The organism is Streptomyces sp. NPDC091292, from assembly GCF_044757265.1.
GTDB lineage: Bacteria > Actinomycetota > Actinomycetes > Streptomycetales > Streptomycetaceae > Streptomyces.
Genome location: NZ_JBIVUQ010000004.1, coordinates 395,990 through 451,817 on the forward strand (window position 1 = coordinate 395,990; position 55,828 = coordinate 451,817).

Here is a 55,828-nt window from a genome sequence, read left to right on the forward strand (position 1 = left end):
ATTGCCTGAGGAAGGGGCCGGCAGGGGGCGGGTGGCGTCTCCGGAGCGAGCCTCTGCGTCCCCGGCAGACCCGCGACGGCTCCTGACCTACGGCGCACTCTCCTCCGCCAGCCCGCACGAGTAAACCCCCAGGAGTCCTGCGGGTCTTGCGAGGAAGCGTCAGAAGGTGCTTCTAGCACGCGAGTTCCATGCTTGCGACCAGCGAGGACAGCGCAGACGCCTGCGAAGGAACGCCCTTCTGGGCCAAGTTGCTGACCAAGGCGCGGGCCATCGGGTCCGCGTACACGTAGTACGGGGCTGCCGCTGCCGCTGCCTTCAGTGTGGTCACGGAGGCGGGCAGGCGGCCCATCTTCTCGAAGGCACGCGCGCGGTCGATCTGGTAGTGGGTGCGGCGCTCCTTGCTCGGTACCGAAGCGATGTCCGCGTCGGGCACCTTCTCCAGGCCGGTGTCCGGCTGCTGCACTTCGACGCCCACCTCGGCCGCGTGCACGGCGACCGTGCCGCGTCCGAACACCGTCTGCTGCTTCAGATCGTTCCACCCGGGACCGAGTCGGTCCGCGTCCTCCAGGGCAGCACTGATGCGCGCCCAGGCGTCATCGGCACGGTATCCGCGAGCGGCAGCGATTGCGGCCCGCAGGTGCAGGGCCCCCCGCAGGGAGAGCACTTCGGGCCGGGGTGTGCCGGAGGCGGCCAGCGGTTCGAGGTCACGCAAGGCCGCGTCGGCCACCGCCGTCGCTTCCGGGAGCGATGCCTGGTGCAGCAGTGCCCCGCATCGGTCCCACGCGACCGCCGCCTTCACGATCGGGTCGTCCAGGGCCGACGCGGCCCCTGCGGCGACTTCGGCGGCCACCCACGCGAGATCCGGGTAGCCGAACTGGTTGAGACACATGCGGGCCGTACGGGACGCGTCCACCAGGAGCCGGAGGACGGTTTCGCGGGCCGGACCTTCGTGCGTCAGCAGCGCTGTGTTGAGGTCCTCGATCAGCACCGGCAACGTGGTGGCGACCTTCGGCAGGTTCGCGGCCTGCCGTGCTTCGTTGGCCTTCGCCGCTCTGGCGGTCAGATCTCCGTAGCCGACGGGCGTGCCCTGCGGGGCGAGTCCCGGGTGTCCGGAGAGGATGAGCCCGGCCCGGCGGAGTCCGGTACGCAACGCCGGTACATGTGTGTGGGCGGCGGAACCGCCGTCACGCCGGAGCCGGTACGGCTGACCGAGGAGCCACACCACGTCGACATCGGTGAGGTCCGCGATGGCCGTGATCAGGGAGTAGCGGTCCAGCGGAAGACGTCCGGCCTCCACGTCCTCCACCCAGTGGAGGGAGCGGCCCAGGAGACCGGCCAACTCGACCTGTGTCAGCCCGGCAGCGGTGCGGGCAATCCGTACGCGCCTGCCGATGTGGGTGTCCGTACCGTCCGGCATAAGGGGCTCCGTTCTGGCTCGACACCAGAACGGTACCCTCCAGCACTTCCGAGGCAGCGGCGAACAACCCCTGCCCCAGCGGCAGATGAGGGCGTGGCGAGCCACCGTGGACGGCGGCATATTGAAGTCATGGGTGATACCCGACCGGACCTGTGGTCCCATCCGGCGCTCGCCGCAGCCGTGGCCGGCGAGGACTGGGGTGCCGTGTTCCGCGCCTACCGCAAGCTCGCGGGCCTGAGTCAGACCCGGCTGGGCGAGCGGGTCGGGCTCAACCAGTCCGATGTGTCGGACATCGAGCGCGGCCGTCGCCTCGTGACGTCCTCGGAGGTACGGCAGCGGATCCTCAGCGGACTGGACGTTCCGCCGCGTCTCCTCGCCACCGCAAGGCCTGTGGCCTCCCCGGTGCCCGCCTTCGACCTGGGCGGGACGGGACCGGACGCGGACCTGCTCGCGCGCGTGACGAGCGCCGTCGCCGCCGAACACCGCGTGGACGCCCCCACACTCGACTGGCTCGATCGGCTGCTCGCCGAGCACCGCCGCGCCGAGGACACGATCGGTTCACGCCCGCTCGTCCAGGTCATGCGCGAACAGTTGCGGACCGTCATGGTCCTGTACGCGGGTGCGCGCGGGCCACTGGCCGACCGCGTGGTCCGGCTGGCCGCCGAGCACGCGCAGTTCCTCGCGTGGATGGCGCAGGACCAGGATCAGACGGCCGCCGCACTGGCGTGGTACGACCGTTCTCATGAGTGGGCGCTGGAGGCCGGGGACGTCGACATGGCCGCGACGACGCTCAGCATGAAGGCGCACCTGGCGTGGTCCGGCGGGCTGGGCGCCCGGTGCGTACGGCTCGCGGAAGCTGCTCGGTGGTCCGCCCCGGGCACTTCTCCGGGGGTGCAGGGGATGGCCGCTCAAATGGCCGCGCGCGGGCACGCGCTCAACGGCGCGGCCGATGACGCCGACCGGCTCCTGGACGACGCCCAGAACCTCATCGGCCGGGCAGCCGCGCGCCCGGAGGACGAACCGGTGTGGATGTACTTCTACGACGAGAACTGGTTCACCATGCAACGCGGCATGGCCTCCATGCACTTACGCGACTGGCGGGCGGCCGTGGACCACCTCACCGTCGGACTGGCCGCGCTGCCGGACGAGTACCGGCGCGACCATGCGTGGTACAGCGCGTGCCTGGCCCATGCCCTCGCGGGAGCGGGCGAGGCCGCCCAGGCACTCACGGTCGCCCTGGCCTGTGTCCCCGACGCCGCCGCCGTCGGACGCCCCCACTCCTGGAACGAACTCCACACCACAGCAGCCACCCTCCTACGCCAAAAGGCGTCCGAAGGACGGCAGTTGATCACCGCACTACGCGAGTACGACACCTGACCCTGTCTGCCGTTTGGCCAGAACCGTGGGCCGGTCCTCCTCCCGTACGGTCTCCGACGTGCGGGCACGGGTCCGCGAAGTGCTGGCGGAGTAGAGGAGCGGCATGACGACTATCGCTGTCACGGGGCACATGGATCTGACCGAGGCCAGTGTGCCGCTGGTGCGGGCCGCGCTCGCGGAGGCGCTGGCGGGCTACGGGGACGGGCTGGTCGGGGTGTCCTGCATCGCCAAGGGCGCGGACTCCCTGTTCGCCGAGGCCGTGTTGGAGGCGGGCGGGCGTCTCGTCGTGGTGATTCCCTCGCGGGACTACCGGGAACGGAAGGTCCGCCCCGACCACGCCGAGACATTCGACCGCCTCGTCGCGGCGGCCGGCGAGATCCTCGTCCTCCCGCACGAGAGCGCCAACCGGCAGGCGTACGAGGCCGCCAACTCCGTACTCCTCGAACGCGCCGACCGTCTGATCGCGGTATGGAACGGAGAGCCTCCCTCCGGCAAAGGCGGCGGCACGGCGGACACGGTGCTCGAAGCGCGGGCGGCAGGGGTCCCGGTCGACCGGATCTGGCCGATCGGCACGGCCCGCCTCACGACCTGACACGCGACACCGCCACCCACAGGCCCCCCACCCGCCTACCCTGTCTGACCGTTTGGCCAGATTGACCACACCCACCGGAGATCTGGCCATTCGCCGGAGAAGGGTCCGGCGGGGACCAGGACATCGGCACGCCCTCATCACGTGCGCACCTGACCCCCGTACCGCGCATACGCTGTGGCCGACGTGAGAGGGGCAACGACACTGTGGCGGACGAACTGACGTCGGTTGCGCGGTTCCCCGGAAGCCGTCTGCGCTCGGGACGCCGACAAGCTGGAGTGCATGATCCAGGGCATCGAGTACCGGGACCAGGGCCACACCAACGCCCAGCGCTGGATCGACAACAGCCGCCGTCGGATCGTCACCCCGAGCGGACAGTCCCTCGCCGACGCCGTACTGGCGACAGGCTCCCTCGACTGGCTCCGCGCCGCCCTTGGCGAAGGCGCCGGACCCACGTAACCCTGTCTGACACTGCCGTTGCCCCTACGGCGTACTCTCCTCCGCCACCCACGACAGATACGCCTCCGAACCGCCGTCCACCGCGATCACGATCCACTCGGGCACCTCGTACGCGTGCGCCTCGCCCACCCACTCAGCCAGCGCGGGCAGCCTCTCGCGGGTCGTCTTGTACGAGATCCGCCACTCCTTGTCCTGGACAAGGTCGTTCTTCCAGCGGTAGACGGCGGTGAGAGGCGCGTCGATGTGAGCGCACGCCGCGAGCCGTCGCTCCACGGCGCCCCGGGCGAGTTCTTCCGCCTGGGCCTCGTCGTCGATGGTGGTCTGCGCGATCACGATGTCCGGCACGATGGTTCCCCTTCTCGGCTGCCGATGACCCTACCCACCAGCGTTTGTCCCCTTGCCCGAGCTTGACGGGTCCACGACGATTGCAGCGCCTACGTCAGACAGGCACTGAGTCCGGTCCGCACCCCCCACGGAGGACACATGCCCCAGCGCCCCAGCAGGAGAACCGTTCTGACCGCGAGTGTCGCCGGGACGGGAGCCGTGGCCGCCGCAGGGATCGGTGCCACACCCGCCGGCGCCGTAGCCGTCGAGGTGTCCCGGCCGCCGGCCACCACGCAGCGGCCCACCGCCGACCTCCGGGAAATACTCAGGGAGTTGGACAAGGGACGCATCGAAGCCACCGTGCGACGGCTCGCCGCCTTCGGGACCCGGCACACCCTTTCCGCGCAGGACGACCCCGTACGCGGTATCGGTGCCGCGCGTGACTGGATATACGACCGGATGCGGGAGTACGCCGCCGCTTCCGATGGGCGGATGACCGTCGAACTCCAGTCCTACGTCCAGGAACCCGCTTCCCGTATCCCCACCCCGACCCGGATCACCAACGTCGTCGCCACGCTGCGCGGATCCGTCAGCCCCGAGCGGATCTACGTCGTCTCCGGGCACTACGACTCCCGCTGCACGGACGTCATGGACTTCACGTCGGACGCGCCGGGCGCGGACGACGACGCCTCCGGCGTCGCCGTCGCCATGGAACTCGCCCGCGTCATGGCCAAACGCCGCCCCGCCGCCACCCTCGTCTTCGCAGCCGTCGCCGGCGAGGAACAAGGCCTCTACGGAGCCGCCCACATGGCCGAACAGTTCAAGGCCCGACAGGCCGACGTCCAGGCCATGTTCACCAACGACATCGTCGGCAGCTCCACGGCCGACGACGGCGAAAGGGACCCGTACACCGTCCGCCTCTTCGCCGAGGGCGTCCCCACCTCCGAAACCCCCGCCCAGGCCGCCGTACGCCGATCCGTCGGCGGCGAGAACGACTCACCCGCCCGCCAACTCGCCCGCTTCGTCCGCGACACCGCCGACCACGACGTCACCGGCATGCGCGTACGCGTCGTCTATCGCAGGGACCGCTACCTCCGGGGAGGCGACCACATCCCCTTCCTCGAACGCGGCTTTCCCGCCGCCCGGTTCACCGAGCCCGCCGAGGACTTCGCCCACCAGCACCAGGACGTACGGGTCGACGCCGACGGGAAACGCTTCGGCGATCTCCCCGAGTTCTGCGACTTCGCGTACATCACCCGCGTCGCCCGCGTGAACGCGGCGGCCCTCTGGACTCTCGCCCAGGCCCCCGGCACCCCGCGCGGCGCCCGCATCATCACCTCGAACCTCACCAACTCCACCGAGCTGGTGTGGGAGCGGGGCGGCGAGGCCGATCTCAAGGGGTACGAAGTCGTGTGGCGGGAGACGACGGCGCCCGAGTGGACCCACGTCGTCCCGGTCGGCGACGTCACCCGCCACGAGATCGACCTCTCGAAGGACAACGTGTTCTTCGGGGTACGGGCGGTCAGCCGCAGTGGGCCGCGGAGTCAGGTGGCCTTTCCGCTTCCCCAGTCGTAAGCCGCACCTCACCCGATGCTCGTCTGTGTGTACATGTCGTTGATCGGCTTCTGCGCCCACGCCTGGTCGGCCTTCGCGGTGTCCACCGACGCCCACAGCATGTGCGCGTGGGTCTCCGTCTCCGTCCCCCACTGCCACCGCCGTATCAACGACATGCGGTACCCGTCGTCGCCTTCCGCCCCGCCGGCGTAGTACGTGGACCCGTCCACCTTCTTCCACGTCATCGCCGTGCGGTCGGGGATCTGCCGCATGAAGTCCTCCATCTCCTTCCGCGAGCACGAGTCCCCGCAGTAGTAGGAGCTGATCGACAGCGACAGCTCCGGCAGGTGCCCGGCCCGGACGTTCGCCGGACGGGACCGGCAGGTGTACGACACCGCTCCCGTTCCGGACCAGTCCTTCGCCTGGCACGCCAGATGCTTCGGCGCCCGGAAGACGAACGGCACGTCGACCAGGTCCCACAGGTACGACCGCTCGTCGTCCCTCCAGACCGCCCCAGCCAGGGACTGCGCGGGACGCTGGGAGTGGACGTTGAAACGGGTGCGGTCCGTCGACGGCGGCTCCGGGCGGGGTATCGCCGACAAGGACCGCGCACCGGGCGCCCCGGAGCCGGCCGCACCCCCGGAGCCGGCGTCCAGCCCCGCCCTTCGCACCGCCGTCCGCGCCAACGCCTCCGCGACCTCCGCCAGCCGCTCCCGCGACGCGAACTCCTCGCGGTACACCAGCTCCACGAGCGCGTTGTCGGCGCGTACCACCACCCAGGCCGTCCAGGAGTCCTCTTGCCCCCGCTCGCCCACATGGTCGCTGTCCGCCGAACGGCGCTGGACCGCCAGGATGTTGGCGTCCCCGAGCCCGGCCACCTTGCGGACCGTGCTGTCCCCGGTCTCCGCGGACCGCTCCCGGCTGGTGAGGTAGTCCTGGGCGAGGGCGGGCCCGCCGCGCGACTCGTCCGCCGTCCGGACCGACGCCCGTACGTCGATCTGCGTGTTCCGGGCGAACGGCGCCTGCTCCCCGGCGGCGCAGTACCGGCCCTCCTCCACCGACATGGTGGCGGGGTCGGTCATCAGCGAGTCGAGATCGGCCTCCGCGAGCAGGCCGCACGCGGGCGGCACCGAAGCGACCGGGCCGGGTACGGGACCCGTGGTCATCGCCTGGACCCACACCGCGCCGAAGACCACGAAGGTGGTGGCGGTGGCGACGGCCCCCACCGCCTTCAGCCGACGCGAGCCGCGCGGAGCACTCCGCACCGGAACAGGTCCCGCGTCCTGCGCGAGCCGATCGCGCAGTTCGATGTGCCGGAACCGGTACACGGCCCCCGACTGCCGCAGCACCCCCCGCGCGTGCGCGTCCTCCAGGAACGCCATCAGCTGCCACGGCAACCGCCCGGTCATCGCGAGATACGCGCGGGCCACCGTGTACCGGCCCCACGCCGAAACGCCGAACCCGTACAGCGCCGATGACACCAGCACGCCCGCCCAGGCCAGCGCCCACTCCCGGGCACCGACGACGTCCCGGCCACCGAACTGCCCCCAGAGGACGAGGAAGAGGGGCGGCAGCAGGAGCAGGCCCGCCGGGGTGTCCTCCACCTTGCCCCGTACCGGCGCGAGCCAGCCGAGGAAGAGAACAGCCCGCCGGTCGGCGCGGAGCAGCGCGGCCGGGGAGCGGGCGAGCGCCGGGTCGGACGGCCGCCGCACGGACTTGACGGCCGGCAGGGCGCAGCGCCACGCGGCGTACACGCTCACCGCGCCCATCACCCACCGCCAGAACCCCCCATCGGCAAGAAGCACCGCCGTCCAGCCCCCGCCGAGCACGAGCCCGCCGAACACAGCCGCCACTTGGACCCGGCGGCGGCCGAACGCCGCCCTGATCTCCGCGCCGGTCGGCCGCGTCGGACGGCGCGGCGGGTCGGGCCACTCGTCCATCCCGGTGAGCCCGGCGACCACGAGCCGCAGCACGCACAGCACCAGGAACCCGCCCCACAACGGCACCGGCAGCCAGTCGTCCCACGCCGGTCGCCCGAACCCCAGCAGCGCGACGACCGCCGTGGTCACCGCGTAGGCGGGGACGAGTCCGAGCAGCCGCACCGCGCGGGGCAGCCCCTCGTCCAGCCGCCACCAGGCGAGATCCTGCCGCTGCTCCGCCTTGCCCCGGGCGGCGAGGAACCCCGCCCAGGCGCGGGCCCGCACCGGATCCACGCCGCCGTGCGCGGCCCGCATGTCGTGGGACGCGCTGTAGACGACGTCCAAGTACGCGTCGTACAGGTGCCGTTCGAGGTCGGCGGGGCGGTGGAAGCGGCTCGGGGCGAGGAGTTCGGCGGGGTCGGTGGCGGGGTCCGCGTACGCGACCCGGGCCAGCGCGACGGTCAGCGGCACGCTCAACACCTCACGCAGCCGCCGCACTTCGGGGGCGCGCTCCGCCGCGTCCGCGAGGCGCGCGAGCACCGGTGACCAGCCGGTCGGGGCGGCGCCGGGGCTGAGGTACGCGCGGGTCGCGGCGGCGGTCAGCGGGCTGAGGGTGATCTCGGTCCGCTCGAAGACGGCGTCCTCGGGCGCGTGTTCCCGGTACTCGGGCGCCCGGCTGGTCAGGACGAAGGGGACACCGCCGCGCAGGGTGTCGGTGATCTGCTCCACGGCCGGTTTCCGGTTCTCCGGCGGGAGTTCGTCGAAGCCGTCGAGGACGAGCAGGACCCGGCGGGCCAGGATCAGTTCGAAGGCGACCTCGGCCGGGGGCGCCCCCGGCACCGGCTCGCACGCGTCGGGGTACTCGTCCGCCAACTGCCCGGCCACCCACCCCATCAGCCCCTGTCGCCGGGGATCCCAGGAGGCGAGGGACACCACGGCGGGCACCGGCTCCGGCGACCCCTTCGTACGGCGCCGCAGCAGCTCGTGCGCGAGCCGCAGGACGAGGACGGACTTGCCGGCGCCCGCGCCGCCGAGGACGACGAGACGGCGGGTGGGGAGCGCGGCGAAGTGGTCGGCGAGGGAGCCTCCGGAGGTGTCCTCGTGAGCGCCCGTACGGGTCGTCCAGGCCACCTCGATCGGCCGGGGATCATGGATCTGGGCGAGGCGTTCGTCCCGGTCGTAGCGGAGGAACAGGCCGTCGGCGAGCGCTTCGACGGCCCGCGCGAGAGGCTTCGGCGACCGCCACGCGCTCCGCCGTCTGCGCTGCGCCGCATCCCGTACCCGCACGGCCACGTCGACGGCCACCGCCCCGGCCAGCAGCAGCCAGCCCGCGATTACGGGCCCCGGGTCCCAGCGGTCTGGCAGCGGCACTTCGGGCCGGAGGAAGAGCAGGGCGAGGGCGCCGAGCACGGCGACGGAACGCCACGCCCACCCGCCGGGACCGCCCCCGCCGTCCCGGCCGCCGTACTCATGGATCTCCAGGTGGTGGATGTCCCGGGCGAACACGGCGTTCTCCTGGGTACCGCCCCAGATCCCCTGTATACGAGGGAACCAGCGCCCTTGCTGATGAATCCAGCGACGCCGCGCCCGCTTCACCCCCGTGTCCCCCCTGTCCCTCAGCCGATGGTGAAGTTCCCGTTCACGTCACGCAGGAAGACCACGTTCGTCTGGGATCCCCCGACGATCTGCTGATGCTGGTCGCCCGCCGAGACATGCGCGGCGCGCACCGCCTCGGCCTCCTGCCGCCAGACCGTGAGCGCCTGCGCGAACGCGGGGTCCTGCGCGGCCCGCAACGCCAGCGCGTCCGCGAGCCGCCGGGCCCGCTCCGCATCACCGACGGCCCCGCCGAACGCGCTCAACTCACCCTCACCGGGCGATGGTTCCCCGCCCCCCGGCCGCCGCACCAGCCCCCGCAACCGCTCCCAAGCACTCTGCCCAGCCGCCCCCAGCGCCCCACTGGCCAACGCCATCAACAACTCAACCGCCACAGGTTCCACGGCCACCCTCCGCCCCGGTTGTGCCGTTGCCCTACACCCGACGTCCAGGAACGTTGACGAACAGTCCCTGCCCCATGGTTCCCACTCCTGCCGACCTCGCAACGTCCTGCGGCAATACCCAAGCCGCTCTAGTAGCCGCTGAGGAGAAGACCCTCCTCCACGAACTCCCAGACGTTCGTGTAGGGATCCCATGTGTTCGGGTTGGTCGAGGAGTGACGTTCGTTGATCTTCTTCGCGTGTTCCCGGGCTGCTGCGTATCTGTCCTGATCGGCGGTCTTCAGGACCTGTTCCCGGCGCAGGTGCTTCGACTCCTGCTCCGAGACGGCCCGTACCTTGGCGCCGTAGGTCTGTGCAAAGCCCTGCTGCGCTCTCAGTTTGCTGCTCGCGTCGCCGCAGACACCACCGAATGTGCTCGTGTAGTTCTGGTAGTGCAGCAGGCGCCAGAGTTCGAAGCAAGGATGCGAGTAGGCATAGCGCACCCCTTCCTTGTCGGCCAGCCGCACTGCTTCAGGGATGTGCAGGTGGTCGTCACGGTCGAAGAGGACCCACACCTGGGGCCAGTTCCAGCTCTCGTCCCGATTCAGGCCGGCGTCCTTGGCCTCTCGCTCGACCTTCCGCAGGATGCGCACGGCCTCCTGGACCATGGTCAGCGGCTTGCGGTACTTGCCGACGGCGCTCGCGTTCTCGAAGTGCCGTTCCACCCGCCGGTCGGGACGCTCGGGGACACCATGCCTGAGGATGATGTCGATGTACTCGGGCTCCGTGACCGCGCCCTCGGTGAAGATGTAGACCTGCCGCGCCCGGCTCTCCCGGCCTTTCGTCCCGCGCGGTCTGCGGGTGACACTGTCCCCTCCCCTGGTCCTGCCCATCAGACCCCGTTCGCCTCCATGCGCGCTGCCTCATCGGTGCGCAGCAGCCGCCGTCCGATCTGTCCCTCGGACACCTTGGGGACAGCTCCGTATGAGCCCGCGAGGTAGGACAGCATGAGGTCCTCCGTGTCCGTGGGCTCCCAGTCCGCCACCGATGACAGTTCCGTGGCACCCTGCTCGTCCTTCTCGGTGAGCCAGAGCTGACCCGGCTCCAGGAGTCGGCCTCCACCCGGAGTGCGCAGCAGTGAGGGGTCATGGCCGGTGAAGATCAGCTGCGCGCCCTTCGGGTTCACCCAGGGGGCCTGAAAGAGGCGTACGACCTCCGCCGCGAAGCGCGAGTGCAGGCTCGCGTCCAGCTCGTCGATGAGGAGGACCGCACCCGTGTCCAATGCCAGCAGCAAGGGGCCGATGAGCGCGAACCAGGAGCGGGTGCCCCAGGATTCGGCCTCCCAGTCGAGGACGGTTTCCCCGCCCCCACCCGAGTGGACCAGACGTACGAGTGGCCGACCCGACGTCGAGCGCTCGACTTCCACACCGGAGATGCCGAGATCGGCCACACGCAGCAATTCCTCCACCCGGCGCCGGGACTCCACGTCGGCGAGGAGACGCTCAGCGGTAACTGCCTCGCGCTGGGTCCGCTCGGTTTCCGGGGTGACGTCCCACAGGTTCTTCTTGAACCAGTCGAAGACCGGCGTGAGCTGCTCGTGTCCGTCGTTGGCCGCACGCGTCAGCAAGAGGGCATCGGGCCGTGTCGTACGGGCCAGCCGAGTGCGGTCGTGGAGCCGCTCACCCGGGAATTCGAAACCCTTGTCCCGTGTGGCGTCCCGCTCGAACCACACCTGACGGCGTCCCTTGGGGTACGCGTAGAGCCATTCCGCCTCGACGCGCCGCTGTCCCAGCTCGAAGCCGTACGTCCAGCGCACGTGGTCATCCAGGACGATGTCGGCCTCGTACAGGGAAGTCTCCGTCACGGCCTTCGGGTCAAGGGCGAACTCGTCGCGAGGAATGCCGTCGTGGGAGGTCCATTCGGCGTAGGAGCGCAGGACCGCGTGGCGCATGTTCTTGAGCGCGGTGATGACGTTGGACTTGCCCGACGCATTGGCGCCGAAGACACCGAGCACGGTGTAGACCGGAATCCGTCGGCCGTCGGAGAGCGGCACCTCGCGGGCTGCCGCCTGTTCGCGCTCGCCGGGCGCGACGAACGACAGTTCCTGCTCATCACGCAGGGACCGCACGTTGGCCACCCGGAATCTCAGCAGCATCCTGTCTCCTTCTCGGCGGACAGAGCAGTCAAGCCTCTCCGCCGACAACCCTGCCTTGAACAGGGTGGTCGACGCCAGCAAGGCAGCCGACCACCCTCCCCGAGCCGAGATCTAGACGAACGAGTTGATCTCGATCGTCTCGTCCCGCCCCGGGCCCACTCCGATCGCCGAGATCGGGGCGCCCGACATCTCCTCCAGGGCCTTCACGTACGCCTGGGCGTTACGCGGAAGGTCGGCGAAGGTTTTGGCGGCCGTGATGTCCTCGGACCAGCCGGGCAGGTACTCGTACACCGGCTTCGCGTGGTGGAAGTCGCTCTGCGAGTACGGGAGTTCCTCTACGCGCTTGCCGTCGATCTCGTACGCCACGCACACCGGGATCCGCTCCCAACCGGTGAGGACGTCCAGCTTGGTGAGGAAGAAGTCGGTGAGGCCGTTGACTCGGGTCGCGTAGCGGGCGATGACCGCGTCGAACCAGCCGCAGCGGCGGTCGCGGCCCGTCGTGACGCCCCGCTCGCCGCCGATGCGCCGCAGCGCCTCGCCGTCCTTGTCGAACAGCTCCGTCGGGAACGGGCCGGCGCCGACGCGCGTCGTGTACGCCTTCAGGATGCCGATCACGCGCGTGATCTTCGTCGGACCGACGCCCGAACCCGTGCAGGCGCCGCCCGCCGTCGGGTTCGACGAGGTGACGAAGGGGTACGTGCCGTGGTCGATGTCGAGGAGGGTGCCCTGACCGCCCTCGAACAGGACGACCTTGTCGGCGTCGAGCGCGTCGTTGAGGATCAGGGTGGTGTCGGCGACGTACCCCTCGATCTTCGCCGCGTACCCGAGCAGCTCCTCGACGACCTGGCCGACCGCGATCGCGCGCCGGTTGTAGAGCTTGGCGAGCACCTGGTTCTTGAAGTCGAGAGCCGCCTCCACCTTCTGCGTGAGGATCGACTCGTCGTACAGGTCCTGCACCCGGATGCCCACACGGTTGATCTTGTCCGCGTAGGTGGGGCCGATGCCGCGCCCGGTCGTGCCGATCTTCCGCGTGCCGAGGAAGCGTTCCGTCACCTTGTCGACGGTGACGTTGTACGGCGTGATGATGTGCGCGTTGCCGCTGATGAGCAGCTTCGACGTGTCGACGCCGCGCTCGTTCAGACCGCTCAGCTCGGAGAGCAGGACCGACGGGTCGACGACGACGCCGTTGCCGATGACCGGCACGCAGTCCGGGGAGAGGATTCCGGAGGGGAGCAGATGCAGCGCGTACTTCTGGTCGCCGACCACTACCGTGTGGCCGGCGTTGTTGCCACCCTGGTAGCGCACCACATAGTCCACCGATCCACCGAGCAGGTCGGTGGCCTTTCCCTTGCCCTCGTCACCCCACTGAGCACCGAGCAGCACAAGTGCGGGCACAGGCGTACACCCCTTCCGGGCGGGGCATGTCCAAGGTCAGGGGCGTACGCCGCGCGTACACCCGCGACCCTCGTCGGTCGCGACCTGTCGGACCGGTGCCCCGGAATAGACGAAGCCCCTGGCGCAATAGCGCAAGGGGCTCTTGCACAAAGATGCTACCCGAGGAAGCGAGGCAGGACCGAGGTGTCGGCTTCCGACCAGCTGCTCGTGCTCATCGATCCGGTTGCCCGGCGCCATGACGGGGAGTCGGTGCGGATCGCGAAAGACGTGCTCAGCGCGGGTGCGGCCCTGAAGGTGTGCCTTCCGGACAGTCCCGAGGAATTCGCCCGCGCCCTGGTCCGCCGGGGCTCCCGGCGCCCGGTGGTGGTGGGCGACGACCGGGCCCTGCTGAGGACGGTGGGGCTGCTGCACCGCGAGCGGGAGCTGGCCGCGGGCGCGCTGTCGCTGGTGCCGATCGGGGGTGTGGTGACGCTGGCGCGCTCGCTCGGGGTGCCCACCGGGGCCGTCGCCGCCGCACGGGCCGTCCTGGAGGGGGTGGAGCAGCGGCTCGACCTGCTCGTGGACGACAGCGACGGGGTGGTACTGGGCGATCTCCGCATCCCGTCCCTGACCACTCCGGCATCCGGCACCGGCCCGGCACACGCCTGGCTGCGCACCTGCCAGTCGCTGGTACGGAGTCTGGGGCCACGGAACGGCCGGGTCGCGCAGGCCACGGCGCCGGGGGCGGGGACGGGAGCGGGGGCGGGAGGGGGCTGGGGCGCGGGCGCGGGCTCGGGCGCCTCGCGGCTTCGGGTAGAGGCGGACGGGGTCACGCTCGTGGACCTCGACCAGCCCGTCGACGGGATCTCGGTGGTTCCGGCGACCGACGGCTACGCGGTGGTGGAGGTACGCCCTTCGGACGCCGCCCCGATGCGCGCCCGGGCCCGGACCCTCACGGTGTCGGGGCCGGACTTCCGGTACCGGGCGGATGCGATGACCGGCGGTCCGGTGCGGACGAGGACCTGGACGGTACGGGAACGGGCGTGGGGTCTGACCCTGCCGGGGTGAGGGGTGGTCAGGCCGGGGGTGGTGTTCCGAACCCCAAGGTCACCCGGTGCGCGTGCCACCGGTCCATCATCGTGCTCAGCTCGACCTCGACGAAGTCGAAGAAGGCCCGCGTCTCGGCCAACCGGGCACCGGCAGCCGTGTCCGCACCCAGCGTCCGCACCCCCTCGGCCAGCGCGTCGGACCACCGCTTCAGAATGGAATCCCGGTTCGTCAGCGCCTCGTACCACTGATCGCTGTGCACCCGGTACCGCTCGCGCCGCGACCCGGGCTCCCGCTCCCGCGACACCATGTGCTGCTGCGCCAGATACCGCACGGCGCCGGAAACACCCGCCGGACTCACCTGAAGCCGCTCGCCCAGCTCCGCCGACGTCAGGGCGCCGCTCTCCGACGCGAGGAGCGCGGCGAACACCCGGGCCGGCATCCGAGCCATCCCCGCCTCCACCATCTGCGCCGCGAAGTGCTCCACGAACCGCGACACCCTCGCCTCCTGCTCCACCCCCGCCTCGTCCACTCCGGGCACCCCGTCCGCCGACACCCCCTCCGCCGCCGGACCCCCAGCCCCACCAGCCCCCGCCGACCCGTCACCACGCTGCTCGATCATGCCCCGAATCATCTCCCCTGGTCGCGCCCCCCGAGCAAAGTTTATACGCTTCCTTAACTTCACAAATTTCTGAAAGAAGCGTACGTTCCGAATCATGACGAAGGCAATCACCGTCTCCGGACTGCACAAGTCCTTCGGACGGACGCACGCGCTGGACGGCCTCGATCTCGACGTCGAGACCGGCGAGGTGCACGGCTTCCTCGGCCCCAACGGCTCCGGGAAGTCCACGACCATCCGGGTCCTGCTCGGTCTGCTGCGCGCCGACTCCGGCGCCGCCCAGCTCCTGGGCGGGGACCCCTGGCACGACGCCGTCGACCTGCACCGCCGTATCGCCTACGTACCCGGCGACGTCACCCTGTGGCGCAACCTCAGCGGCGGTGAGGTCATCGATCTCTTCGGGCGGCTGCGCGGCGGTCTGGACGAGGCGCGCCGGGCCGATCTCATCGACCGGTTCGAGCTGGACCCCACCAAGAAGGGCCGCACGTACTCCAAGGGCAACCGGCAGAAGGTCGCCCTGGTCGCCGCCTTCGCGTCCGACGTGGACCTGCTGATCCTCGACGAGCCGACCTCCGGCCTGGACCCGCTCATGGAGGAGGTGTTCGTGAGCTGTGTCGAGGAGGAGCGCGACCGAGGCCGTACGGTCCTGCTGTCGTCGCACATCCTCAGCGAGGTGGAGGACCTCTGCGACCGCGTGAGCATCATCCGCAAGGGCAAGACCGTGGAGAGCGGTTCGCTGGCCGAGCTGCGCCATCTGACCCGGACCAGCGTGACCGCCGAACTCGCGGGCGCCCCGGCCGGCCTCTCGGGCCTCCCCGGCGTCCACGACCTGGACGTCCAGGGCCACCGGGTCAGGCTCCAGGTCGACACGGACAAGCTCGACGCGGTGCTGCGCGCCCTGACGGAGTCGGGCGTACGGTCGCTGACCTCGACCCCGCCGACGCTGGAGGAGCTTTTCCTGCGGCATTACCAGGAGGACGACGCGGCGGACGGCACGGGCGATACGGGCGGTACGGGCCCGGCGGACACCTCGGACTCGACGGAGGCGATGGTGCGATGACCGCCGTCACCCCGGCCCGCCGCCCCGCGGACCCCCGTACCTCCAACCCCCACACCTCCCACCCCCGTACCGCCTCCCCCCGCTCCCTCGCCGGCACCACCACCCTCCTCCGCCTGGCCCTGCGCCGCGACCGCCTGATGATCCCCCTCTGGGTCCTGGTCATCGGCGTGATGGTGCTGTCGATGCCGGGCACCCTCGAAAGCCTCTACGGCACCGCCGCCGAACGCGCCGACTTCGCGCGCTCCATGGTCGGCAACAGCTCCCTGAACGCCATGTACGGACCGGTCTTCGGCGACAGCATCGGCGCACTCACGGTCTGGCGCGTGGGCGTCTTCGCCGGGGTCTTCGCGGCGATCATGAGTCTGCTCGTCGTCGTCCGGCACACCCGGGACGAGGAGGAGAGCGGGCGTCAGGAGATGCTCTCGGCGGGCATCGTCGGCCGTCACGCGCCGCTCACCGCCGCGCTGCTCACGGCCGCCGTCGCCAATGCCCTGCTCGCACTGCTGATCACCGCCGGGCTGGCCGGTCAGGGCGGGGCGGGCGCGCTCGCGCTGGGGCTCGGCGTCGGGGGCACCGGCATGGTCTTCGCGACGATGGCGGCGATCGTCGCGCAGCTCACCGAGAGCGCGCGGCTCGCCAAGGGGCTGACGTCCGGGCTGCTCGGCGCCGCGTTCGTGCTCCGCGCGGCCGGCGACTCGGCGACCGACGACGGCTCGTCCCCGCTGACCTGGATCTCACCGATCGGCTGGCTGGAGAACCTGCGCGCCTACGCCTCCGAACGCTGGTGGGTCCTCCTCCTCTTCGCCGCCGCCCTCGCCGTCCAGGGGTCCGCCGCCTACGTGCTCACAGGACGCCGCGATGTCGGGATGAGCTTCCTGCCGACGCGTCCCGGACCCGCGCGCGGCAAGCTGGGCACGGCCGGCGCGCTGGCCTGGCGGCTGCAACGCGGTGGCGTGCTCGGCTGGAGCCTCGGCTTCCTCGCCTCGGGGGTGGTCTTCGGTTCGATGACGCAGGGCGCGGTCGACCTCGTCGGCGACAACCAGCAGACGCGGGACATCATCGAACGGATGGGTGGCCAGAGCGGCGTCACGCAGGCGTTCCTCGCCGCGATGGTGGGGATGCTCGGCATGGTCGCCGCGCTCTTCATCGTCTCGTCGGTGCTGCGGCTGCACGGCGAGGAGACCTCGCAGCGCGCCGAACCCGTCCTCGCGAACGCCGTCGGACGGCTCCGCTGGGCGAGCGGCCATCTGCTCATCGCCTTCGGCGGCTCGGCCCTGATCATGGTCATCGGCGGCCTCGGCCTCGCCCTCGGCTACGGGCACGACTTCGGCGCCGTCCTCGGCGCCTGCCTCGTCCAGCTCCCCGCGATCTGGGTCATCGGCGCCCTGGCCGTCCTGCTCCACGGGATCTCGCCGCAGGTGGCGGTGGGGGCGTGGGGCGTCGCGGGGGCCGCGCTGCTCATCGGCTGGATCGGGCCCGCGCTGAAGCTGCCGCAGTCGGTGATGAACCTCTCACCGTTCGGCCACCTCCCCAAGCTGCCCGGCTCGGAGATGCAGTGGACACCGGTCCTCACCCTGACGGTGATCGCGGTGGCCCTGCTGGTGGCGGGCCTGGCGGCACTCCGCCGCCGTGACCTGTCCACGGCCTGACCCCCACCAGAACCGCCTGCCCCCACCAGTTGGTCAGACCTCCACCAGCAACTCCCCCAACCCCCTGATCACAAAGTTCGGCTTGCGTCCGGGCTCCGCCGCCAACTGGAGTCCGGGCGCCCGTGTGAGCAGCGCCCGCATGGACGCGGCCAGTTCGATACGGGCCAGGGGCGCGCCGATGCAGTAGTGGATCCCGGCGCTGAAGGAGATGTGCGGATTCTCCGCCCGCGCCAGATCCAGCGTGTCCGGCTCCGCGAACACCTCCGGATCCCGGTTCGCCGAACCGAACAGCAGCGCCACCTCCGACCCGCGCGGAATCGTCACCCCGTCGATCTCGATGTCGTCCAGGACCCACCGCTCGAAGAGCTGGAGCGGGGTGTCGTACCGCATGAGTTCTTCCACGGCTGTGGGGACGAGTGTGTGGTCGGCGCGCAGCGCGGCGAGCTGGCCGGGGTGGCGGAACAGCGCCCACCAGCCGTTGACGGTGGCGTTGACCGTGGCCTCGTGCCCCGCGTTCAGCAGCAGTACGCAGGTGGAGATCATCTCCTGCTCGGTCAGCCGCTCGCCCTCGTCATGGGCCGCGATCAGCCCGGAGATCAGATCGTCGCCCGGCTCCTTGCGGCGGTCGGCGATGAGGCCGCGCAGATACGCGGAGAACTCCAGGGACGCCTGTACGGCCCGCCCGGCGACCTCGTCCGACGGGTTCAGCTCGTACATCCCGCAGATGTCCGCCGACCAGGGCCGCAACGGTCCCCGGTCGCCCTCCGGAATGCCCAGCATCTCGGCGATCACCGCGACCGGCAGCGGCTCCGCGACCCGGCTCAGCAGATCGCCCCCGCCGTCCGCCACCAGCTCCCGCACCAGCCGGTCCGCCAGCCGCTCCACATACGGCGCCAGCCGCTCGACCGTCCTCGGCGTGAACGCCTTGGACACCAGCCGCCGGATCCGGGTGTGGTCCGGCGGCTCCAGGTCGAGCATCCCGTGGTCGTTGAGCACATGGAACGGCTCGTGCGCCTCCGGCGGCGCCTCGCGCCCGAACTCCTCGTACGAGAACCGGTGCAGGTGCGTCCGCCCCAGCCTGCGGTCCCTCAGCAGCGCCGACACATCCGCGTGCCGGGGCACCAGCCACTGGTCGGTCGGCGCGAAGTGGTGCACCCGCCCGCGTTCACGGAGTTCGGAATACGCGGGGTACGGGTCGGCGACGAACCCGGGCGACCAGGGATCGAAAAGGGTGGATTCGGCGGGTTCGAGGGGTGCGTCCATGGGCCGACGCTAACCGCTGCCCCCACGACGGGGGAAGGCCCGGTCAGGACGGCTGCGGGGGTGGGTCAGCCCGGGGTCACCAGACGGGCCTCGTACGCGAAGACCGCCGCCTGTGTCCGGTCCCGCAGGCCCAGCTTCACCAGGACGCGGCTCACATGCGTCTTGATGGTCGACTCGGCCACCACCAGGCGGGACGCTATCTCCGCGTTCGACAGCCCCTGCGCGATGAGGACCAGGACCTCCGTCTCCCGCTCGGTGAGTTCCCCGTACGCCGCCTGCGCCCCCGGCGCGAGACGGGGGGTGTCCGCGAGTTTCGAGAACTCCGTGATCAGCCGCCGCGTCACGCTCGGCGCGAGCAGCGCCTCTCCGCTGGCCACCACCCGCACCCCGTCGGCGAGCTGCCGCGCCGACGCGTCCTTGAGGAGGAACCCGGACGCCCCGGCCCGCAGCGCCTGGTACACGTACTCGTCGAGGTCGAAGGTCGTCAGTACCAGCACCTTCGCGCCGCAGTCCGCCGCGACGATCTCGCGGGTGGCCTCGATCCCGTTCAGCTCCGGCATCCGGATGTCCATCAGCACGACGTCCGGCGCCAGCTCCCGGACCCGGTCGACGGCCTCCCTGCCGTTGACCGCCTCGCCGACCACCTCGATGTCCGGCATCGCGTTCAGCAGGACCGAGAAGCCCTCGCGGACCATCATCTGGTCGTCGGCGATCAGAACCTTGATCTTCCGGCCGGTCGTCGTCGGCCCGGTCGTCGTCGGGTCGTTCATGCGGGCTCCTCCGCCACCGGTACGGGCAGGAACACCGCCACCTCGTATCCCCCGTCGTCCTGGACGGCGGCCGTCATCTCGCCGTTCAGCATCGCCACCCGCTCCCGCATCCCCGTGATGCCGTGTCCGGCGCCCGGGGACGGCTTGACCAGGCCGGTCGGCGGGCCGTTGACGATCCGCAGGCCCAGACCGCCGAGCACATGGCCGACCTCGACCCGGGCGTCGGCGCCCGGCGCGTGCCGCAGGCTGTTGCTCAGGGCCTCCTGCACGATGCGGTACGCCGACAGCTCGACGCCCGGCGGCAGCGGCCTGACCCCTCCGGTGACCACCTTCTCGACGTTCAGCCCGGCGTCCCGCACATTGGCGAGCAGCCGGTCGAGGTCGGCGAGGGTGGGCTGCGGGGCGTCCGGCGCCTCGTAGTCCTCGGCGCGGACCACACCGAGTACCCGGCGCAGCTCGGTGAGGGCGGCCACGGCGTTCTCGCGGATCGTCACGAACGCCTGTTCCAGCTCCGGCGGCGGGTTCTCCACCCGGTACGGCGCGGCCTCCGCCTGGATCGCGACCACCGACATGTGGTGGGCCACGACGTCGTGCAGTTCGCGGGCGATGTTGGTGCGCTCTTCGAGAAGAGTCCGCTTGTCGCGCTCGACCGCCGTCACCGTGCGCTCGGCGGCGACCTCCTGCCGCGCCTCCCGGCGGATGTGCAGGACGGAGACCCAGAGCAGGCCGATCGCCGAGACGAACGCCATCGTCGCGGTGGTGGAGTCGTCCCGGCCGAGGACGACGGACCCGAAGAAGCCGTACGCCGCAGTCAGCAGCCACATCCACAGGGCGGTACGCGGAGTGGTACGGGCCGCCACGACCACCAGCACCACGAGGTGCCCGATGAGGGCGCTGTCCGCCCAGGGCCAGCCGCTGCCGAAAGCCCCCCACACCCCGATGAACGGCGCCGTCCCCAGCGACACCCAGAACGCGCCCACCGGCCGCAGCAGGGACAGCAGCACTCCGGCGACCGGCGCCATGGCGATCAGGACCCCGAGCGAGAAACCGCCGTAGGAGTTCGTCGTGGTGTAGGCGAACATCAGCAGCCACAGGGCGAACAGGCAGACCACCGCGTGCGGGGTCCACACGGCGTAGCGCCTCAGCCGCTCCGGCACATGGCGTATCAGCCGCCCGTCCGGGCTCCGCGGGGGGAGCGGGCGGTACGCGAAGGCGTCATGGAACAGGTCCTGGCGAAGCCCCGCGAGCACCTTCGCTGCATGGTCGTACTCGGGACTGCGGGATTTGGCCGTCTTGGGGCCCGGCAGGGGCTGGGTCTCGGTCACGCTATGAACGGTAGGCCCCCCGCGAGCCCGGGTCGTCCCCAGTCAGAGGGGTTCTCCGGCATCCGTCGCAAGTACTACGGGGACGGGGTGGCGGTCACGGGACCGGGACACCGGTGACCGCCACCCTGCCCGCGAGGAGCTGCGCGGTCACCTCCGCGACCCGGGCGCCGAGCCGCCGGCAGGTCCGTACGTCGGACTCGTGCACGCGCTCCGGCGGCAGATCGGTGTCGCTCTGCGCGCCGGCGCCGAGGAAGAAGCCGAGCCGGTTCAGGTCGTGCTCGTCGCTGGTGCTGCTGTTCCAGCCCGGGGGGAGTCCGAGGTTGACCCAGTGCATGTGGTGCTGGGCGGCCAGGACCGCGAGGGAGGTCAGTGAGTGCAGTTTGTCGCCGCTCTTGGCCCCGGAGTTGGTGAACCCGGCGGCGACCTTGTCCCGCCACGCGCCCGCGGCCAGCCGCCGCGAGGTCCGCTCGGCGAAGGTCTGGAACCCCGCCGACACGTTCCCCATGTAGGTGGGTGACCCGAACACGATGGCGTCGGCGGCGTCGAGTACGTCCCATCCGGCGTCGCCTTCGGTGAGACGGTCCACCGCGAGCACGGTGACGGACGCGGGCCCGGCGGCGAGCCCGGCGGCCCGCGCACCCTCGGCGACGGCCTCGGCGAGCGCGGCCGTGTGGCCCCACCCGGAGTGGTGGGCGACGGCTATGGAGGGGCGCGGAAGTGCGGTGGTGGTCAGCGCCATGACGGGTACTCCCCGGCGACTTCCTTGTACCGCTCGCCCCAGGCGGGCAGGCCCGTGCCGGCGAGGTGGGCCTCCAGGCGGTCCAGATAGGCGTGCGTACCCGGCGCGAACCCCTTGGCGTTACGGGCGCTCAGGCCGCGGTGGGTGAACCGCAGCAGCGTGCCGTCGCCCTCGCGCGCCAGCTCGTACCGCACGACACCGTCCTCGACGATGCTCTGCGTCCACTCGTGCTCCAGGACGTGCGGCGGGTCCCAGACGAGGATGCGGCCCGTCATCCGCTTGTGCGCGTCCGGTACCGGCGGGTCGGACGGCAGCATGTCGATGGCCCCGCCGGTCCGCCCGTCGATGGAGGTCTCACCGAACCAGGCGGCACGCTGCGCCGGATCGGTGAGGGCGTCCCACACCGCCTCGACGGGGTACGCCAGATGCCGCTCGAACCGAAGGACGGCCTGCTCACCGTCGACCAGCAGCTCACCGCGCCGCTCACTGGGACTGTTCATGGGGGATCTCAACTTTCTGGTTGCTGTTGTTCTTGTCGCTGCTCTTGCCGGTGGGTCTTCTCAAGATGCTGTTCCAGGGCGTCGAAGTGCCGTGGCCAGTAACGGCGGTAGCGGTCGATCCACTCGTCGATCTCGGCGAGCCCGCCCGGACGCAGCGCGTAGATACGACGCTGCGCGTCGGGACGCACCTCGACCAGACCGACCTCCCGCAGCACCCGCAGATGACGGGAGACCGCGGGCTGGGTCAACCCCGGCAGGGTCGCGACCAACTCCCCCGCCGACCGCTCACCTCCGGCGAGCACGTCCAACAAGGCCCTACGGTTCGGCTCGGCCACCGCTTCGAACACATCCATGACCTTAGTATCACACCAGGCGTATATACAAGCAAGCTGATATACGACGGCTGGCAGTGGTGCGGGAGGAACACCGGTCGGGCCCGCATCTCCGGCGTGAACAACAGCAGACCCAGGTCGTCCCTGACGAAGGAACCGCCTTCGCATTCCATTGTCCGTATGGTCGGGACCAAGCGGGCCACTGGACGACGGTGTCCGTCGGCGACCGTTCAAGTAAATGGGGCCGTCATGCTCCGAGGACGACGGCCCACGCGCTGCGTTTCAGCTACTCCGTGAAGAGCAGCGTTGGCTCGGCGAGGATGTCCCGGTCCAGCTCGCTCTTGTAGATGAGGTCGATGCTGCCGTAGCGGGCCTGTTCGTAGTCAAAGCCGAGTGCGGCCACCGCCTTGCGGACCGCTTCCTCCGAGGGGCCCTCGATCTCGATGAAGGTGGGAAGGTCGGGCCAGGTGTCGAGGTCGTACCTGATGTCGCCGAGTTGCCACTCTTCCCGGTAGTTCTGCTGGTATCGGACCTGGCGGAGCCCGAGGGCACCGAGGAGCTCGGCTGTCTTGTCGAGGTCGTTGACCTTGATCTCGATCTCGGTGGTGCCGTTGATGGTGGTGGCGTCACTGACCTGCTTCAGGGTGAGGGTCTTCTTGCCTCCCTCATCCCTCAGACGCAGCCACTGTTCGCCCCGGACCGCGTCGTTCTCGAAGATGAGCCGGGTGAACATGGTCTTGTCGAAGGCTCGTTGCGCACCGGCGGCGCGGAGTTGGTCGCGTACCGCGTCGACGTCGATGCTGAGGAATTTCGCCTCGTACTCGTGCTGGGCCATCGCTGTCTGTGCTCCTGGTGATCGGTTTCTAGGCGGTCAGGTCTCGGAGGTCGCTCTCCCGTAATCTGACGACCTCGTCGCAGGCGTCGCCGGCTACGAACTCTTCCACGGGTAGGCACAGGTCCATGCGCTGTATGCAGACTCCGACGTGAAAACGGCCCGCCGTGTCTCGGTACAAGCGCACCCCGTAGTAACCCTCCTCGCAGTCGGTGGCGTTGTTGAAGCGGCAGCCGACGCAAGTTGTCGGCAGCCTGACGGGCCGGATGTGCTTGACGATGAGCGGACGGCCGTCGGGCAGCCGGTAGGCCATACGGAAGCCCGAAGTACCCGCGATGAGCCGGACTTCTTCGAGTTCGGCGTCGAGCTCGTTGAGCAGGATGTCGATGGCGTTCAGGGACTCGTCGCCGTCCGCGAGCGAGGAGAGGATCCGGATGGACAGGGAGGGGGCGTATTTGGCGAGGAGGCGGTGAACGCGCGGCACATGGTCCCGGTGCGGCAGGACGATGTTCGCGCGTGCGTCCACGCCGAGTTTCATGGCGAGTCCGATCGACTCGTCCAGTGCTGCGATCTTGCGCTGAGCCAGGGCCTTGTTCCGGTACCGGACGTGCTGCACCTGCGCCAGTTCATCGGGCGTCGTTCCGAATACGGAGAAGTTGATGTGCCCGAGCCCGGCCAGGGCGCAACTGGGCAGTATCCGCGCCCCGTTCTCACCGTTCGAGGTGATGCTCACCGCGTAACCGGCTTCCCTGGCCGTGGCCACGATCTCGGGAAGCCGGGGGTGGAGGGTCGGCTCGCCTCCGGTCAGGTGTACCTCGTCGAAGCCGAGGGCGTTCCGGAGCTGTTCCAGCGCGTGGTGGAACGACTCGTCCGGAAAGACGGGTGCGCTGAGGAAGTCGGCACCGTTGGTGGCTACGTAGATCGATACGCGTCCGGAGCTGCCCGAGCCGGCGAATGTGCCGGCGGCGTGGTCACGGTTGTCCACGCTGACGGGGGTGCCTTCGTTGTGGCAGAAGGTGCAGGTCATCCCGCAGGAGTCGATGACCTTGACTCGCAGGGTCCGATCAGTGGTGACCGTGATCGGGACCGCGCGGTCGATGTTCTCCAGGGCTGGGTGCTGAATCACTCGGCATACCTCGTGTCGGGTCGGAGCGGATCACGGTCCGAGGGATCGCGGTGTGCTTGGCGAGTCCTGTCTGATGACAGGGCGGATCGCCCGGCCGGGGTCGCGGTCGGTGAGTGCGGAGCGGTAGGTGGCCCTCCGTCGGCTGCCGAGCTCGCTCATAGGCAGCCGACGGAGGGAGGGTCCGCCCAAGCGGGCACGGGGAGCCGACCCGCGGTGCGGGTACTCGCCAGGAGCGGACCGGTCTAGGGGCGGACCGGTCTAAGGAATCGGTGCCGTCGCGAGGGCCAGGCCGACGACCAGGCCGCATGATGCGCTGATGCCGATGATGAAGAGGACTCCGGCGTAGCGGCCGATGACGCGCATCATGGCCGTGGCCTCTGGCCGTCGGCGGCGTGCCCGGGGCTCGTCTTGAAGGGGCGGTAGCTCAAGCGCGGGCCGCGGGGCGCGTACGTGTGGCGCCCTCTCATCGTGATCCGTGGGATGTGCGGAGGATCTGGGCCCAGACCGTCTTTCCTGTCGGTTTGCGCGCGTGGTGGCCGACGCTTGAGGCCAGGGCGGTGACGACCGGCAGTCCACGGCCGTGTTCTCCCTCGGCTGTAGCCCGCAGTGCCATCGGAGTGCGGGGACTGCTGTCCGACACTTCGATCAAGCAGGTGTGGCGCGTCGAGGTCAGAGCGACTTCGAAGAGATGCCCGGGGACATGTCCGTGCCGCACGGCGTTCGTCGCGAGCTCGCTGGAGATCAGGACGACCCGGCCGATGTCGTCACGTACGTATCCCCACTCGCTGAGGGTCTTCTCCACGTGGTGCCGGACGAGGGAGATGCATGCGGCGGTCGAGCTGAACTGCATGCGCCATCTCTGGGCGGCCTGCTTGTCGTGCGTGGCCAATGCGTACATATCGCGTCCCCTCATCGCCGGCTGTTGGAGGACCAGCTCACCGCGAGGGGCCGTCACGTAATCAGGTCACGGTGATTACCCAACGTGGGTAATATCCAAAGCGGCTGACCAACTGCCAGACGCCATCACCAAAGGCGGCAGAGGAGCGCATGTGCCCGGACCCCAGCCTCATCAGGCACTTCCGCCGGAGCTGCTCGCGAACCAAGAGTGGCAACGTGCTTGTCGCCAACGGGACTTCGCGAAGGTCTTCCACCTCGTGAAGGTGAAGGCAGGAATCTATCCGTCTCGCGTGGCCACCTTGTGCGGCATGACGCCGAGCCGCGTCGGGGAGATCATGTCGGGGCGGCGCGGACTCGCCCACATCGATGTGATCGAGCGGGTCGCTGACGGCCTTCGTATCCCCGGCGCCATGCTCGGGCTCGCCCATCGGCCCTGGGAAATCCCACCCCCAGCAACGACGCGAGTCCGCAACCCAGGCCGTTCGGCGCAGACATCCGAGACCTTCGCCGCTATTGAGCGGGAAACTGATGCCGAACCCCACAGCGATCTCGACAACTTACTGACGCTCGCTGACGGAAGGGTGACGCGATCGACGCTCCTCGCGCTCAGGTCATCGGTCGAGGACTACTGGCGCCGTGATGACGAATACGGTGGTGCCTCGCTGCGTCCGGCCGTCGTGGGGCATCTTCGTTACGTGACGCAGATGATGTGCAGCGTCCGTGCCCCTCTGCGCCGCGATCTTCAGTCACTCGCGGCCGAGCTCGCTCGCCTCGCAGGGTGGGCTTACTTCGATGCCCGCCAGTACAGCACCGCGCGCACCCACTTCACCCAAGCGCTGCGGCTCTCGCACGGACAGGACGACTATCTCTTCATGGCCAACGTCCTGTCCTGCATGAGCCTTCAGGCAACGTACGACGGACAGTCCGTCCATGCGGTGGCACTGGCGTGCAAGGCCCAGGACAGTGCCCGAGCCGCAGGCGGGCAGCCGCTGGTGATGTCGATGCTCCACATGCGGGAAGCCTTCGCCCACGCCACGCTCCGCGACGCCGCCTCCTGTCACCAGGCCATCGGACGGTCCCGGGACGCATACGAGCAAGCACGCGGCCAGGAAGGCGAGGCCCCTTCCTGGATCCGCTACTTCGACGAGACGAAACTGATCGTTGACACAGGAATCGCCCTCGCCAAGCTGGGCGAATCGCAGCGTGCCGAGCCGCTGATCGCCGAGGGCCTTCGACGCGAAACAGGCGCAAAGCAGCGTGGCCGTGCCTTTCACGCCTTCTGGCTGGCCACGGCCCAACTCCAGCAGGGCAAGCTGGATGCCGCGTGCCACAGCGCCGGGCTCGCCCTGGACCTCAGCGCGTCCCTCGACTCACCACGGGTCGCGGGGCACGTCCACGAGTTCCACCAGCGCCTCGCCCCCTACGCTCGCGAGGCGCCGGTGATCGCGTTCGAGCAGCGCATGCGCGAAGCTCTCGGCTAGCCTGCGGCACCGGTGGCATCGTCCAGAAGGAGGTACAGCAACCCGACCAGGGTGCCGCTGCTGACCACCTCGCGACGGTCGATCATGCCGCGGATCTCGGACATCGGGATCCACTCGATGCGGTCCGACTCGTTCAGCTCCGTCGGCGGGCCCGCATAGGTGGCAGCGTCAGCGCGGAAGACGTGATGTTCCGAGTCGGTGATGCCATTCGCCGGCTGCGCGTACACCAGAGGCTTCAGGCCCTCCACCCGCCAGCCGGTCTCCTCCTCCACCTCACGCGCAGCAGCCTGCTCCGGCGTCTCGTCGGCCTCGATCAGGCCCATCGGCAGCTCCCATCCCCACGTGTCCGTGATGAACCGGTGCCGCCACATCATCAGTACCCGCTTCTGCTCGTCCACCACGGCGGCCACGGCGAGATGCCGCATCCGGACCACGTGATGCTCCCACCGCCTACCGTCCGGCTGCTGGACCTCCACGAGCCAGAGATTGACCCACGGGTTGCTGTAAATCTGACGCTCGCCATGAACCGTCCACCGCATGAGCCAACTTCCCTTCGCCTCTGTGCAGCTCCCAGAATGTCACTTGGACGAGAAGTCGTCTGCACTGTCCACGACTTACGGCCGGTGCTCGCACGGTCCGGCGGTGCTCACCGGCCCCCGCATTGCCCGGCCCGCGTGCTGGAGCACTGGATCGGCGCTCGGCCGACTCGTGCCACGGTCCGCGTGGAGAAGGAACGGTGGGGGGACGGCACCAGGGCCGTGCACAACTACGGGCACGGGGGTGCCGGTGTCACGCTGTCGTGGGGGTGCGCCGAGGAGACCCGGAAGTTGCTTTGAGGCGGGGCTTACGACCCGCCCTTTCCTGTCAGGGCGAGGGTCGTGCTGACCACTGTGGAGATCAGCATGACGATGCCGCCGAGGCTGGCGAGGCCCGTCACCGGGTTGGCGAAAAGCTGCGCCATACACGCGCGCAGCCGGGGGTGAACGAAGAAGGTCCGCATGCGCTGCCACTTGTGTTGCTGCACGTGGCAGCCGCGCATGACGCCTCTGGCGTTGTTGCGGCAGGACCTGCCCGCCGCACGAATCGGGGCACCGCATGGATTGGGGGCCTGGACGAGGAACCACAGCAGACTGAGTGCTGAGAGCGTCGCTATCCCGTAGGGGCCGAAGTCGGAGGTCAACCAGCCTGTTACCGCAAGGACCAAAGTGATCAGGCCCCAGTAGGGCAGGATCTTCTTCCACATGATCGTGGACGGTATAGCCGTCCATTACCCATGCACAAGGACACAATCGAGGCATTGTCTACTCTTCTCCCCTGGGGGAACGGAGTGTTGACTCCCAGCGTCGGCGAGTCCCGCCGCGTCGGTCGGCGGCGGAGCCGGTTCTCACCAGGCCAGTTGTGCGATCTCCTCCGCCACCACCGCGCACGCGTCCGCCGCCGGGTCGATCAGTGGATAGTGGCCGACCTCTTCGAGGAGGGTCAGGCCCACCACCTCGCCCGCCCTGGCCGCCGCCTCCGCGTACGACTCGGCGACCGGCTGCGGCACCTCGGTGTCCGTGCGGCCCTGCACCAGCGCGGTCGCGATGCCGGTCGGCAGCAGGGTCAGCGGGTCCGCGTACGGGAGGCGTTCCTCGAAACGGTCCTTGCCGCCGAGGAGTTGGACCGCCGCTCCGGAACACACGTCGAGCTGGTCGGCGATCCGGAAGTCGGCGATCGGTGCGAGCGCGACGACTCCGCGCAGTTGTGCCGGGCGCGCGGTGCGCCAGGGGGCGTCGGCCGGCAGCACATGGCGGGCCGCCGCCCAGAGCGCGAGCTGCCCGCCCGCCGAGTGCCCGGTCAGCACGGTCCGCCCGGGATCGGCCTGCGGCAGCGCGTCCCGTACGAGACCGGGCAGCGCGTCGCACGCGGCGGCGATGTCGTCGAAGGTCTCCGGCCAGCGCCCCGCGACCGGGCTCTCGCCCTGCGCCGGGACTGCGGTGCCCCTGCGGTACTCGACCACCGCCACCGCGAACCCCCTGCGGGCCAGGAAGTCCGCGAACGGCGTGATGTGACGCCGGTCGTAGGGGGCCCGCCACGCGCCGCCGTGCACCACGACCACGAGCGGCGCCGAGCCGTCCGGAACATCCGGAACGCTGCCACCCGCGCGCGGGGCGTAGAAGTCGATCACCTGGTCCGGGTGGCTCCCGTACGCGGCGGTCGCGTCGGGGTCCACGGCGGGGTGCGCGAACAGCGACTCCTCTTCTGCGGCGGCGCGGGCAGCGGCGTCGTCCGGCATGCTCCAACCTCTCAGCGGCAAACATTCGGCGGCGAACTTCGGCGGCAAACTCTCAACGGCACAAAGGAATTGATCTTTTGGACCGATGGCAGGGGACGGTATCAGCCGCCGGTGTGTACGCCGTACAGCTCATCCCCTGTCACGGTTCGTCACACCTCGTCGGCCAGCGCCCGTGCCGCCCTCTCCGTCTCCGCGTATCCCACGTACAGCGGCGTGAAGCCGAAGCGGAGGGTGTCGGGGGCGCGGTAGTCGCCGATGACGCCTTTGCCGATCAGCCGGGCCATGACCTCGCCCGCGTCGGGGCAGCGCAGCGCGACCTGGCTGCCGCGCTCCGCGTGCGCGGCCGGGGTGACCGGCTCGACCCGGCCCTCGGGCACGTACGCCGCCACGCACTCCAGGAAGAAGTCCGTGAGCGCGAGGGACTTCGCCCGTACGGCGTCGATCGTGACGTCGTCCCAGACGTCGAGCGCGGCCTCCAGGGCCAGCATGGACAGGATGTCCGGCGTACCGACCCGGCCCCGCACCGCACCGGGCGCGGCCTCGTAATCGGGGCGCATCCCGAAGGGTTCCGTGTGCGAGTTCCAGCCCGGCAGCGGCGAGTCGAAACGGGACTGGAGGTCCCGCCGTACGTACAGGTACGCGGGTGAACCCGGGCCCCCGTTCAGGAACTTGTACGTGCAGCCCACCGCGAGGTCGACCCCGTGCGCGTCGAGCCCGACCGGCAGGGCGCCCGCGCTGTGGCACAGGTCCCAGACGGTGTAGGCGCCCGCCGCGTGCACCGCCGCCGTCAGGGCGGGCAGGTCGTGCATGCGGCCGGTGCGGTAGTCGACGTGGTTGAGCAGGACCGCCGCCGTACGCGGGCCCACCGCGCGCGGGACGTCCGCCGGGGCGACCGGGCGCAGCGCGCACCCCGTCATCCTGGCGGCGGACTCCGCGATGTACCCGTCCGTGGGAAAGGTCGTGGCGTCCACCAGGATCTCGTCCCGTACCCCGGGCGCCGGCAAAGGCTCCTGCGCCATCCTTACGGCACCCACCAGCGCCTTGAACACGTTGACGCTCGTCGAATCGCCCACGACGATCTGGCCCGGTGCCGCGCCGACCAGGGGCGCGATCCGGTCGCCGATACGTTCCGGCGCGGTCCACCAGCCGCTCTCCGTCCAGGAGCGGATGCGCAGTTCGCCCCACTCGCGGCGTACGACGTCCTCCACGCGCGCGGGGACTCCGCGCGGGAGGGCGCCCAGTGAGTTGCCGTCCAGATAGACGGTGTCGTCCAGGGTGAACCGGTCGCGCAGGGGGGCGAGTTCGTCGGCGGCGTCCAGGGCGGCGGCCTTCGCGGCGAGCGAGAGGGAGGTCGACTCAGACATGGCTGCGCGCCGTCCACAGTTCGGGGAACACGTTCTTCCCGGCGCGTTTCTCCAGCCAGGCCACGCCCGCGGAGCCGCCGGTGCCGGTCTTGGAGCCCATCGCGCGGCGGGTCGCCACCAGGTGGTCGTTGCGCCAGCGCCACACCAGTTCGGCTACGTCGGTGAGCGCTTCGCCGAGCCGCAGGAGGTCACCGCCCTCCTCGCGCGCGTAGAGGTCCGCCCAGACCGCTTCGACCTCCGCCGACGGCTCGTACCGCAGGGACAGGTCGCGGTCCAGGGTGGCGGCCGGGACCGGGTGGCCCCGGCGGGCGAGCAGCCGCAGCACCTCGTCGTACAGGCTCGGCTCGTGCAGGGCCTTCTCCAGCTCGGCGTGGACGCGAGGGGCGCCCCGGTGCGGGACGAGCATGGACGCGGCCTTCTCGCCGAGCAGGAACTCCATGCGCCGGTACATCGCCGACTGGAATCCGGAGCCCTCGCCGAGGGCGGCGCGGTAGGAGTTGAACTGGGCGGGGGTCAGCTGGGCGAGCGGACGCCAGGAGGCGTTGAGTGCGTCCAGTTCGCGGACCGACCTCTTGAGCGCGTCGATCGCCACCGGGATGTCGTCCTGGCGCAGGGCGCGCGACGCGGTCTCCCACTCGTGGACGATCACCGTGAACCACAGCTCCATGACCTGGGTCGTCACCAGGAAGACCATTTCCCCCGGGTCGTCCGAGAGCGGGTGCTGAAGGTGGGTGAGCACATCCGCCTGGACGTAGTCCTCGTACGGGGTGGTGCCGGCGAAGTCGAGGTTCGGGGCCTCCGCCGTCTCCGGCTCCGTCGCGTCCGGCTCCTTGGCCCCGCTGCTTACCTCTGGGGACATCGCTGTCTCCTCGATACGTACTCCGGGTAGCGGTCCGCCCCTGCCATGCCGGCACGGGGGCCCCGGTCCCCACCGGGCATCTTCCGCAATCGTCCCCGGAAACGGCAAGGCCCGCCTGGCCAGAGGTCCAGGCGAGCCATTCTCGTACCGTACGGGTGCCGTGTGCCTACGCGTGCGTGCCTCGCGTCAGCCCAGGGTCTGGGCGGCCGTCGGCGAGGAGTCCTTCAGGAACTGGCTGCACCGCTCGTACTCCTCCTGCTCACCGATCGCCTGCGCGGCGCGGGCGAGGGCGTGCAGGGCGCGCAGGAAGCCGCGGTTCGGCTCGTGCTCCCAGGGCACCGGACCGTGCCCCTTCCAGCCGCTGCGGCGCAGCGCGTCGAGGCCGCGGTGGTAGCCGGTACGGGCGTAGGCGTACGACTCGACGACGCTGCCGCGCTCGAACGCCTCGTCGGCGAGCTGGGCCCAGGCGAGGGAGGAGGTCGGGTACTTGCCGGCGACATCGGCGGGCGCGGTACCGCTGGCAAGCAGCTCGCGCGGCTCCGGGTCGTCGGGCAGATGGGTCGGGGGCGGTCCCCCGAGCAGATTCTCGTGAATGGCCATGGGTTCCAGTCTCCCAGGTACGGCCCGCGGACGAGAGCCCTGGAGAGGGGGATGGGTGCCGGCACCCAGTGCCGGTGAAAGGCGAGGGCCCGGCACGCGAGGGGCCCGGCACCCCGTGAAGGGTGCCGGGCCCCGGCGTCGTACGAAATGGGAGCCTGAAATGGGCGCCTGGAAAGGTGCCTACTTCAGCTTCGTCCCCGTAGACCGCAGGTTCGCGCACGCCTCCGTCACGCGCGCCGCCATTCCCGCCTCGGCGAGCTTGCCCCAGGTGCGCGGGTCGTAGGTCTTCTTGGAGCCGACCTCGCCGTCTACCTTCAGGACGCCGTCGTAGTTCTGGAACATGTGTGCGGCGACGGGGCGCGTGAAGGCGTACTGGGTGTCGGTGTCGAGGTTCATCTTGACGACACCGTTCTCCAGGGCCGTTGCGATCTCCTCGGCCGTGGAGCCGGAGCCGCCGTGGAAGACGAAGTCGAACGGCGACGACTTGCCGTACTTGGCGCCGACGCCCTCCTGGAGGTCCTTCAGGAGTTCGGGGCGCAGGACGACGTTGCCCGGCTTGTAGACGCCGTGGACGTTGCCGAAGGACGCGGCGAGCAGGTAGCGGCCCTTCTCGCCGAGCCCCAGGGCCTCGGCGGTGCGGACGGCGTCGTCGACGGTGGTGTACAGCTCGTCGTTGATCTCGTGGCTGACGCCGTCCTCCTCGCCGCCGGTGGGGGTGATCTCCACCTCCAGGATGATCCGGGCGGCGGCGGCCTGCGCCAGCAGCTCCTGGCCGATGGCCAGGTTGTCGGCAAGGGTCTCGGCGGAGCCGTCCCACATGTGCGACTGGAACAGCGGGTCCCGGCCCTGCGCGACCCGCTCCGCCGACACGGCGAGCAGCGGGCGGACGTACCCGTCGAGCTTGTCCTTCGGGCAGTGGTCGGTGTGCAGCGCCACAGTGATGTCGTACTTGGCGGCGACGATGTGCGCGAACTCGGCGAGCGCGACCGCGCCGGTCACCATGTCCTTGCTGTACTGGCCGCCCAGGAACTCCGCACCGCCGGTGGAGATCTGGATGATGCCGTCGCTCTCGGCCTCGGCGAAGCCGCGCAGTGCGGCGTGCAGGGTCTGCGACGAGGTCACGTTGATGGCCGGGTAGGCGAACTTGCCTGCCTTCGCCCGGTCGAGCATCTCGTTGTAGACCTCGGGGGTTGCGATGGGCATCTGTCCGCTCCTCGTGATGTGCGGGTGTGTTCTGACCGGCCCTGACCCTTGCCGCGCCGGGGGATGCGACGTCGTCGTCGGCCCCATCTTTCCAGACGTGGCGGATTGCTCCAGACCGGGTGCGGGGGACTTTTCCGGACGTTTCAGTCGAGGCCCAGCTCGTCCTTGGAGTAGGCGAAGAGGTACGGCACCCCGGCGCCCTCGGTGATCTTCTCGCCGGCACCGGTCGCCCGGTCCACGATGGTGGCGACGGCGACGACCTCGGCACCGGCCGCCCGTACGGCCTCGACGGCGGTGAGCGGGGACCCCCCGGTGGTGGAGGTGTCCTCCACGACCACGACACGCCGCCCCTTGATCTCGGGCCCCTCGACCTGGCGCTGCATCCCGTGCGCCTTGGCCGCCTTGCGCACCACGAAGGCGTCGAGCCGCCGCCCGCGCGCGGCGGCGGCGTGCAGCATGGCCCCGGCGACCGGGTCGGCGCCCATGGTCAGCCCGCCGACGGCGTCGAACTCCAGATCGGCGGTGAGGTCGAGCATGACCTGCCCGACGAGCGGCGCGGCGACCCCGTCGAGGGTGACCCGCCGCAGGTCGATGTAGTAGTCGGCCTCAAGCCCGGAGGAAAGCGTCACCTTCCCCCGCACGACGGCCTTGTCCTTGATCTCCCGCAGCAGCGCACCACGCACATCACTCATACGGCCAGCTTACGGGCGGCTTACGGGCGGGGCTTCGCCCCCTGGAATCCCAGGGCCGCGTCGGTCGGCCGCCGGAGGGCCGGGAGGCGGAGTGTGGCGACGGCTCCGCCGTCGGGGGCGTTCGTGAAGGAGAGTGACGCTCCGATGACCTGTGCCTGGCCGAGTGCGATGGTCAGCCCGAGGCCGTGGCCCCGGCCGCGTTCCGATGCCCCGGTGCGGAAGCGTTGGGGCCCGTCGGCGAGCAGTTCCGGGGGGAAGCCCGGACCGTGGTCCCGTACCGTCACGCAGGTCCCCGCCACCGTGACCTCGACGGGCGTACGGCCGTGCCGGTGGGCGTTGACGACCAGGTTGGTGACGATCCTGTCGAGCCTGCGGGGGTCGGTCTCGGCGGACGCGGCGTCGACCGTGGTGAAGTGAGTCTTCAGTTCGGTGCGGGCCAGTGACTCTCTGACCGCCTCGGCGAGAGGGACGGGTCCGAGGTCCGCCCGCTCGGCGCCGGCGTCGAGGCGGGAGATCTCCAGCAGGTTCTCCACCAGGGTCCGCAGCACCGCCACCCGGTCCCTGACCAACTCCGTGGCCTCCCCCTCGGGGAGCAGCGCGCTCGCGGTGACCAGTCCCATCAGCGGGGTGCGCAGTTCGTGCGCGACATCGGCGGTGAAGCGCTGCTCGGCCACCAGCCGCCCGAGCAGGCTGTCGGCCATCGAATCGACGGTGGCGGAGATCTCGGCGATCTCGTCGCTGCCGTCGACGGCCGCCGTCCTGGCGGTCAGGTCACCTGCCGAGATCCGGCGTGCGGTACGGGCCACCCCGCGCAGCCTGCGGTTGGGCAGTTCCGCGGCGAGCGCCGACAGCGGTACGACGACGGCCAGCGCGATCAGCGAATACGTCCACATGTGCCGGTCCAGGGCGCGCCGGGTGAGCAGGTCGGGCGTCATGTCCACCTCCACCGCCACCGGGCTGCCCCGGTACATCTGCGCCGCCCACATCGACGGGTGGTCCCCGGGCCCTTCACCCTCGTACCAAGTGGCATACCCGTCCCTCAGACCCTGCGGGTCGCGGAGTCGGCGCAGCAACTCGTCGGGCATGACCTCGGGCGACATCTGAAGGGAGTCGGGTGGGGTGGCGTCCCGCTCGTGGTCCCGCAGGTCCCGGGACAACTGCGTCACGGCCTTGGCGCTGCCGTCGTTCAGAGAACGGGCCAGGGTGCTGCGGTGGACCAGTACCCCGACGGTCAGCGCGATGGCGCAGCAGGCCAAGGCGACGAGCGCGGCGATCTTCCAGCGCAGCGAACGCCAGTTCAGCAGGTCGCGCAGGCTATCCACGTCAGCGCCGGAACTTGTAGCCGAAGCCGCGTACGGTCTGGATCCGCTCGGCTCCGATCTTCCTGCGCAGCCGCTGGACGCACAGGTCGACCACGCGGCTGTCGCCGTCCCAGCCGTAGTCCCACACGTTGCGCAGCAGCACGTGCCGGTCCAGAACGATGCCGGGGTTCGCCGCGAACTCCAGCAGGAGCCGTAGCTCGGTGGGGGCCAGCGCGACGGGTTCGCCCGCACGTAACACCTCAAGGCCGGCGGTGTCGATGGTCAGTTCGCCGAAGACCAGCGGGGCGCGTCCGTCCGGGCGAGGGGAATCCTGCGGGGCGGGGGCGGGGGCGTCGGCGGGGTGGAAGGTGGCCCGCCGCAGCAGCGAGCGGATACGCGCCACCAGCACCGCTGTGTCGACGGGTTTGACCACGTAGTCGTCGGCGCCCGCCTCCAGGCCGGAGACCATGTCCAGGGCGTCGCCGCGCGCGGACATCATCAGGATCGGCTTCATGCTTGTCTCCCTGATCCGACGGCACAGCCCGATGCCGTCGAGTGCGGGCAGCATCACATCCAGCAGCAGCAGGTCGTGGCGGCCTTCCCGGAAGAGTTCGAGTCCGGTCAGGCCGTCACTCGCGGAGGTGACGCCGTAGCCGTAGCGCTCCAGGGCGAGGGTGAGTGATCTGCGGATCACGTCGTCGTCCTCGACGAGCAGGATCGCCACGTGCGCCGGGGTGGTTCCTCCGGCTGCTGGAACTGACATCTCTCCCCATCGGACCTGGGCGCTGGACGTCCATCATGCAACGGGGATCGGGCCCTGCAGAATTCAGCCGTTCCGGTGGCCGGAACCGGCCGTGGCACGGGTGAGGGTGCAGCCCTTACGGGCCAGATCCAGTGTGGATGCCTTGCCCAGGCAGGCCGTGATCATGTGAACCTGCTGGCCGTAGGCCCGGCCCTTCGTGGAGGTCACTTCCCCGTCCGGGCCCACTTCACAGGGGTTGTTGTCGGTGCACTGCTGACCGTCGGCGTTGTGGGTGTTGTGGATTCCGACGACCGTGGAGCCGTCCGGTCCCAGCAGCGCCGAACCGGAGTCGCCGTGCCAGGGGGCGCAGTCCTCGCTCGTCGCGTAACGGATGGAGTTGTCCATCTGGTAACCGCCCTCTCGCAGGTGGGGCACCACGGCCTCGGCGGCGCAGTCGTAGCGGACACCGCTGGACGCCACGGTCAGGAGGTCACCCGCGCGTACGGGAGTGGAGGTGAGCTGGAAGACCTTCGCGCCTTCCGCCTTCAACTGCGCGTATGTCTTGTCCAGGCGGTAGAGCGCGATGTCGGTGCCGGTGATCGTCGCGTACACCAGCCGTTTCGTACGGGCGGTGGTCCGGGGATAGCCCTGACGGTCGGCGACGGGCACCGCGCGGTCGGCCGGCTGGTCCACGATCGCGGTTCCGGGGGCGGGCCACTGTCCCTGCACACAGTGACCGTTGGTCAGCAACAGCGCCGGGTCCTGCGACCGGGAGGCGGAGGTCCGGGCCACGGAACCGACGCAGCCGCCCAGATCCACCGAACCTTCCACGTTCGGAATCGGATCGTCGGGCGGTACGTCGGTGCCCGAGATGATGCCGTTGATCCAGTCGGCGTGTGCGGTGACATCGGTGTACAGCGTCTTGCCGCTTTCGTCGGGGCCGCTGACCACACCGGCCACCGCCCACTGGTCACCCTCGCGGACGAGCGCGGGCCCACCGGAATCCATGTTGGACGCGGCGACACTGCCGTCGCTGCTGCCGACACACAGCTCTCCGGGCCCGCCCGACGGACACGTCGACATCGGCTGCACCACCGTGTCGGCCTCCCGCAGCCGCGTGGGGAAACACGACGCATCGCCGTAGTCGTCGCAGGTCATGCCCCAGCCCATGATGCGGACGGGCGTGTTGTCCGGCGGCGTGGCCGAGGCGATCCGCACCGGCTTGGCCCGAACCGGCGTCCGCAGGTGCATCAACGCGAGGTCGCATCCCCAGAATCCTCCCTCGTCGCGACTGGTCGCCAGCCGGTAGTAGTGGTCGACCTCGGCGACCTCGCCCCCGGACGCGGTGTTCAGTGACCCGACCCGAACCTTCCAGCCACGCGGCACACCCGACTTCGCGTTGGTCGGGTTCCGCCCGGCGCAGTGGCTGGCGGTCAGCACCCATTGCGGCGCCAGAACCTCCACCCCACAGCCGTGCTTGTCCGCTCGCGGCGGGGCGGGATACGACGGCTGGAAGGAGCCCATGAACGAATACGCCTTGGTGGACTCGGTACCGCCGACGACGGCCTGCGCCGGTACGGGGGTCAGAAGGGCCGCGGCCAGCGCGGCTCCGGTCGTCAGGACGGCGGCGGTCGCCCGTCCGCCTGTCAACATCTGCATGAGTGGGGTTCCCCTTGCGTCGCCGCCGGCCATCACGCTCCAGCGGGCTGGTGCCTGGCATGGAGCCTGGACGCGGCGGCCCTCCGGGGGGTCTCGCGCGCGTATCGGGGGCGGCGCGGCAACCGCTCAGTTGTGTATCAGCGGGTTCGGGGCGGGCGGGATGATGCCGTGACACCCACACTCCTGGCGATCGGGCGGCTGCTTCGGGGGGTGGAGCGTTCAATGTCACGGCGCCGTTGGGGCGGGAAACGATGGGCGGGTTCCTGACCGCGTGTCTCGATGTGACGGGGACGGCGGGGCGGCTGGTGTGGGCGCCGGACGGGCTTATGGTCGAGCAGGGTGTGCGGCGGCGGACGTGGCTGCCTCTGGGGTGGCGCTCTGGTCGCGATGCTCGCAACGGGTGACAGGGGAACGGTCCGGCGTCTTCGTCGGGTCGTGGTCAGCGCAGCCGGAGGTGCTGCAGCAGGAGGAGCGCGGCGACGGCGTTCGCCGACCGGACTTCACCTTGAGCGATCAGGTCCGGCACCCTCTCCAGCGGCACCCACTCACGCCGCGCCGACTCGAAGGCGTCCTCGGGGTGCCCGATGTGGTGGGCGGTGTCGGACCAGTAGACCCGGTGGTGGGAGGTCGAGATGCCGGGCATCGGGTCGAGCGCGAGCAGCAGACGCATCGGCCCCGGCCGCCACCCCGTCTCCTCCTCGAATTCGCGCGCCGCCGCGATCGCCGGATCCTCGCCCTCCCCGGTTCCCCCGGAAGGCAACTCCCACCCCCACGAGTCGGTGATGAACCGGTGCCGCCACAGCAGCATCACCTCGTTCGCCTGGTTGACGACCGTGGCCACGGCGACGGGACGCAGCCGGATGACGGTGTGATCGAGGTGCCGGCCGTCGGGCAACTCGACATCGGCCATGTTCACGCTCACCCACCGGTTCTCGTACACGGTGCGCTCGCCGAGATTCCGCCACACGGACACGCCGCTGCCTCTCATCGGATACGAGAACATGCCAGCACACGCGACCGTCTACAAAGCGATAGCACCGTGTGCCTCGGCGACGGTGTCGATACGGGCGGCCAGATCGAAGTCGGCCGTGGTCAGTCGGTTTCCGGCGTCGTGGGTCGTGATTCCGAAGCGGACCCGGTCCCAGCGCAGGTCGATGTCGGCGTGGTGGCCGATGAGGCGTTCGATGTCGGCGACGTGGACGATCAGGGCGACGCCGCCGTGGTAGCGGACTCCGAACGTACGGGTGATCTCGTCCCCTTCACGGCGCCAACCGGGCACCTCCCGCAGCGCCGCGTCGATCTCGTCCTCGGTCAGCGGCACCGGATTCCCGGCCACGCTCAAACCCCCTCGGTCACGGGCTCCAGGATCTCAGCGAGATCCCGGCCGCCCTGGGCATCCGGCCACGGCCGCATCGCTCCCTGAAGAGTGATCAACTCCCGGCGCATCCGCGAAGATTGGGTCTCGATCGCGATGTCCGTGACCTTACGGGCGATCTCCAGGGCGTGGTCCGGTTCGCCCGCCGCAGCCGCCGCCGTAGCATGCCGGGCGCCCCCACGGTCCCTGCGCGCGGTCTCCGGGACGAACGAGAGAACGCGGAGGTGGATACGTCCACGATCGGACCGGCCGGGGTCTTGGAGTCACCGACGGGGACCACACCGTGGGAGACGCCGAGGTTGACAGCCACCTCGACGCAGGCGCCACCATTGTTGCTGTACGAGGACTTGAACCAACGCGGGGATACGGTCGCGGTCGTCACGGAGTGCCATTTGGGTCAGACGGTGTCGAACTCTCCCGCCTTGATGCCCGAAACGAAGCCGGTGAACGCCCCGGCCGGGACGCTCAGGACCGGACCCGCCGGATTCTTGGAGTCACGGACAGGGACCACGCCGTGGGAGACGGCGAGGTTGGCGGCCACCTCAAGGCAGGCGCCGCCGTTCTCGCTGTACGAGGACTTGAACCAACGCGGGGATACGGTCGTCACGGGATGCCCCTTCGATCAGACGGTGTCCAACTCTCCCGTCTTGATGCCCGAAACGAAGCCGGTGAACGCACCGGCCGGGAAATCCAGCACCGGACCCGCCGGATTCTTGGAGTCACGGACAGGGACCACGCCGTGCGAGGTGGCGAGGTTGACAGCCACCTCAAGGCAGGCGCCGCCGTTGTCGCTGTAGGAGGACTTGAACCAACGGGGGGATTCGGTCGTCACGGGGTGCCCTTTCGTAACTGTTCAATCATGGCCACGGATGCCGCTTGGGAGAGCGCTTCGGCCTGCAACTGATGGTAGGCCGTCAACAGGGGTACTACGGAAGGACTTTCCCGTTCGAGCTGGCCTCGTTGGGCGGACTCCGCGTAGGAGATGAGGGAGCGGTTTTGCAGCGTCAGGATGTAGAGCGGCAAGCGGAGCGGGCGGCGGTCCCCCATGTCGAATGGGGCGACCTGTAGGACGGTGTTCGGTAGCGCCGCGAACTCAACCAGCCGCGCCAACTGCGCCTCCATGACTTCAGGTCCGCCAACGGGCAGCATCAGGCAGCTTTCGTCAAGCACCACGAAGACCAGCGGGGGCGGTGTCCGAAGCAGCGAGGCTTGCCGCTCTGCCACCAGCGCCACTCGTTCATCTGCCTGCTCCGGAGTGATCGCACCTCGCTCGACAGCTCGTGCGTTGAGCGCCGACGCGTACTCCGGTGTCTGGAGGATTCCCGGGATGACGCCGACTTCGTAGAGCCGGATCTCCGCCGCGTGCGCCTCATGGGCCACGTATTCCTGGAAGCCCTCAAGAATTGCCGTGTGCCGTGCGGCCTGGCTCTGGCGTTCGAGCCTGTCTCCGGTTCCGAACACTCGGTCAGCGCTCTTCGCAAAACGGGTAGTTGGGGGTCGGCGACCAGTTTCTACGGCCGAAATATGCGTTCCGGAGCACCCTATGCGCTCGCCCAGCTCGTCCTGGGTCCAGCCGCGCTCATCCCGCAGTCTGCGGAGACGCTCGCCGAAGGCCGCCGTCAGCGATTTCTCGGGGTCCAGTTCTTTACGGTTCACCAACGACCACTCAACTCCTCGTGCACTTGGCGCAAGTTGATGATGCTCCGACACTACGTCACGCTAATCGCTCCCGGTAGTGACTCCACTACAGAGAGGAGCGGTGGTGTCTGAAAAGAGCCTTCCGGCCCCCGGCACACTCATGGTCGACGCGCAGAACCGGATCGGTGAATTCCGGGGCGAGTGGTGCGGACTATGGTCTCTGCGCCCTGTAACTGGCGGTAGGGAATGGTCCGTCGACCCACAAGACGTACGGCCGGCCACCCCCGAACAGCGCTTACGCGCCGAGAACTCCCGTATGAACGCCCGGAGTCGGGGCGAGTACCTGTGAGCACCTACGGCTACATCCGCTGGCTATTACGGCCGGATCTTGACGATGACGCCCCACCCCACACGTACGCCTTCCGGTGCCTCACCCTCATCGAGGGCGACGGCGACGACCGCGAGTGCGACGCCAAGTCTCCGGTGAGTACCGACCCCACCGAACCCCAGACCTGGGCCTTCGCCCACCTCCGCGACCACCCCGACCACACCAGCTACGCCGAAGTCACCGAACACCCGTGGGTCATGTGGCGCGGCGGACCCGCATGAACTGCCTCCCGGATCAGCCGAGTTACCGGTGCGCCGTCCACGCCGAAGGACCCCTCACCCCCACCCCCCTCCTCTTCGCCATCCTCGCCGGACAAGGCCGCGTCCTCGGCAACGACCTCCACCACACCCCCACCCACACCCACTGCGAACTCGCCCACGGACACCCCGGCCCACACGCCGACCACGTATGGGACTGGGACCACAACCCCACCCACGCCCTCTGGGCCCGGTGGGACACCCAAGACGCCACCCCCCGCTACGAAAACCTCCCCTGGTGTGAGACCGCCGGCGGGCCGGACGCCGACGCCTGCACCCTCTACCTCAACCACCCCCACCCCCACTCCTGGACCCTCACCGACGAAACCTAGGTCGTCGCGAGCGCCTCCGTGGGGGTCAGGCGGGCCGCGCGGACCGACGGGTACACGCCTGCCAACATGCCGATCACGACCGCGCCGCCGAAACCGGCCGTCACCGAGGTGACGGGAATGACCGGCTGCCAGCCCTGATGGGTGGCGTAGCCCACGGTGGCCAGGACGCCGAGCAGGGTTCCGGCGATACCTCCGAGCGCCGACAGGATCACGGATTCGGTGAGGAACTGGCCGCGTATCTGACCCCTGTTGGCGCCCAGGGCGCGGCGGAGCCCGATCTCGCGGCGGCGTTCGAGGACGGAGATGACCATGGTGTTGGCGACTCCGATGCCACCGACGAGCAAGGCGACCCCGGCGAGTCCGAGGAAAATCGCGGAGAAGCTGTTCTCGGTCGCCCGCTTCGCGGCAAGCGCGTCGGTCGGGCGGCTGACCTGGACCAGGCCGGGCAGTTCAGGGTTGATGGTCGCGGGCAGGACCTCCCGTACCGCCTCGATCTGCGACTCCTCGGCCTTGACGTAGAGCACGGTGGGGTGGCCGTCGAACTGCCGCAGGCCGCGCGCGGCGTCCCAGCCGACCAGGACCGAGCGGTCGATGTCCGGCGACAGCGGAGTCTTCTCCAGGGTGCCGACGACCGTGAACCAACGGCGGTCGATGTAGATCTGCGGGGCGGGCTGCCCGGCGGTGATCTCCGGAATGCCGAGCCTGGAGGCGGCGGCCGAGCCGAGGACGGCGGTGGGGAACTTCTCCGTGTCCGCGCTGAGGAATCGGCCCGAGCCCACTTCCGCGTTGATCGCCTGGAGCAGATTGAGCTTGCTCGCCAGGACGGTCAGCCCCGTGTGGTCACCGGCGGCGGCACGGTCGTTACGGAACACCTCGGCATGGGTGTTGGCGACCGCGCTGGCCACCGTGACCGGCCCGATCCGCGCGGCCATGTCCACCGATTCCGGCGGCAGCAGCACCGGCGGGTCCTGGCGGACGGGAACGGTCTGGAGCATGTCGGTGCCCAGCGCCGACAACTCGCTCATCAGGGCCTGCCGACTGGACGCCGGTATTCCGGTGACGACGATCAGGGTGGCGATGCCGATCGAGATACCGAGCGCCGACAGGGCCGCCCGTACCTTGCGGGTCCTGATACCCATCAGCCCCAGGCTCAGGATGTCCAGCGGCGCGAGCCGCACCGGCCTGCTGTCGGCGAACCTCCCGGTGCGCGTCGATGTCGATGTGATGGTCATGACCAACTTTCCGTACGGGCATCGCTACGTGCGTCGGTATGGGCGTCGGTATGGGTGTCGGAGACAAGGCGGCCGTCCCGCAGCTCCACCCGGCGGGGCAACTGGGCCGCGATGTCCCGGTCGTGGGTGATGACCGCGATGGTCGTGCCCCCGTGGTTCAACGTGGTCAGCAGATCCAGTACGGCCATACCGTTCGCCGTGTCCAGCGCGCCCGTCGGCTCGTCCGCGAGCACCAGGAGAGGCTGGTTGACGAGCGCGCGGGCGATGGCCACCCGCTGCCGCTCACCGCCGGAGAGCTGCTGCGGCAGATGCTTGGCACGGCGGGCAAGGCCCACCCGGTCCAGTGCCTCCATGGCCAACGGGCGGCGCTTGCCGCGCGGCACCCCGGCGTACAGCAGACCGGTGGCGACGTTCTCGGCCGCCGTCAGCCCGTCGGTCAGATGGAACTGCTGGAACACGAAGCCGAGGCGACGGCCGCGCAACGCCGACAGCCGGCGGTCCGAGAGCGCCGCGACGTCCTGACCGCCGATCTCCACCGTGCCGCTCGTCGGCCGGTCCAGCGTGCCCATGATGTTCAGCAGCGTCGACTTGCCGGACCCGGACGGGCCGACGATGCCGAGCAGTTCGCCGGGTGCGACGGCGAGCGAGACGTCGTCGAGCGCCTTCGCCCCACCGGGGTACACCATGCTCGCGCGGCGCACCGCCAGGACCGGTCCCGCGCTCATGAGGTCGTCACCACCTTGGTGCCCGCACGGATGCCGGCGCCACTGATCTCCACCATGCCCTTGGAGAACATCCCGGTCCGCACCGCCACCAGACGGCCCCCCGGCAACTGGACCGCGTAGCCGCCCTCGCGCAGCGCCAGCAGAGCGCCGACGGGCACGGCGAGCACGTCTTCCCGGGTCTCCGATGTGAACCTCACCTTCACCGGGGCGGATTCCAGCCCGCGCACGGCGGTGGTGTCGCGCAGGGCGATACCGACGGTGAGCTGGGGTCTGCCGGAGCCGCCGCCGCCGTCACCGCTCTGCGCGTCGCCGAGTTGGACGGTGGCGCCGACGGCCGTGATCGTGCCCCGGGCCGTCGCGTCGTCGGGCAGGCTCACGGTCACCTCGTCGCCCCGCTTCATCGAGCCCGCGTCCGACGGTTCCATCGGGACCGTCACCGACTTGACGGTGGAGGTGACCGTCATCAGCGTCCCGTCGGCCGCGTCGGCGAGCTGCGCCTGTACGCCGTCGACCCGCGCGGCACCGGACAGCACCGAGAGGTCGCCGACGCGTAGAACCCCGGTGGCGGGCATGCCGACCTGGGTCTGCCACCGTTTGATCGCGGCGGCGAGGCCGGCGGTCAGGACGCCGTCACCGCGCTTGACGCGGACGGGGGCGGTGGCGGAGGGGGCGGCGGCGGGTGGGGTGGGCGGCCCGGTCCCGGGGGTATCCGGAGGGGGACTCGCCGTGGAGGGCGCCTGTCCGGTGTCGGCCGTGTCGTCCCGCGTGACCGGCTGCTGGGCAATCCACGTACCCACCTCCGGCTGTACGCCGATGTCGTAGCCGAGTTCTCTGAGGTTGTCGGCCACCGTCTTCACGTCGGGGCCTGTGGTGCCCCTCGCCTCCAGGGTCCGGTACAGCGGGGTGGCGCCGTAGAAGACGGGCACCGGGACGTTGTCCACCCGGTACAGCGGTTGACCCCGCCGTACCGTGCTCCCCGCCGTCGGCAACCAGGTGATCAGGCCCTCCTTGCCGCCCCTCACGGTGGTCGTCCGGCCGTAGCCGAGGGTCCCGTCCAACGTCTGGGAGTTGGACAGGTCGGTTCTGGTCACAGTGGCGAACGCGACCCGCGCGGCGCGGTCGGCCGGGGTGTCCTCCTTCCCGTCGCGGTCCTGCCACACGGCCACGCCGAGCGCGCCCGCCGTGAGGACCGCCAGGACCACCGCCACGAGCACCACCCGCCGCCTGCCCGGGGAGCGGGTCACCGTGTTGTCGTCGGGCGAGCGGGTCGCCCCGCCGCCGTCACTCGTCTCCACCGAACGCCTTCACCTGGCAGGTCGTCAGGGTTTCGTGGTAGCCGGGAGCGTTCATGCTGGCCCCGTCCTCCAGGCCCCAGCCCTCCTCCATGACCACGCTCTTGACGCCGTGCTCGTTCATGCACGTGACCATGGTCCGTACGTCGTCGGCGTACTCCGGGTTCCTGGCCGGGTCCAGCTCCGGCGGATCGAGCGGCTGCTTCTTCGCGCACGCCTTCACACCGGGGGAGTCCGGAGACGTCTTGTTCTTGTCCCCCGCCCCGTTCTCCTTCAGGCAGGCGGTCCACGCCTCGTACAGGCGGTTGATCTCCTCCTGGGTGCTGTCCAGCCTGATCCGCGGGCGGCCCGCGTCGGGATCGGCGCTCGCCCTCGGTGCCGAACCGTCCCGCGCCGCCGGACTGGTGATCGAGGCGATCCCGTCGCCGCCGCCCCCGCCGCTCTCGCCCTGACCGCTCTTGTCCGTACCGCCACCGCCTCCGCCGCACGCGGTGACGACGGTCAGCAGGGCCGCGCCGACGGAGGCGGCCAGCGCGGCACGTGCCGCACGTGCGCGACGGCCGTGTCCCGGCCGCGCTCGTTCGAAGTCATTCCCCATGGCGCAGACCGTCGCCCAGGGTTATGAGGATTCTGTCAGGCTGCGATCAGGAAGCCGTCTGGTCTCTTTTCGCCGCCTTTACGATGCGTTCCATGAGCGCCCGAGTTCTCGTGGCCGAGGACGACACCAAACAGGCCGAGGTGATCCGCCGCTATCTGGAGCGCGAGGGCTACACGGCCCTCGTCGTCCATGACGGGCTCACGGCGCTCGACGAGGTCCGCCGCCACCAGCCCGACCTGCTGGTCCTCGATGTGATGATGCCGTTCGTCGACGGTCTGGACGTGTGCCGCATCCTGCGGCGCGAGAGCGACCTGCCCGTGCTGATGCTGACCGCCCGCAGTACCGAGGAAGACCTGCTGCTCGGCCTGGACCTCGGCGCCGACGACTACCTGACCAAGCCCTACAGCCCCCGCGAGCTGATGGCCCGTATCCGCACCCTGCTGCGCCGGACCCGGGCAGCCGCCGCCGCGCCGGACGATCCGGTGCTGCGGGTCGGTGCCCTCGCCCTCGACCCCGTCCGCCGCACCGTCGAGATCGAGGGCCGGCGGGTGGCCTGCACGCCGGGTGAGTTCGAGGTCCTTGCCGCGATGGCCGCCGAACCGGAACGGGTCTTCACCCGGCGCCAGTTGCTTGCCCGCACGCGCGGGGACGACCGCTACATAACGGAACGCACCATCGACGTACACGTCCTGAACCTCCGCAAGAAGATCGAGCCCGTCCCCCGGCAGCCGGTCTATCTCCAGACGGTGTTCGGAGTCGGCTACCGCCTCACCGACGGCAGCCGTGGACGCCGGGGAAGCGATGGACGCTGAGAAAGTGAGGGGCGCTGAGGAAGCCGTGGACGCCAAGGCAACCGTGGACGCTCAGGCAACCGTGGGCGCCAAGGGCCGCGACCGGACACCCCTGCGCCGGAGCCTGCTCGCGCGTTTGCTGGCCGCGTCGATCACGATCGCCGTGTGCTCGGTCGCGGCCACCGCCTGGCTCGCCACCCGCACCGCCACGAACGCCATCCAGCACGAGCAGGGACAAGTCCTCGCCAACGACGCCCGGATCTACGACACGCTCATCGGCTACGCCGCGCGCCACACCGACTGGTCCGACGTGGCGCCGACCCTCCGGCTGCTGGGCGAACAGACCGGGCGCCGTATCACCCTGACCACCCAGGACCGCCGACCCCTCGCCCGCTCCGGCCCCGCCACCGCCCTCCCCACCAAAGCCTCGGCGCTGGTCGACCCGCTACGGGCCGATCCCGCGCTGGTGCCCGGCGTCAAGCCGGACGGAATCGACCCGCGCGCGGTCGGCCCGTACCGATTGCCGCAGGCCGAGCGCGAGGAACTGCGCAGCCGCGTGGAAGGGCTGCAACCCTGCTTGCGCAACGTGACCGGTTCCAGCGCCCGGGTCGCCGAAGCGCCGAGCGGCAGGCCGTCCTTCGTCATCACCGGGGACAACGGAACCCAGCAGAAGATCAACCAGGTGTGCGCCCTGTACACACTCGACCTCGCCACCCCCACCGAGAACCGGGCGCTCGACCGGCTCAACACCCTCGTCGGCGACTGCGTGAAACGCCAGGACCTGGACCCCGTGACGGTCGGTCTCGGCTTCGCTCCGCCCGGAAACGGCGACGCGGCCGTACAGCGCTGCATCGACACCGCCCGCAGGGAGCAGCTCGCCCCGCACGTCGCTCCGCCCGCGCTGCTGTTCGTCAGCTCCCCGGCCGGATCGGCCGCCCCCGGCTTCGACCTCTCCCCGGCCAACACGGTCCGGGTCGCCGGTGTCGCCGCCCTCGTACTCCTGCTCACCGTGGCCGTCACGGTCACCGTCGGCACCCGCCTTGTCAGACCCCTGCGGGCGCTGACCGACGCCGCCCGCCACCCGACACGGCAGCACCTGAGCGTCCCGGTGACCACCCACGACGAGATCGGTCAGCTGGCCGCCGCCTTCAACGACCTGGCGGAGCGCCGCGAACGTGTGGAGAGCCAGCGCAAGGCCATGGTCAGCGATGTCGCCCATGAACTGCGCACCCCGCTCAGCGCGATCCGCAGTTGGCTGGAAGCGGCCCAGGACGGCCTCGCCGACCGCGACGACGCGTTCGTCGACTCGCTGCTTGAGGAGGCCCTGCTGCTCCAGCACATCGTCGACGACCTGCAACATCTGGCGCAGGCCGACGCGGGCCAGTTCCGGCTGCACCGCGAACCCCTGCGCCTGCGGGACCTCCTCGACCAGGTGTCCGCCGCCCACCACGGCCGGGCCGACACCGCCGGTGTCACGCTCACCACCCGCACCGAGGGCGACCCCACCCTCTTCGCGGACCCGGTGCGCCTGCGCCAGACCGTCGGCAACCTGGTGTCCAACGCCGTCCGGCACACCACTCGCGGGGGCAGCGTCACCGTGCGCTGCCGCCGCACGGGCGACCAGGTCGTGATCGAGGTCGCCGACACCGGTACCGGTATCGGCGCCGACGAACTGCCCCACGTCTTCGACCGCTTCTGGCGCGCCGACAAGTCCCGCAGCCGCCAGACCGGCGGCAGCGGCCTGGGCCTGGCCATCGTCCGCCAACTCACCGAAGCCCACGGCGGCACGGTCTCGGTGACCAGCACCCCGCACACGGAAACGGTCTTCACCCTCCGCCTCCCGGTGTGAGGGGACGGCCGCCGTCACCTATCCGTCAGTCAGCCCAGCCGGGCCAGCCGGGTCACCGCGTCCCGCAGGACTTCCTCCCGCTTACAGAAGGCGAACCGGACATATGGGGCGCCCTCCGCCCGGTGGTCGTAGAAGACCGCGTTCGGGATGGCCACCACCCCCGCCCGGGACGGCAGCGCGCGGCAGAAGGCGAAGCCGTCGTCGGCGCCCAGGGGGCGGATGTCCGTCGTGATGAAGTACGTGCCGGAGGGGCGGTACACGCCGAAGCCCGCGTCCGCGAGCCCCTTCGCCAGCAGGTCCCGCTTCGCCTCCATTCCGGTACGGAAGTCCTCGAAGTAGGCGTCGGGCAGTGCCAGCGCCTCCGCGATCGCGTACTGGAACGGGCCCGACGCCACGTACGTCAGGAACTGCTTCGCCGAGCGGACCGCCGTCGTCAGGGGCGCCGACGCCGTCACCCAGCCGACTTTCCAGCCCGTGAACGAGAACGTCTTGCCCGCCGACGAGATCGTCACCGTGCGGTCCCGCATGCCGGGGAAGGTGGCAAGCGGGATGTGTTCGGCGCCGTCGAAGACCAGGTGTTCGTAGACCTCGTCCGTCACGACGAGGAGGTCGCGTGCGACGGCGATACGGGCGATCTCGGCGAGTTCGGCGCGGGTCAGGACCGTGCCGGTCGGATTGTGCGGGGTGTTCAGGAGCAGCAGCCGCGTCCTCGGCGTCACCGCGTCCCGCAGCTCGTCCAGGTCCAGCCGGAACGCGCCGTCGCGCGGCCGGAGCGTCACCGGCACCCGGGTCCCGCCGGCCATGGCGATGCTCGCCGCGTACGAGTCGTAGTACGGCTCCAGGGCGATCACCTCGTCGCCGGGCTCGACCAGCGCGAGGAGCGACGCGGCGATGGCCTCCGTGGCGCCCGCCGTGACCAGCACCTCCGTGTCCGGGTCGAAGGACAGGCCGTAGCGGCGCTCCTGGTGGGCGGCGATGGCGGTACGCAGCTCCGGTACGCCAGGGCCCGGCGGGTACTGGTTGCCGCGCCCGTCGCGCAGCGCCCGTACCGCCGCCTCGCGCACCGCGTCGGGGCCGTCCGTGTCGGGGAAGCCCTGCCCGAGGTTGAGGGCGCCGGTCCGCACGGCCAGCGCGGACATCTCGGCGAAGATCGTCGTACCGAACTCCGCGAGACGGCGGTTGAGCAAGGGGCGGGACGGGACGGAAGACGGGCCGGAGGTGGAGGTCATGGCGGCCATCCTGCGCCGAACCTCTGGAGTTCCTCAACTAACGTTCGCCGATGAGCGCCTGCGCGGGCGCTCATAGCACCGCATCTGAGCTGGGAATGAGCCGTCGGCGCCTGTCGTCATCTGTCGTCGTTGGCCACCCTCGGACGGCCCACAGGCGGCCCGACCGCGGGGCCCGATCTGCCGCTATCGATAGCACCACGGGGCGCTAACGTTAGCGCCCCTGATAGCGCCTCAAACCGGTCCTGAGCAGGGTGTTAGCCGATAGCGGGTCATCTGGGCAGACCCCGGAATCTGGCGGTTGCGCGCACCTGGGAGGGTCGGCGGGAAGAGCAGGAAGGAGCGGCCTCCGGCCGCGCGTCTTTGGGCTCGCTGCGCTCGCGCGCCGGCCGCGATCCGGTGTGAGCGCCGTGAGGGTCTGCGGCTCACTCGGTCGTGGGAGAGGCCACCCGTGCCCGGCGAGGCGTGCTCCTCTTACATTGCCTTGCCCGGGGGCGCAGGAAACGACGGCCTTTACCTGCGCGGCGGCGCCCCTGGTAAAGGCCGTCCTGCGTGCCTCTGAGGGGAAGACGGCAGACAAGAGGAGCACGCCTCGCCTCGCCCGCTTGGAAGGCGTCCTGCGGGCCTTCTATGGCGCGGCTGAAGAGACCACCGGCGCCGGGCGGGGGTGGTCTCGCCCCTGAAACGCCACCACGGGCAATCCAGGGGCGGGGGTGCTCTCTTCCCCCCTGGATTGCCCGTGGTGGCCTTCCAAGGGGGAGGTTTCCTGTGGTGGGTGCCGTCGGGCCCCTCACGCTCTGAGCGGCATCTCTACGGCTCTTCAGAGGGGGGCGGTCCGCAGCACCCACGGTCGCCCCCTCCTGAAGAGCGATCCTCACCCGGAAAGAGCGGATGTTCTCTTCTTACTAGAGAGTTGAGGAGAGATAGCGTCCGCAGCGTCCGCCGACTGGCCGTCACACCATCTGAGCTGCAACGATGGTGCGGACGCTAAACAGTTTGTTTAGCGTCCGCTAGCGTCCGCAGCGTCCGCACCCTCTCTCCCTCAAAGAGTTCTTTTCCGCAGGTCAGGGAGGCTCCTAGAGGAGAGAGGGTGCGGACGCTGCGATCCCGACGTGCGTGGAGACATCCGAGGTGTTGCGGCTCTTCGCCGCGACGCAGGGCAAACCGGGCACGGGCGGCTGGGCGTAGACGGCGTGCCGCGCGAGCGCAGCGAGCTGCCAAGGGTCGTGCGGCCGAAGGTCGCTCCTTCTATCACTGCCTGTAGCAGACGTGGACCCTCGAAGGGGTGCTAGGTCTAGCACTCCGCACCGCTAGACCTAGCACCCTCACTAGCGACGCGAACCCCTGCTGATCAGCGGGCTAGCGTCTAGCACCTGACATGCGGAAACCCCGGATTCGGATTGAAACCGGGGCTCCGAGGGGGTGGGCCACTGCTAGAGGCTCCCCAGGCGTTCGCTACCAAGCGTCACTGCGGCAGGGTGCAAGGCGCCGCCGCTTCATCCCTGGCTGTCCAGCGCCTTCAGTACCGACTCGGGGTCACCGTTGTAGACAAGGTGAGGTTCGTCGGGCCCGGGAGGCACGAACCGGGTCCGATAGCGGATCAGGTCGCTCTCAGAGAAGTAGATCGAGTTCGGGTCGGCTTCATGCTGCGCGTTCCGTTCGCTCACGCGCGACCAGAGGTCTTCGTGACTGGCCTCCAGGTAGACCAACACCGATGTTGCATCGGCGTCCGCCGCGATCGAGAGCCATCGAGCGCGATCGTCCGGAGTCCAGAATCCATGGTCTACCACCACGTCGTGCCCGGCCTGAAGTTGCTCGCGGAGTTCTACGGAGATCTCTTCGAGAACTGGGCGCTCAAGGGTGGGAAAGACGCCACGGGGGAAATCGACTCCGTACACGCCATGTCGCTGGAACATCACTTCGTCCGGGCACAGCCTGACAAAACCGCGAGCTGTAAGGGCACGGGACAGCATCGTCTTCCCCGAGCCGGGAAGCCCCGTCATCAGGACGCAGAACGGCCGGCGGCTGCGGTTGGCGGCCGTCACTGGGTGACTTCCGATTCCGTTCGCCACGTACGGCCGGGGCCCCCGAGGTCTACGCCGTACTCCACAACGTTGCCTTCGCTGTCCACGAACTTCGCCGTCATGACGACGACTGGCTGTGTCGGCGGCTTCGCGGGGTCCAGCTCCAGGAGTTCGGCATCCTCCGGCGTCAGGAGGCGTGCCGACGCGGTGTCAATCCGGTGCGTGATCGCTCGACCGGTGGCCTGAGCAATGAGTTCCAGGGAAGTCCCCCCGGTTAGACGCTCGCTCCTCGCCAATTGCGGAATCAACTTCCCGTACAGGGCAGGGATCCACGAAGTCGAGTGCGCGACGATGCCGTGCCGGTCGCGATACACCCGACGTCGTCTGATCACGTCTGAGCCAGGCTTGATGTCCAGTGCCTGTGCCGCGTCTGCGGGTGCCGACACCACCGAAGCGTGGTGCGAGTCGGATCGCTCGCCGGATCCCCAACTGGACCCGGTACGGCGTCCTCGGTCCTGGCGCTGAGAACCCGAGGACATCGGAGCGGGGCGGTCCAGAACCTCGGTCCCGATTCCGTGAATCCCCCTGACGAGCCCTTCGTTGCGCAGCTTCCGCAACGCCTTCTCGGCTGTCGCGGTGCTGACGTTCCACTCCTGAGAGAGGTTCTTGATACTCGGCAGGAGTGAGCCCGCCTGTAGCTCGCCGGACGTGATCAGCCCGGCGTAGTGGGCGGCAATCTGCGCGTATGGCGCTCGATTGTCGGCCTGATCCGACATCTCGTCTGCTCCCTTGCCTCAGTGGGTGACATGCCTACTGTACCCCTTGACACCCTAGGGTTCCCTAGGGAACCCTAGGGATGCGCCCACCGGTCGACTCGATCGATCGGATGGTGCAAAGAGTCCTGGTCAGAGCCGGGACAAAGCAGGGAGCGGCTCCCTACCGCCAAGCAGATAGCCGCTCCCCGACCCTCGAAGGGGTACCTCCATCATGCCTGGAGTCAAGACGGTACGTAGGGGCGGGCAGGCCGCGTCTCGGGGCAATGGTCCCGGTGGGCGGAAGCTGGAGCCGGGCGAGATCATCGCGCTCACGGCCAAGCAGTCGGAGCGGCTGGCTGAGCTGTACACCGAGTGGGGCGGGGGCCGTCTGGAGAGCTACGCGGCCCGGAAGCTCATGAACTACGGCGTGAGCCATGCCCAGGCGCGTGAGCTGGCCGAAGACATCGCGCAGGACGTATGGGTGGCCGTCGCCCGGGAGACCACCAAGCCGCTCATGACCGCCGACAGCCTGAGCGCGGATGAGCGGCGGATCTTGATGTTCGGCCGGGTCAAAACCGAGGTCAACCAGTTCTTCCGCCGTAGGTCGTCGACCGAATACGCGGTGGACTTCACGGACCCGGTGACCTGCAACAACCTGTGCCCGGTACTGCCCGACGGGTGCGCTCGTACGACGCTGCCCGCCTACCTGGACACCATGGTGTCCAGGCTCCCGGAGCGCGAGCGTGAGGCCCTTTTGCTGCGGCTGGAGGGCATGCCCATGCGGCGGCTGGCCGAGCGAATGGGTGTCAGCTACCCGTCGGCCAACCGGCTTGTCGAGACCGCGATCCTGCTGATCCAGATCGACAACCCCGAGTTGTCGGCGGACCCGGCACCGCTGGAGTCACTGGCGCAGTGGGAGCGCGAGGAACTGACGCGCATGAGCGCTGCCCAGCGGGCGGCCCTGCTGCGCATGGATGAGACCGCCCGCCGGGCCCTGCTGCTGCACGTGGGCCAGGGGCTGAACATCACCGAGGTGGCCCGGCGGCTGGGCGTCCCGCGCTACCAGGTGCTTCCGGTGCTGGGAGCCTGCGCGACCGCACTGCGTGCCCTGACGGCCGACGACATGGAGCAGGCGGCGTGAGGCACGGACACCCGCTCAACTCCGCCAGGCGGCGCGTGCGCAGGGAACAGCTCGCGCGCCGTCACGGGCAGCGCTGCGCCTATTGCCGCCGCCCGTTCGCGGACCTGAGTGAGGCCACCCTCGATCACATCGTGCCGCGGTCGCTGTGGCGATCGTGGTCGGTCACCTCGCTGGTACTGGCGTGCGTCGACTGCAACCAGGCCAAGGCCGACCGGTTCCCGCTCTCCCTCGCCCTGTCGCTGCTGCGGTCGGTCGACCCGGTTCGGTCGACCGTCGGCCCGACCGTGTGGCCGCTGCTGGCCCGACTCGCGCACGCCAACCAGTCGACGTTCGCGGCCGTGTGGTCGCCCGACCCGGTCGGCCGACGGTCTACCCCTGACCTGCGTGACGAGCCGCGTCACACCCCGCGTCACCCCGTCGCATCCGACGTCCGGCCGGGGCGCCGTGCGGCCGTGCGCCATCCCTCGATCCGACCCGACTGCCTGCGCGCTCCCCGACCCGTCCGGGTGTGCGCGGGCCCGACCGGAGAGGCGGTGTCCGCATGAACGCGGTGAACACTCAGGTGAACGGATCGACCCGACCCGTGAACGGCACGGCCCGACCCATGAACGGTGCGGACCGGAGCGTGAACAGGCCGGATGGCGGGGTGAACACCCAGGGCGCGGCGGTGAACGCGCGTCGGCCGGCCGCTCGCGGGGGTGTCGGCGGGGGTGACAAGCCGCCGCCCGCCGCCGCGCGGATCGTGGCCATGGCGCGCGAGGAGTACCGGTTCGTCACGTCCACCGACGGCCGCCCGTACGCCGTCGCCGTCGACGGCTCGAACGTCGCCCTGCCGCTGCGGGGCAAGAGCGGCGTACGACAGCGTCTTGCCCGCCGGTTCGCGGACGCCTACCCCGGCGAGGTGGCCTCACAGTCCGCGCTCGCGGACGCCATGACGGTGCTGGAAGGCATCGCGGAGGACACCGACCCGGTACCGGTCAACCTGCGGGTGGGCAGGGACCCCGCCGGCGCCGTCGTGGTCGACCTGGGCAGCGCCGACGGCCGCGCGGTCGTCGTGTCCGGTGTCGGCTGGCACGTCGCCGACCGCGCCCCCGTCCTGTTCCGCCGCTCCGGCGCCATGGCCCCGATGCCGCCGCCGGTCCTCGACGGTGACGGCCTGGCCAAGCTGCACGCCCTGCTCAACATGGACGAGCCCACGTTCCGTCAGCTCGTGGCGTGGCTGGTCGCCGCGTGGATTCCCGATATCCCGCACCCGGCGCTGGTGTGCAAGGGCGAGCAGGGCACAGGCAAGTCCAAGGCAGCGCAGATGTTCATCAACCTCATCGACCCCTCCCCGGCCGCCAAACGCAGCCAGCCCAGGGACGAAAAGGCATGGTCACGGCAGGCGTTCAGCTCATGGGCGCTGTGCCTGGACAACATCTCAACGATCCCGCCGTGGCTGTCGGACACGCTGTGCAAGGCCGTGACCGGTGACGGAGTCGTGGACCGCGCCCTGTACACCGATGACGACGTGGTGGTCCTCACCTTCAAACGGGTGCTCGCCCTGACCACGATCGACGCGGGAGCCCTCGCGGGGGACCTGGCCGAACGCGTCCTGCTGCTCGACTTGCAGCTCATCGACTCCGAACGGCGCCGCTCGGAAGAGGAGTTGGACGCCACGTTCACGGCCGTCCGTCCGGCCGTGCTCGGGGCCCTGTTCGACGTGCTGGCCTGCGTCCTCGCGGTCCTGCCGACGGTGCGGCTGGAGTCCATGCCGCGCATGGCCGACTTCGCCCGCGTGCTCGCCGCCGTCGACCAGACACAGGGCTGGAACACCCTGGGGGACTACCTCGCCACCTCCGCGAACCTCGCCACGGACGCGTTGGAGGGCGACCCGTTCGCGACGGCCATTGCCCACCTGGTCGACCAGGCGGGCACCTGGCAGGGCACGGCAGCCCAGTTGCTCGAAGCGCTTCCCGCGCCGATGGTGAGGCCGCCGAACTGGCCCAAGGACGCCACCCGCGCCAGCGGACGCGTCAAACGCCTCGCCCCGCTGCTGCGGTCCATCGGGATCACCGTGGACGACACGCAGCGTAGCCGCGACCGGACCCGCCACAAGCTCCTCACGCTGGCACGCGCCGCCCCCGAAGAGGAGCCAGCGTCCGCAGCGTCCGCACCCCAACAGGGCCCTCTCTGGCCGGAGGTGGCCCCGCCGGGGCATCGCAGAACCCCGCCTGACCAGCACTGACGTAGCCGGAACATCCACCGGGCCGGGCCGCACACCAGCGGCCCGGACACGTCGAACCTGCGGACGCTACGCCGCCCAGCGTCCGCACTAGCGTCCGCACCCCTCACCCCATCTGAGCTGCACGAATGCTGTCGTGCGGACGCTGGAACGCTGCGGACGCTGAAATACACCAACTCTCTAGGACGGCGAACCGGCACCACTCCCACGCACTCCACCACGGACACGAGGAGTCACCACCGCCATGGCCACCGACGAGCCCACCGACCCCCGCGCCACCCTGCGCGGCGGTCTCCCCGACCGCTACCTCACCCCCGAAGACCTGGTCACCATGTTCGCCCTGCCGAGCGTCGAGACCGTCTACCAGTGGCGCCGCAAGCGCATCGGACCGCCCGGCTTCCGCGTCGGCCGCTACCTCCGCTTCAACCCGGCCGCCGTCCGCGCGTGGGAAGCCGAACGCACCGCCCTCAACGACGCGGCGTGACGTAACCCGGCGACAGCTGCA

General features: G+C 70.1%; 57 protein-coding genes and 2 pseudogenes. 18 read left to right on the forward strand and 41 right to left on the reverse strand.

Annotated elements, in window-relative coordinates:
• Positions 1-172: 172 nt before the first annotated feature.
• Positions 173-1,417 carry a multiprotein-bridging factor 1 family protein gene (locus ACIQNU_RS16000; protein WP_401366252.1) on the reverse strand — a complete coding sequence of 415 codons (1,245 nt, stop codon included), beginning with the start codon at positions 1,415-1,417 and terminating at the stop codon, positions 173-175.
• 129 nt (positions 1,418-1,546) lie between these two features.
• Between ACIQNU_RS16000 and ACIQNU_RS16005 the strand changes: the two genes are divergently transcribed.
• From ACIQNU_RS16005 to ACIQNU_RS16015, 3 genes and pseudogenes are all read left to right on the forward strand, one after another.
• Positions 1,547-2,794 carry a helix-turn-helix domain-containing protein gene (locus ACIQNU_RS16005; protein ID WP_401366254.1) on the forward strand — a complete coding sequence of 416 codons (1,248 nt, stop codon included), beginning with the start codon at positions 1,547-1,549 and terminating at the stop codon, positions 2,792-2,794.
• 103 nt (positions 2,795-2,897) lie between these two features.
• Positions 2,898-3,386 (forward strand): hypothetical protein, encoded by a 489-nt coding sequence (locus ACIQNU_RS16010; RefSeq protein ID WP_401366256.1) that lies wholly within the window; start codon positions 2,898-2,900, stop codon positions 3,384-3,386.
• Between the two features lie 234 nt (positions 3,387-3,620).
• Positions 3,621-3,842 (forward strand): annotated as a pseudogene (locus ACIQNU_RS16015) (HAD family hydrolase); the annotation flags it as partial.
• Positions 3,843-3,866: 24 nt separating this feature from the next.
• Here the strand turns inward: ACIQNU_RS16015 and cutA are convergent.
• Positions 3,867-4,190, reverse strand: a complete 324-nt coding sequence (gene cutA, locus ACIQNU_RS16020; protein ID WP_401366426.1) for a divalent-cation tolerance protein CutA — start codon at positions 4,188-4,190, stop codon at positions 3,867-3,869.
• A gap of 135 nt (positions 4,191-4,325) precedes the next feature.
• Between cutA and ACIQNU_RS16025 the strand changes: the two genes are divergently transcribed.
• Positions 4,326-5,741, forward strand: a complete 1,416-nt coding sequence (locus ACIQNU_RS16025; protein WP_401366258.1) for a M28 family metallopeptidase — start codon at positions 4,326-4,328, stop codon at positions 5,739-5,741.
• An 8-nt stretch (positions 5,742-5,749) separates the two neighbouring features.
• On the opposite strand, the gene ACIQNU_RS16030 is transcribed toward ACIQNU_RS16025, so the two are convergent.
• From ACIQNU_RS16030 to ACIQNU_RS16050, 5 genes are all read right to left on the reverse strand, one after another.
• Entirely contained in the window at positions 5,750-9,145 is a 3,396-nt protein-coding gene (locus tag ACIQNU_RS16030) for an NACHT domain-containing protein (protein WP_401366260.1), read from the reverse strand.
• 110 nt (positions 9,146-9,255) lie between these two features.
• Positions 9,256-9,498 (reverse strand): hypothetical protein, encoded by a 243-nt coding sequence (locus ACIQNU_RS16035; protein WP_401366261.1) that lies wholly within the window; start codon positions 9,496-9,498, stop codon positions 9,256-9,258.
• A gap of 266 nt (positions 9,499-9,764) precedes the next feature.
• Positions 9,765-10,505 (reverse strand): RloB family protein, encoded by a 741-nt coding sequence (locus ACIQNU_RS16040; protein ID WP_401366263.1) that lies wholly within the window; start codon positions 10,503-10,505, stop codon positions 9,765-9,767.
• Positions 10,505-11,767 (reverse strand): ATP/GTP-binding protein, encoded by a 1,263-nt coding sequence (locus ACIQNU_RS16045; RefSeq protein ID WP_401366265.1) that lies wholly within the window; start codon positions 11,765-11,767, stop codon positions 10,505-10,507. The genes ACIQNU_RS16040 and ACIQNU_RS16045 overlap by 1 nt, the downstream gene beginning before the upstream one ends.
• Before the next feature lie 111 nt (positions 11,768-11,878).
• A complete protein-coding gene (locus ACIQNU_RS16050) occupies positions 11,879-13,162 on the reverse strand; it encodes an adenylosuccinate synthase (protein WP_401366267.1) in 1,284 nt (427 codons plus the stop codon).
• Positions 13,163-13,345: 183 nt separating this feature from the next.
• On the opposite strand from ACIQNU_RS16050, the gene ACIQNU_RS16055 reads away from it, so the two are divergent.
• Positions 13,346-14,209, forward strand: coding sequence for a diacylglycerol kinase (locus ACIQNU_RS16055; protein WP_401366269.1), 864 nt, complete (start codon positions 13,346-13,348; stop codon positions 14,207-14,209).
• 7 nt (positions 14,210-14,216) lie between these two features.
• Here the strand turns inward: ACIQNU_RS16055 and ACIQNU_RS16060 are convergent, their stop codons facing one another.
• On the reverse strand, positions 14,217-14,810 hold the full coding sequence (locus tag ACIQNU_RS16060) for a GbsR/MarR family transcriptional regulator (protein WP_401366270.1): 594 nt from the start codon (positions 14,808-14,810) through the stop codon (positions 14,217-14,219).
• Between the two features lie 94 nt (positions 14,811-14,904).
• Between ACIQNU_RS16060 and ACIQNU_RS16065 the strand changes: the two genes are divergently transcribed.
• Positions 14,905-15,867 (forward strand): ATP-binding cassette domain-containing protein, encoded by a 963-nt coding sequence (locus ACIQNU_RS16065; RefSeq protein ID WP_401366272.1) that lies wholly within the window; start codon positions 14,905-14,907, stop codon positions 15,865-15,867.
• A complete protein-coding gene (locus tag ACIQNU_RS16070; RefSeq protein WP_401366274.1) occupies positions 15,864-17,516 on the forward strand; it encodes an ABC transporter permease in 1,653 nt (550 codons plus the stop codon). Before ACIQNU_RS16065 ends, ACIQNU_RS16070 begins: the two co-directional genes overlap by 4 nt.
• A gap of 33 nt (positions 17,517-17,549) precedes the next feature.
• Here the strand turns inward: ACIQNU_RS16070 and ACIQNU_RS16075 are convergent, their stop codons facing one another.
• The 9 genes from ACIQNU_RS16075 to ACIQNU_RS16115 form a co-directional block, all read right to left on the reverse strand.
• Entirely contained in the window at positions 17,550-18,779 is a 1,230-nt protein-coding gene (locus ACIQNU_RS16075; protein ID WP_401366275.1) for a cytochrome P450, read from the reverse strand.
• 65 nt (positions 18,780-18,844) lie between these two features.
• A complete protein-coding gene (locus ACIQNU_RS16080; RefSeq protein WP_401366277.1) occupies positions 18,845-19,549 on the reverse strand; it encodes a response regulator in 705 nt (234 codons plus the stop codon).
• Positions 19,546-20,874, reverse strand: a complete 1,329-nt coding sequence (locus tag ACIQNU_RS16085; RefSeq protein ID WP_401366279.1) for a sensor histidine kinase — start codon at positions 20,872-20,874, stop codon at positions 19,546-19,548. Before ACIQNU_RS16085 ends, ACIQNU_RS16080 begins: the two co-directional genes overlap by 4 nt.
• Positions 20,875-20,968: 94 nt before the next feature.
• Positions 20,969-21,613: a flavodoxin family protein gene (locus tag ACIQNU_RS16090; RefSeq protein ID WP_401366281.1), complete on the reverse strand. Its 645-nt coding sequence runs from the start codon at positions 21,611-21,613 to the stop codon at positions 20,969-20,971.
• Positions 21,604-22,113 carry an SRPBCC family protein gene (locus ACIQNU_RS16095; RefSeq protein WP_401366283.1) on the reverse strand — a complete coding sequence of 170 codons (510 nt, stop codon included), beginning with the start codon at positions 22,111-22,113 and terminating at the stop codon, positions 21,604-21,606. Before ACIQNU_RS16095 ends, ACIQNU_RS16090 begins: the two co-directional genes overlap by 10 nt.
• Before the next feature lie 8 nt (positions 22,114-22,121).
• Positions 22,122-22,466 carry an ArsR/SmtB family transcription factor gene (locus ACIQNU_RS16100; protein ID WP_401366284.1) on the reverse strand — a complete coding sequence of 115 codons (345 nt, stop codon included), beginning with the start codon at positions 22,464-22,466 and terminating at the stop codon, positions 22,122-22,124.
• A gap of 265 nt (positions 22,467-22,731) precedes the next feature.
• The gene (locus ACIQNU_RS16105) at positions 22,732-23,280 is read right to left on the reverse strand and encodes a class IV adenylate cyclase (RefSeq protein ID WP_401366286.1); all 549 of its coding nucleotides are present in this window, start codon (positions 23,278-23,280) and stop codon (positions 22,732-22,734) included.
• A 28-nt stretch (positions 23,281-23,308) separates the two neighbouring features.
• Positions 23,309-24,403: a radical SAM protein gene (locus ACIQNU_RS16110; RefSeq protein WP_401366288.1), complete on the reverse strand. Its 1,095-nt coding sequence runs from the start codon at positions 24,401-24,403 to the stop codon at positions 23,309-23,311.
• Between the two features lie 463 nt (positions 24,404-24,866).
• The gene (locus ACIQNU_RS16115; RefSeq protein WP_401366290.1) at positions 24,867-25,301 is read right to left on the reverse strand and encodes an ATP-binding protein; all 435 of its coding nucleotides are present in this window, start codon (positions 25,299-25,301) and stop codon (positions 24,867-24,869) included.
• 151 nt (positions 25,302-25,452) lie between these two features.
• On the opposite strand from ACIQNU_RS16115, the gene ACIQNU_RS16120 reads away from it, so the two are divergent.
• Positions 25,453-26,781 carry a helix-turn-helix domain-containing protein gene (locus tag ACIQNU_RS16120; RefSeq protein WP_401366291.1) on the forward strand — a complete coding sequence of 443 codons (1,329 nt, stop codon included), beginning with the start codon at positions 25,453-25,455 and terminating at the stop codon, positions 26,779-26,781.
• Here the strand turns inward: ACIQNU_RS16120 and ACIQNU_RS16125 are convergent.
• Entirely contained in the window at positions 26,778-27,320 is a 543-nt protein-coding gene (locus ACIQNU_RS16125; protein ID WP_401366293.1) for an NUDIX hydrolase, read from the reverse strand. The two genes, ACIQNU_RS16120 and ACIQNU_RS16125, sit on opposite strands and share 4 nt — an antisense overlap.
• Before the next feature lie 123 nt (positions 27,321-27,443).
• On the opposite strand from ACIQNU_RS16125, the pseudogene ACIQNU_RS16130 reads away from it, so the two are divergent.
• A pseudogene (locus ACIQNU_RS16130) lies at positions 27,444-27,617 on the forward strand (FAD-dependent oxidoreductase); the annotation flags it as partial.
• A gap of 8 nt (positions 27,618-27,625) precedes the next feature.
• Here the strand turns inward: ACIQNU_RS16130 and ACIQNU_RS16135 are convergent.
• The 16 genes from ACIQNU_RS16135 to ACIQNU_RS16210 form a co-directional block, all read right to left on the reverse strand.
• Complete coding sequence (locus tag ACIQNU_RS16135) at positions 27,626-28,024, reverse strand: hypothetical protein (RefSeq protein ID WP_401366295.1); 399 nt, start codon at positions 28,022-28,024, stop codon at positions 27,626-27,628.
• A 141-nt stretch (positions 28,025-28,165) separates the two neighbouring features.
• Complete coding sequence (locus tag ACIQNU_RS16140; RefSeq protein ID WP_401366297.1) at positions 28,166-29,056, reverse strand: alpha/beta hydrolase family protein; 891 nt, start codon at positions 29,054-29,056, stop codon at positions 28,166-28,168.
• A 149-nt stretch (positions 29,057-29,205) separates the two neighbouring features.
• Complete coding sequence (gene kynU / locus ACIQNU_RS16145) at positions 29,206-30,420, reverse strand: kynureninase (protein WP_401366299.1); 1,215 nt, start codon at positions 30,418-30,420, stop codon at positions 29,206-29,208.
• Positions 30,413-31,279 (reverse strand): tryptophan 2,3-dioxygenase family protein, encoded by an 867-nt coding sequence (locus ACIQNU_RS16150; protein WP_401366301.1) that lies wholly within the window; start codon positions 31,277-31,279, stop codon positions 30,413-30,415. The genes kynU and ACIQNU_RS16150 overlap by 8 nt, the downstream gene beginning before the upstream one ends.
• Positions 31,280-31,465: 186 nt before the next feature.
• Positions 31,466-31,879, reverse strand: a complete 414-nt coding sequence (locus ACIQNU_RS16155; protein WP_401366302.1) for a DUF3151 domain-containing protein — start codon at positions 31,877-31,879, stop codon at positions 31,466-31,468.
• Positions 31,880-32,059: 180 nt separating this feature from the next.
• Positions 32,060-33,082: a class II fructose-bisphosphate aldolase gene (gene fbaA, locus ACIQNU_RS16160; protein ID WP_401366304.1), complete on the reverse strand. Its 1,023-nt coding sequence runs from the start codon at positions 33,080-33,082 to the stop codon at positions 32,060-32,062.
• Positions 33,083-33,225: 143 nt separating this feature from the next.
• Entirely contained in the window at positions 33,226-33,774 is a 549-nt protein-coding gene (gene pyrE, locus ACIQNU_RS16165; RefSeq protein WP_401366306.1) for an orotate phosphoribosyltransferase, read from the reverse strand.
• Between the two features lie 20 nt (positions 33,775-33,794).
• On the reverse strand, positions 33,795-35,096 hold the full coding sequence (locus ACIQNU_RS16170; RefSeq protein ID WP_401366307.1) for an ATP-binding protein: 1,302 nt from the start codon (positions 35,094-35,096) through the stop codon (positions 33,795-33,797).
• A 1-nt stretch (position 35,097) separates the two neighbouring features.
• Entirely contained in the window at positions 35,098-35,838 is a 741-nt protein-coding gene (gene cseB, locus ACIQNU_RS16175) for a two-component system response regulator CseB (RefSeq protein WP_401366309.1), read from the reverse strand.
• Positions 35,839-35,901: 63 nt separating this feature from the next.
• Entirely contained in the window at positions 35,902-37,476 is a 1,575-nt protein-coding gene (locus ACIQNU_RS16180; protein ID WP_401366311.1) for a trypsin-like serine protease, read from the reverse strand.
• 439 nt (positions 37,477-37,915) lie between these two features.
• Positions 37,916-38,464, reverse strand: coding sequence for an NUDIX hydrolase (locus ACIQNU_RS16185; protein ID WP_401366313.1), 549 nt, complete (start codon positions 38,462-38,464; stop codon positions 37,916-37,918).
• Positions 38,465-38,497: 33 nt separating this feature from the next.
• The gene (locus ACIQNU_RS16190) at positions 38,498-38,812 is read right to left on the reverse strand and encodes a 4a-hydroxytetrahydrobiopterin dehydratase (RefSeq protein WP_401366315.1); all 315 of its coding nucleotides are present in this window, start codon (positions 38,810-38,812) and stop codon (positions 38,498-38,500) included.
• Between the two features lie 94 nt (positions 38,813-38,906).
• A complete protein-coding gene (locus tag ACIQNU_RS16195; RefSeq protein WP_401366317.1) occupies positions 38,907-39,233 on the reverse strand; it encodes a DUF397 domain-containing protein in 327 nt (108 codons plus the stop codon).
• A gap of 15 nt (positions 39,234-39,248) precedes the next feature.
• The gene (locus tag ACIQNU_RS16200) at positions 39,249-39,458 is read right to left on the reverse strand and encodes a DUF397 domain-containing protein (RefSeq protein WP_401366319.1); all 210 of its coding nucleotides are present in this window, start codon (positions 39,456-39,458) and stop codon (positions 39,249-39,251) included.
• Between the two features lie 15 nt (positions 39,459-39,473).
• A complete protein-coding gene (locus ACIQNU_RS16205; protein ID WP_401366320.1) occupies positions 39,474-39,683 on the reverse strand; it encodes a DUF397 domain-containing protein in 210 nt (69 codons plus the stop codon).
• On the reverse strand, positions 39,680-40,510 hold the full coding sequence (locus tag ACIQNU_RS16210; protein ID WP_401366322.1) for a helix-turn-helix transcriptional regulator: 831 nt from the start codon (positions 40,508-40,510) through the stop codon (positions 39,680-39,682). The genes ACIQNU_RS16205 and ACIQNU_RS16210 overlap by 4 nt, the downstream gene beginning before the upstream one ends.
• A gap of 76 nt (positions 40,511-40,586) precedes the next feature.
• On the opposite strand from ACIQNU_RS16210, the gene ACIQNU_RS16215 reads away from it, so the two are divergent.
• From ACIQNU_RS16215 to ACIQNU_RS16225, 3 genes are read left to right on the forward strand one after another with little or no spacing between them, the layout of a single operon-like run.
• Positions 40,587-40,838 carry a hypothetical protein gene (locus tag ACIQNU_RS16215; protein ID WP_401366324.1) on the forward strand — a complete coding sequence of 84 codons (252 nt, stop codon included), beginning with the start codon at positions 40,587-40,589 and terminating at the stop codon, positions 40,836-40,838.
• Positions 40,835-41,098 (forward strand): hypothetical protein, encoded by a 264-nt coding sequence (locus tag ACIQNU_RS16220; protein WP_401366326.1) that lies wholly within the window; start codon positions 40,835-40,837, stop codon positions 41,096-41,098. The genes ACIQNU_RS16215 and ACIQNU_RS16220 overlap by 4 nt, the downstream gene beginning before the upstream one ends.
• The gene (locus tag ACIQNU_RS16225) at positions 41,095-41,466 is read left to right on the forward strand and encodes a hypothetical protein (RefSeq protein ID WP_401366328.1); all 372 of its coding nucleotides are present in this window, start codon (positions 41,095-41,097) and stop codon (positions 41,464-41,466) included. The genes ACIQNU_RS16220 and ACIQNU_RS16225 overlap by 4 nt, the downstream gene beginning before the upstream one ends.
• Here ACIQNU_RS16225 and ACIQNU_RS16230 read toward each other — a convergent pair.
• Genes ACIQNU_RS16230 through ACIQNU_RS16245 form a run of 4 tightly spaced genes read right to left on the reverse strand, consistent with a single transcriptional unit; the run spans position 41,463 to position 45,313 of the window.
• Positions 41,463-42,698, reverse strand: coding sequence for an ABC transporter permease (locus tag ACIQNU_RS16230; RefSeq protein ID WP_401366329.1), 1,236 nt, complete (start codon positions 42,696-42,698; stop codon positions 41,463-41,465). The genes ACIQNU_RS16225 and ACIQNU_RS16230 overlap by 4 nt on opposite strands.
• On the reverse strand, positions 42,695-43,423 hold the full coding sequence (locus tag ACIQNU_RS16235; protein ID WP_401366331.1) for an ABC transporter ATP-binding protein: 729 nt from the start codon (positions 43,421-43,423) through the stop codon (positions 42,695-42,697). Before ACIQNU_RS16235 ends, ACIQNU_RS16230 begins: the two co-directional genes overlap by 4 nt.
• The gene (locus ACIQNU_RS16240; protein WP_401366333.1) at positions 43,420-44,718 is read right to left on the reverse strand and encodes a hypothetical protein; all 1,299 of its coding nucleotides are present in this window, start codon (positions 44,716-44,718) and stop codon (positions 43,420-43,422) included. The genes ACIQNU_RS16235 and ACIQNU_RS16240 overlap by 4 nt, the downstream gene beginning before the upstream one ends.
• Positions 44,705-45,313, reverse strand: a complete 609-nt coding sequence (locus ACIQNU_RS16245; protein ID WP_401366335.1) for a hypothetical protein — start codon at positions 45,311-45,313, stop codon at positions 44,705-44,707. Before ACIQNU_RS16245 ends, ACIQNU_RS16240 begins: the two co-directional genes overlap by 14 nt.
• A gap of 92 nt (positions 45,314-45,405) precedes the next feature.
• On the opposite strand from ACIQNU_RS16245, the gene ACIQNU_RS16250 reads away from it, so the two are divergent.
• Both ACIQNU_RS16250 and ACIQNU_RS16255 read left to right on the forward strand, forming a co-directional pair.
• Entirely contained in the window at positions 45,406-46,125 is a 720-nt protein-coding gene (locus ACIQNU_RS16250; RefSeq protein WP_401366337.1) for a response regulator transcription factor, read from the forward strand.
• A 25-nt stretch (positions 46,126-46,150) separates the two neighbouring features.
• Positions 46,151-47,953 (forward strand): sensor histidine kinase, encoded by a 1,803-nt coding sequence (locus ACIQNU_RS16255; RefSeq protein WP_401366339.1) that lies wholly within the window; start codon positions 46,151-46,153, stop codon positions 47,951-47,953.
• Positions 47,954-47,982: 29 nt separating this feature from the next.
• Here ACIQNU_RS16255 and ACIQNU_RS16260 read toward each other — a convergent pair whose 3' ends face one another.
• From ACIQNU_RS16260 to ACIQNU_RS16270, 3 genes are all read right to left on the reverse strand, one after another.
• On the reverse strand, positions 47,983-49,191 hold the full coding sequence (locus ACIQNU_RS16260; protein ID WP_401366341.1) for a pyridoxal phosphate-dependent aminotransferase: 1,209 nt from the start codon (positions 49,189-49,191) through the stop codon (positions 47,983-47,985).
• A gap of 1,484 nt (positions 49,192-50,675) precedes the next feature.
• The gene (locus ACIQNU_RS16265) at positions 50,676-51,224 is read right to left on the reverse strand and encodes an AAA family ATPase (protein WP_401366342.1); all 549 of its coding nucleotides are present in this window, start codon (positions 51,222-51,224) and stop codon (positions 50,676-50,678) included.
• Positions 51,221-51,979 carry a GntR family transcriptional regulator gene (locus tag ACIQNU_RS16270; protein ID WP_401366344.1) on the reverse strand — a complete coding sequence of 253 codons (759 nt, stop codon included), beginning with the start codon at positions 51,977-51,979 and terminating at the stop codon, positions 51,221-51,223. Before ACIQNU_RS16270 ends, ACIQNU_RS16265 begins: the two co-directional genes overlap by 4 nt.
• A gap of 211 nt (positions 51,980-52,190) precedes the next feature.
• Between ACIQNU_RS16270 and ACIQNU_RS16275 the strand changes: the two genes are divergently transcribed.
• The 4 genes from ACIQNU_RS16275 to ACIQNU_RS16290 all read left to right on the forward strand — a co-directional run bounded on the left by ACIQNU_RS16275 (position 52,191) and on the right by ACIQNU_RS16290 (position 55,807).
• A complete protein-coding gene (locus ACIQNU_RS16275) occupies positions 52,191-53,099 on the forward strand; it encodes a sigma factor-like helix-turn-helix DNA-binding protein (protein WP_401366346.1) in 909 nt (302 codons plus the stop codon).
• Complete coding sequence (locus tag ACIQNU_RS16280; RefSeq protein WP_401366347.1) at positions 53,096-53,644, forward strand: HNH endonuclease; 549 nt, start codon at positions 53,096-53,098, stop codon at positions 53,642-53,644. Before ACIQNU_RS16275 ends, ACIQNU_RS16280 begins: the two co-directional genes overlap by 4 nt.
• Positions 53,645-53,724: 80 nt before the next feature.
• Complete coding sequence (locus ACIQNU_RS16285; RefSeq protein WP_401366349.1) at positions 53,725-55,326, forward strand: ATP-binding protein; 1,602 nt, start codon at positions 53,725-53,727, stop codon at positions 55,324-55,326.
• A gap of 241 nt (positions 55,327-55,567) precedes the next feature.
• Entirely contained in the window at positions 55,568-55,807 is a 240-nt protein-coding gene (locus ACIQNU_RS16290) for a helix-turn-helix transcriptional regulator (RefSeq protein ID WP_401366351.1), read from the forward strand.
• Positions 55,808-55,828 lie beyond the last annotated feature (21 nt).

Coding starts and splice junctions, on each gene's coding strand:
- ACIQNU_RS16000 (WP_401366252.1), bottom strand. CDS start 1,417: ATGCCGGACGGTACGGACACCCACATCGGCAGGCGCGTACGGATTGCC.
- ACIQNU_RS16005 (WP_401366254.1), top strand. CDS start 1,547: ATGGGTGATACCCGACCGGACCTGTGGTCCCATCCGGCGCTCGCCGCA.
- ACIQNU_RS16010 (WP_401366256.1), top strand. CDS start 2,898: ATGACGACTATCGCTGTCACGGGGCACATGGATCTGACCGAGGCCAGT.
- ACIQNU_RS16025 (WP_401366258.1), top strand. CDS start 4,326: ATGCCCCAGCGCCCCAGCAGGAGAACCGTTCTGACCGCGAGTGTCGCC.
- ACIQNU_RS16040 (WP_401366263.1), bottom strand. CDS start 10,505: ATGGGCAGGACCAGGGGAGGGGACAGTGTCACCCGCAGACCGCGCGGG.
- ACIQNU_RS16045 (WP_401366265.1), bottom strand. CDS start 11,767: ATGCTGCTGAGATTCCGGGTGGCCAACGTGCGGTCCCTGCGTGATGAG.
- ACIQNU_RS16060 (WP_401366270.1), bottom strand. CDS start 14,810: ATGATCGAGCAGCGTGGTGACGGGTCGGCGGGGGCTGGTGGGGCTGGG.
- ACIQNU_RS16065 (WP_401366272.1), top strand. CDS start 14,905: ATGACGAAGGCAATCACCGTCTCCGGACTGCACAAGTCCTTCGGACGG.
- ACIQNU_RS16070 (WP_401366274.1), top strand. CDS start 15,864: ATGACCGCCGTCACCCCGGCCCGCCGCCCCGCGGACCCCCGTACCTCC.
- ACIQNU_RS16075 (WP_401366275.1), bottom strand. CDS start 18,779: ATGGACGCACCCCTCGAACCCGCCGAATCCACCCTTTTCGATCCCTGG.
- ACIQNU_RS16080 (WP_401366277.1), bottom strand. CDS start 19,549: ATGAACGACCCGACGACGACCGGGCCGACGACGACCGGCCGGAAGATC.
- ACIQNU_RS16090 (WP_401366281.1), bottom strand. CDS start 21,613: ATGGCGCTGACCACCACCGCACTTCCGCGCCCCTCCATAGCCGTCGCC.
- ACIQNU_RS16095 (WP_401366283.1), bottom strand. CDS start 22,113: ATGAACAGTCCCAGTGAGCGGCGCGGTGAGCTGCTGGTCGACGGTGAG.
- ACIQNU_RS16100 (WP_401366284.1), bottom strand. CDS start 22,466: ATGGATGTGTTCGAAGCGGTGGCCGAGCCGAACCGTAGGGCCTTGTTG.
- ACIQNU_RS16105 (WP_401366286.1), bottom strand. CDS start 23,280: ATGGCCCAGCACGAGTACGAGGCGAAATTCCTCAGCATCGACGTCGAC.
- ACIQNU_RS16115 (WP_401366290.1), bottom strand. CDS start 25,301: ATGTACGCATTGGCCACGCACGACAAGCAGGCCGCCCAGAGATGGCGC.
- ACIQNU_RS16125 (WP_401366293.1), bottom strand. CDS start 27,320: ATGCGGTGGACGGTTCATGGCGAGCGTCAGATTTACAGCAACCCGTGG.
- ACIQNU_RS16135 (WP_401366295.1), bottom strand. CDS start 28,024: ATGTGGAAGAAGATCCTGCCCTACTGGGGCCTGATCACTTTGGTCCTT.
- ACIQNU_RS16140 (WP_401366297.1), bottom strand. CDS start 29,056: ATGCCGGACGACGCCGCTGCCCGCGCCGCCGCAGAAGAGGAGTCGCTG.
- kynU (WP_401366299.1), bottom strand. CDS start 30,420: ATGTCTGAGTCGACCTCCCTCTCGCTCGCCGCGAAGGCCGCCGCCCTG.
- ACIQNU_RS16150 (WP_401366301.1), bottom strand. CDS start 31,279: ATGTCCCCAGAGGTAAGCAGCGGGGCCAAGGAGCCGGACGCGACGGAG.
- ACIQNU_RS16155 (WP_401366302.1), bottom strand. CDS start 31,879: ATGGCCATTCACGAGAATCTGCTCGGGGGACCGCCCCCGACCCATCTG.
- fbaA (WP_401366304.1), bottom strand. CDS start 33,082: ATGCCCATCGCAACCCCCGAGGTCTACAACGAGATGCTCGACCGGGCG.
- pyrE (WP_401366306.1), bottom strand. CDS start 33,774: ATGAGTGATGTGCGTGGTGCGCTGCTGCGGGAGATCAAGGACAAGGCC.
- cseB (WP_401366309.1), bottom strand. CDS start 35,838: ATGTCAGTTCCAGCAGCCGGAGGAACCACCCCGGCGCACGTGGCGATC.
- ACIQNU_RS16180 (WP_401366311.1), bottom strand. CDS start 37,476: ATGCAGATGTTGACAGGCGGACGGGCGACCGCCGCCGTCCTGACGACC.
- ACIQNU_RS16185 (WP_401366313.1), bottom strand. CDS start 38,464: ATGAGAGGCAGCGGCGTGTCCGTGTGGCGGAATCTCGGCGAGCGCACC.
- ACIQNU_RS16225 (WP_401366328.1), top strand. CDS start 41,095: ATGAACTGCCTCCCGGATCAGCCGAGTTACCGGTGCGCCGTCCACGCC.
- ACIQNU_RS16230 (WP_401366329.1), bottom strand. CDS start 42,698: ATGACCATCACATCGACATCGACGCGCACCGGGAGGTTCGCCGACAGC.
- ACIQNU_RS16235 (WP_401366331.1), bottom strand. CDS start 43,423: ATGAGCGCGGGACCGGTCCTGGCGGTGCGCCGCGCGAGCATGGTGTAC.
- ACIQNU_RS16245 (WP_401366335.1), bottom strand. CDS start 45,313: ATGGGGAATGACTTCGAACGAGCGCGGCCGGGACACGGCCGTCGCGCA.
- ACIQNU_RS16250 (WP_401366337.1), top strand. CDS start 45,406: ATGAGCGCCCGAGTTCTCGTGGCCGAGGACGACACCAAACAGGCCGAG.
- ACIQNU_RS16260 (WP_401366341.1), bottom strand. CDS start 49,191: ATGGCCGCCATGACCTCCACCTCCGGCCCGTCTTCCGTCCCGTCCCGC.
- ACIQNU_RS16270 (WP_401366344.1), bottom strand. CDS start 51,979: ATGTCGGATCAGGCCGACAATCGAGCGCCATACGCGCAGATTGCCGCC.
- ACIQNU_RS16275 (WP_401366346.1), top strand. CDS start 52,191: ATGCCTGGAGTCAAGACGGTACGTAGGGGCGGGCAGGCCGCGTCTCGG.
- ACIQNU_RS16290 (WP_401366351.1), top strand. CDS start 55,568: ATGGCCACCGACGAGCCCACCGACCCCCGCGCCACCCTGCGCGGCGGT.